The sequence below is a fragment of the Streptomyces sp. NPDC088400 genome (genome assembly GCF_044753355.1).
GTDB lineage: Bacteria > Actinomycetota > Actinomycetes > Streptomycetales > Streptomycetaceae > Streptomyces.
Genome location: NZ_JBIVMZ010000021.1, coordinates 1 through 57,055, shown reverse-complemented (window position 1 = coordinate 57,055; position 57,055 = coordinate 1). Strand labels below are relative to the sequence as shown.

Below are 57,055 nucleotides of genomic sequence, written 5' to 3'. Positions count from 1 at the left end.
ATCTTCGCGTTGACGCGTGCCCAGAGCCGGGAGGTCTCCACCAGCTCGGCGGACATGACGAAGCGCGGCGGCTTCTTGAACAGCGCCGAGCCCGGGAACACCGCGAACTTCGCGCTGCGCGCCCCCAGATACTCGTTCTTCGCGCCGTCCTTCACATCCTTCATGCCGATGTGCGAAAGCAAACCGGCGAGGAGCGACACATGGACGGCCTGGTCCGCCGCGTCCTCCTCGTTGAGATGGATGCCCATCTGCTTGGCGACCGTACGGAGCTGGGAGTAGATGTCCTGCCACTCCCGGATCCGCAGGAAGTTCAGATACTCCGACTTGCACATCCGGCGGAAGGCCGAGGACGAGAGCGTCTTCTGCTGCTCCCTGACGTACCGCCAGAGATTGATGAACGCCAGGAAGTCCGACGTCTCGTCCTTGAAACGGGCATGCTGCTGGTCCGCCTGGGCCTGCTTCTCGGCGGGGCGCTCGCGCGGGTCCTGGATGGAGAGCGCGGCGGCGATCACCATCACTTCCCGTACGCAGCCGTTGCGGTCGGCCTCGATGACCATGCGCGCGAGGCGCGGGTCCACGGGGAGCTGGGAGAGCTTGCGGCCGAGGGGCGTGAGCCGCTGGCCCTTCTTCCCGCCCCGGGGGGCCGTCTGCTGAGTGTTCCCGTCCCCGGGGGTCTTCTGGTCGGCGTCGAACGCGCCGAGTTCCTGGAGCAGTTGCACGCCGTCGCGGATGTTGCGGTGGTCCGGCGGGTCGATGAAGGGGAACTTCTCGATGTCGCCGAGGCCGGCCGCGGTCATCTGGAGGATGACGGACGCCAGATTCGTACGGAGGATCTCGGCGTCCGTGAACTCCGGGCGGGACTCGAAGTCGTCCTCGGAGTACAGCCGTACACAGATGCCGTCGGACGTCCGGCCGCAACGGCCCTTGCGCTGATTGGCGCTGGCCTGCGAGATCGGCTCGATCGGCAGGCGCTGGACCTTGGTGCGGTGGCTGTAGCGGGAGATACGGGCGGTCCCCGGGTCGATCACGTACTTGATGCCGGGGACGGTCAGCGAGGTCTCGGCGACATTCGTCGCCAGAACGATCCGCCGGCCGCTGTGGCGCTGGAAGACGCGGTGCTGCTCGGCGTGCGAGAGCCGGGCGTAGAGCGGCAGCACCTCGGTGCCCCGGAGCTTGCGCTTCTCCAGGGCGTCGGCGGTGTCGCGGATCTCCCGCTCGCCGGAGAGGAAGACGAGGATGTCGCCGGGGCCCTCCGACTGGAGCTCGTCCACGGCCTCGGAGATCGCGGTGATCTGGTCGCGGTCGCCCTCCTCGCCGTCCTCCTCCAGGAGCGGGCGGTAGCGGACGTCCACCGGATACGTCCGGCCCGAGACCTCCACGATGGGGGCGGCGCGCAGGGCTCCGCCCTCGCCGCCGTCCGTGCGTGCGGAGGTGTCCGTGGTGGCGCCCGCGGAGGTGTCTGCGGAAGTGTCTGTGGTGGCGCTTGCGGAGGTGTCTGCGGAAGTGTCTGTGGTGGCGCTTGCGGTGGCGCCTACCGAGGCGAAGCGGCCGAAGTGCCGGGCGAAGCGCTCCGGGTCGATGGTCGCCGAGGTGACGACGATCTTGAGGTCCGGTCGTCTGGGGAGCAGCTGGGCGAGGTAGCCGAGCAGGAAGTCGATGTTGAGGCTGCGCTCGTGGGCCTCGTCGATGATGATCGTGTCGTACGCGAGCAGTTCGCGGTCCGTCTGGATCTCGGCGAGCAGGATGCCGTCCGTCATCAGCTTCACGAAGGTCGCGTCCTGGTTCACCTGGTCGGTGAACCGGACCTTCCAGCCGACGGCCTCGCCCAGGGGCGTGTCCAGCTCCTCCGCGACGCGCTCGGCGACGGTACGGGCGGCGATCCTGCGGGGCTGGGTGTGCCCGATCATCCCGCGGACGCCGCGCCCCAGCTCCAGACAGATCTTCGGGATCTGTGTCGTCTTGCCGGACCCGGTCTCGCCCGCGACGATCACGACCTGGTGGTCGCGTATCGCCTCCAGGATCGTGTCCTTCTTCTGGCTGACGGGCAGTTGCTCGGGGTACGAGACCTTGGGCACCCGCGCGCGCCGCCGCCGCGTCCGCTCGGTGGCCTTCTCGGCCTCACCGGCGAGCTCGTCCAGCACGGCCTGCCGCGCGTCGGGTTTACGGATGCGCCGTGCGCCTTCGAGACGGCGGCCGAGCCGCTGCGCGTCACGCAGCGAGACGTCGGCCAGCAGGGTCTGGAGGTCGGCGAAGGAAGTAGACATACCGAAACCAGGATCTCACCCGGGGCTCCGGGGTGGCGAACCCATTTCACCGGGCCCTGTCCGGTCGTTCTTGCCGGGCCTGGCAAAGAGCGACCGGACAGGGCCTGGACGGGTGTCGCCGTCCGGCGGGGCGTCTTGCGGCCGGTGGGCCGCCGCGCGGTGCGTATTGCCTGATCGGGGCCGGTAACCCTTACGATTCCCAGGCACGTACCCCCGGACTCCGGACCCCGAGAGGCCCCGCCACATGACCCACGTCGGCATCCGCCGTCTCGTCGGGGCCGGCGCTGTGCTGCTCGGGGTGCTGGTCGCCCTGCTCTTCTGTATCCACTCGCCCGCCGTGGCAGGCGCGGAGCCCGTGCCCGCCGGGGTCGACGTCGTCGCCGCCGGTGGCGGGTACAGCCAGGCTCCGGGGTGCGGGAGTGGCGAGGACGACGGGGGGATTCGGCCCGTCACCCCCTCGCGGGTCAGTTCCGTTCATGAACTGCTGCCCGGCCTGCATGATCTCCGTGGCGTTTCCGGGGGATGGGGTGACGGACAGCTCGTTCTCGCTGTCGCTCCCACGCGCGGGTCGCCTCCGCTCGCCGCGCCTTCACCTGTTGATCTCTCCGTACTGCGCGTATAGGGACCGGACAACTCTCCCCGACCCGTCCCTTTTGCTCCCTTTGTTCTGGAGAATCGCGCACCCATGCCTGCCAACTCCTCTCGCCCCTCCGGCGATTCCGGCCCCTCACGCCCCTCCCCTCGTGGAATCGCGATCGGCGCCGGTGTCGTTGTCGCCGCCGCGCTGCTCGGGTTCGTCTCGTACACCGCCACCAAGCCGGACACGTCCTCGGCGGACCGGCCCGCCACCGAGGTCTCCGTCGGGTCCGAGGAAGGCGTCTATCCCGAACTGGCCGAGCTTGCCCGGCGCGAGGCCGGGGACCCGCTGGCCGTCGGTCGCGCGGACGCGCCGGTCGTCATGATCGAGTACGCCGACTTCAAGTGCGGCTACTGCGGGAAGTTCGCCCGCGACAGCGAACCGGAACTGATCGAGAAGTACGTCGACGACGGCACCCTCCGTATCGAGTGGCGCAACTACCCGATCTTCGGCAAGGAGTCGGAGGCCGCCGCGCGCGCCGCGTGGGCCGCCGGACGGCAGGGGCGTTTCTGGGAGTTCCACTCGGCCGCGTATGCCGACGGGGCCAAGGAGAAGGGCTTCGGAGCGGACCGGCTCGACGCCCTCGCCCGGGAGGCCGGGGTGAAGGACCTCGGCCGGTTCCGGAGCGACCGGGGCGGGGACGAGGCCTCGGCGGCCGTACGGAAGGACAAGGAGGAGGCGTACGGGCTCGGCGCCACGTCCACCCCGTCCTTCCTCGTCAACGGCCGCCCCATCGCGGGCGCCCAGCCCATGGAGACCTTCACCCGGGCCATCGAGTCGGCGAAGGCCGCGGCGGGACGGGACGCCAAGGGCGACCAGGGCACCAAGGGTGACAAGGGCGCTGAGGGTGACAAGAGCGACGGGGGCGGTACGGGTGACGGGGGCGTCAAGGGCGCCGGGGGCGACGAGTGACGGACATCGGCTACCCGGTCGCACTGCTCGGCGGACTGCTCGCCCTGCTCAGCCCGTGCAGCGCCCTGCTGCTGCCCGCGTTCTTCGCCTACTCCATCGACTCGGCCGGCCGCCTCCTCGCCCGGACCGGCATCTTCTATCTGGGCCTGGCGACCACCCTCGTCCCGCTGGGTGCGGCCGGATCCATCGCCGGGCGGCTCTTCTACGGGCACCGCGATCTGCTGGTCGCCCTCGGCGGCTGGCTGATCGTCGTACTCGGCCTCGCGCAGATTCTCGGCATGGGTTTCGCGCCGCGCCGGATCGCCGAACTGTCCGGCCGGATCCGGCCGACGACCGCGCTGTCCGTGTACGCGCTCGGCCTGGTCTACGGGCTCGCGGGATTCTGCGCGGGCCCGATCCTCGGCAGCGTGCTGACGGTGGCCGCGCTGAGCGGCAGCCCGCTCTACGGCGGTCTGCTGCTCGCGGTGTACGCGCTCGGTATGGCCGTGCCGCTGTTCGTACTGGCCTTGTTCTGGGAGCGGTTCGGTCTCGGGCGGCGGCGGTGGCTGCGGGGCCGGGCCTTCCGGCTCGGCCGCTTCGAACTCCACACGACCTCGCTGCTGTCGGGTCTCTTCTTCATCACCCTGGGCGTGCTTTTTCTTGTCTTCGACGGGACGACGGCTCTGCCGGGGCTGCTCTCGGTCGACGATTCGTTCCAGGTCGAGCAGTGGGCGCGCGGGGTCGGCGGGGCCGTGCCGGACTGGGCGCTGCTGGGCGGGGTGGCGCTGGTGGCGGCGTCGGTCACGCTGCTGCGTTGGGTACGCGGAAGCGCGAGCGACAGCGGACGTGATGTGCGTGACACTCGCGACGTACCGGAGGAGGAGCGCCGTACCGAAGCGGGCGCATGAGAAAGCCCCCTGCCGAGAATCTCGGTGGGGGGCTTCTGCCCTTGCGGGCTGTGGTGGCTGGGGCCGGGATCGAACCGGCGACCTATCGCTTTTCAGGCGATCGCTCGTACCAACTGAGCTACCCAGCCACGCAACCTGACGGCTGCAAGCGGTCCTGACGGGATTTGAACCCGCGGCCTCCACCTTGACAGGGTGGCGAGCACTCCAAACTGCTCCACAGGACCTAGCAATGTGCGAGAACAAGTCTCGCACACAGTGTTGCGTGCCCCCAACGGGATTCGAACCCGTGCTACCGCCTTGAAAGGGCGGCGTCCTGGGCCACTAGACGATGAGGGCTAAGGGCCCACCTGGGCGCTTTGCAGCGCGTCGGGGACGTGAGAAGCATATGGGATGCGGGGAGCTATCGCCAAAACGGTTTACGGGGAGGGCGCGGAGGCGTTCGGCGGGAGTGAGGGGAGCGGGCTCGTGCTCCCGTCCGGGGGGAGTCCCGGGGAGCCGCTCGGGGGTGGGTTCGGAGAGCCGCTCGCGGACGGGTTTGGGGAGCTGCTCGCGGACGGGTTCGGGGAGCCGCTCGGGGACGGGCCGGCCCCCGGGATGCCCGCCTCCTTAGGAAGGTGGCGGCTGACCTCGGCCGTCGTCAGGCCCAGACCGCCCAGAGTGATCTCGTCCCACGCCTGGAGCCGTTTGGTCGTCCGGTCCAGATAGAGCACGGAGGCGCGTACCTTCTCCGGCTCGTCGTTCTGCACGGCGCGCAGACCGCCGCCGCCCGTCGAGCCCTCGATCTTCAGTCGCGTACCGAAGGGCAGGATCTCGGTCCGGCGCTGGTGGACGTGGCCCGCCAGGGCGAGCGGGACCAGGCCGTCGGTCTGCCGGGCCGCCACCGGGTTGTGGGCGACCGCGATGTCCACGGGGGTGCCGGCCGCCTCCTGGTCGCGCAGGGCCGAGGCGAGCCGGATGCCCGCCATGCGTTCGGCCGGGTCGCCCTGGGCCTCCAGCGAGCGGTCGGGGGTGAACTGCGGATCGCCCGTGCCCGCCACGCGCAGCCCGGCCACGGTGACGGCCCGGCCGTCGTCCAGGACCCGGACGTTCTTCATCCGCCGCAAGTACCGCTGGGTGGTCTCCGAGTCGTGATTGCCGCGTACCCACACATAGGGGACGCCGAGGCCGGCGATCGGATCGAGGAAGGTGTTCTCGGCGGCGGCGCCGTGGTCCATGCTGTCGCCGGAATCGATGATGACGTCGATCCCGTACTGCTCCACGAGCGAGCCGATGATGTGCCAGGCCGCCGGGTTGAGATGGATGTCGGAGACGTGCAGGACCCGGAGGGTGGCGGGGTCCGGCTGGTACGTGGGGAGCGTCGAGGTCGCGTCGTACAGCTTGGTCACATTGGTGACGAGCCGGGCCAGTTCCTTCTGGTAGACGTCGAAGTCGGTGACGATCGAGCGGGCGTTGCCCACGACCTGCGGGGCGGAGGAGAGCAGCCCGGAGAACTTCGGCTCCAGGACCGACTTCGGGTTCCAGGTGGCGTACGCGCCGATGCCGGAGGCGGCCAGGAGCGTGAGCGCGAGCCCGCCGGCGGCGAGGGCGCGGCGGGGCCGGCGGTAGACGGCGAGGCCGAGGGCGGTCGCGCCGGAGACGACGGCGACGACGGAGCGTACGGCCAGTTCCGTGGTGCCGTCCCGGACGTCGTGGGTGACCTCGCCCTGGAGGCCGGAGAGCCGCTCCGGGTGCTCGACCAGTGCCTGGGAGCGGACCGGGTCCAGCTGGTCGACGTCCACGTCGAGGCGGAGGGGAGCGGTGTGCGTGTTCATCTCCAGCGCGCCCAGCGGCGAGACATTGATCTTCGTGCCGCCGGTGACGGACGGCCGCAGCGTCATCCGGGTGTCCATCGGGCCGACCGGCGTCCGCACGCTGCCGACGACCAGCAGCCCGAGCCAGGCGCCGAACAGGACGACGGTGATCAGGCCGAGCGCGCGGGTGTACGGGTGCGGGGAGCTGACGAGGGTGCTGGTGGGGGCGGTGGAGCGGGATCGGACATGGCCCTGGATGCGGGTGAGTACGGGGTGGACGGGGAAGCGGCGTACTTCACGGGCCATTGGGCGCCTATGCCCAACGGGGCGGGCCGCCATGCCTGGACTGGGCCAGGCGGCCCTGGCCTCTCAGCCGCTCCTGCCTCGCTTCTGGCTCCCTTCCGGCTTCCTTCTGGCCCTTCCTGGTTCCTTGTTCCTTTTCAGCCCCAGCCCAGTTCGTGCAGCCGCTCGTCCCCGATGCCGAAGTGGTGCGCGATCTCGTGGACCACGGTCACGGAGACCTCGTGCACCACGTCCTCCGGGGTTTCGCAGTAGCGCAGCGTCGGGCCCATGTAGATCGAGATGCGGTCGGGCAGGACCCCGGCGTACCACTCGCCGCGGTCCGTGAGCGGGGTCCCCTCGTACAGCCCGAGCAGCTCGGGGTCGGAGGGGTCGGGTTCGTCCTCCACGAAGACGGCCACGTTGTCCATGACCCGTGTCAGCTCGGGAGGGACCTGATCCAGGGCCTGGCTCACCAGCTCTTCGAACGCCTCGCGTGTCATCTCCAGCACGGGCCCATTGTCCAGCAGATCCCCGGGCCGTTCCGGGGCGCGTCCACCGGTGGTGACGCGGGGGCGCGAGAATGGTTCGCGTGATGAGTGCGGGTGAGTCCGGTGAGTCCGGTGCTTCGCCGGAACCGGAACCGGGACCGGGACCGGAACCGGAACCGGAACCGGAACCGGAACCGGAACCGGGATCGGAGACGTCGGCCGACGCCATCGACCCGGATGTCGACCTGCTGGTGCCCGCCCAGCGCGCGGAGACCGCCGGGGCGCACAAATGGGTGGTGCTCGCCGTCATCGCGGCGGGCGGGGCGGCGGGTTCCTCGGCGCGGTACGGCGCGTCCCTGCTGTGGCCCACGGCCGCGGGGGCCTTTCCCTGGACCACTCTCGGGGTCAACGCGTCGGGCTGCCTGCTGATCGGTGTGCTGATGGTGCTGGTGACGGGGGCGGAACCGCCCGTACATCCGCTCGTACGGCCGTTCCTCGGGGTGGGCGTGCTCGGCGGGTTCACGACCTTCTCGACGTACGCCCTGGACATCTCGGAGCTGCTGCGGCGCGGCCAGACGGGCATCGCACTCGGGTATCTGGCCGGGACGGCCGCCGGGGCGCTGGGCGCGGTCTGGGCAGCTGTGACGGTCACCCGGCGGCTGACGGGCCGCCCGGCGGTGCGCCGAGGGGCGGTGACGGGCCGGTGAACTGGCTGCTGGTGATCGCGGGCGCGGCGGTGGGCGCCCCGCTGCGGTATCTGACGGACCGTGCGGTCCAGGCGCGGCACAACTCGCTCTTCCCGTGGGGGACTTTCACGGTCAACGCGGCCGGCAGCCTGGTGCTGGGCGCGGTGTCCGGGGCGGCGGTCTCCTCGGGGACGTACGCCCTGCTCGGTACGGGGCTGTGCGGGGCGCTGACGACGTATTCGACCTTCTCGTACGAGACGCTGCGGTTGGCCGAGCGCGGGCGGGGGCCGCTCGCGGCGGTGAATGTGACGGCGTCGGTGCTGATCGGGCTGGGCGCGGTGTTCCTGGGCGCGGAACTGGCGCGGGCCGTGTCGGGCTGAGGCCCGCTCCTGGTTACGGGAGCGGGCGTCGGGCGGGGCGCGCGGCAGTGCGTCGGAAGGGGCCGGACGGGGAACGGGCCGGGTCCGGGCGTGTCCCCGGCGGGGAAAAGTAAGTTGAGCAGTGCGATTCCGCCCCCGCCGTCGGCGGGGAGACCCCCTCGCCCCGGAGGTGCCACTCGTGCGCCAGTTGTCCGCCCCAGGCCGTCGTATCGCCGTCTGGATCGCCACGTCACTGGCGGTCGCTGCCTCCGCGGGCTGCATGAGTGTCGGTGACGACGGAGAACGGCCGGCGCCGTCGCGTTCGGCGGACAGCCCCGATACCGGCACCCGGCCCGACGGCGCCACCGGCGCGAGCGCCGAAGAGCCGCACGCCTTGCACGACCGTACGGCCAGGGGCGGTACGGAGCACGCCCACCCGGACGGCAAGGGCGAGGACCTGGCCAACGGCGCGTCGCCGAGCACCAGTTCGTCGGCCACGCCCTCGCCGGAGCCCTCGACGGGGACACGGCCGCGGCCCGGCCGGCCGACTCCGCCGCGCGGCGAGCCCGAACCGCCGAACGAGCCCACGCGCTCCGTACAGCCGCCCAGCACCCCGCCGCCGGCCCAGAGCCCGGCGCCCGAGCCGGAACCGCCTGAGCCGACGAAGCCGCCCACGCAGCCGTCCGAGACGCCTCCGGCGGAGGTGCGCGCGAGCGGGATGGCGCCGGCGGACGGGATGGGAATGCGGAAGGAGCTGGAGGCGTCACCACAGCTGGGGCCGGCGTAGTAGGCGGCGGCGTGGACGGTGGCCGGGTCGGACGCGGGCGGGGGTGCTGACACCGGTGCGGATCGCGTGTGTGGACACCATGTGGTGACCCGTCCCGGGCCCCTGGGCGTACCGGAATCGCGAGGGCGGTTTGCCTTGGACGGGGGAGGTGCGTATGGTAGTAGATCGTTTGATCATCGCCCGGCGCCGACACAGAAGAGCGCCGCGTGGCGCGTACTCTCCCTTGCCGTGGCTGACCGCATTGAGGCGGTCGATTTGCGAATTTCACGGAGTTTGGGCGCGTGCCGAGACTCCGGAAGGTTTCGCATTTCGCATGTCCATTTCCAGCACTGACCACGCCGTCATGCCCGAGAACGACTCCATCGAAACGGTGGAGGCCCTGGTGAGCGCGGAGGCCGTAGCGGCCCCCGAGACGGCCCCCGAGGCCACCGACACCGCAGAGGCCTCTGAGGCTCCTGAGACGTCTGAGACCTCTGAGACTTCTGGTGCGGACGAGGCCCCCGGCCTCACGTTCGGCGACCTGGGCCTGCCCGACGGCATCGTCCGCAAGCTCGCGCAGAACGGCGTCACCGCCCCCTTCCCGATCCAGGCCGCGACCATCCCGGACGCCCTGGCCGGCAAGGACATCCTGGGCCGCGGCCGTACCGGCTCCGGCAAGACCCTCTCCTTCGGCCTCCCGCTGCTGGCCACGCTGGCCGGCGGCCACACCGAGAAGAAGAAGCCCCGCGGCGTCATCCTCACCCCGACCCGTGAGCTGGCGATGCAGGTCGCGGACGCCCTCCAGCCGTACGGCGACGTGCTCGGCCTGAAGATGAAGGTCGTCTGCGGCGGTACGTCGATGGGCAACCAGATCTACGCCCTGGAGCGCGGTGTCGACGTCCTCGTCGCCACCCCGGGCCGGCTGCGCGACATCATCAACCGCGGCGCCTGCTCGCTGGACCAGGTCCAGATCGCGATCCTCGACGAGGCCGACCAGATGTCCGACCTGGGCTTCATGCCCGAGGTCACCGAGCTGCTCGACCTGGTGCCCTCCGGCGGTCAGCGCATGCTCTTCTCCGCCACCATGGAGAACGAGATCAGCACGCTGGTCAAGCGCTACCTGTCCAACCCGGTGAGCCACGAGGTCGACAGCGCCCAGGGCAACGTCACGACCATGACGCACCACGTGCTCGTGGTGAAGCCCAAGGACAAGGCCCCGGTCACCGCGGCGATCGCCGCCCGCAAGGGCCGCACGATCATCTTCGTACGGACGCAGCTGGGCGCCGACCGTATCGCCGAGCAGCTGCGCGACTCGGGCGTGAAGGCCGACGCGCTGCACGGCGGCATGACGCAGGGCGCGCGCACCCGGACGCTGGCCGACTTCAAGGACGGTTACGTCAACGCGCTGGTCGCCACCGACGTCGCCGCCCGCGGTATCCACGTCGACGGCATCGACCTCGTACTGAACGTGGACCCGGCCGGGGACCACAAGGACTACCTGCACCGTTCGGGCCGTACGGCGCGCGCCGGCAAGTCCGGTGTCGTCGTCTCGCTGGCGCTGCCGCACCAGCGCCGCCAGATCTTCCGGCTGATGGAGGACGCGGGCGTCGACGCCACGCGCCACATGGTCGGTGGGGCCGGAGCGTTCGACCCGGAGGTCGCCGAGATCACCGGCGCCCGCTCGCTCACCGAGGTGCAGGCCGACTCCGCGAACAACGCGGCCAAGCAGGCCGAGCGTGAGGCCGCCGACCTGACCAAGCAGCTGGAGCGCGCGCAGCGCCGTGCCGCCGAGCTCCGTGAAGAGGCCGACCGCCTGGTCGCCCGCGCGGCGCGCGAGCGGGGCGACGACCCGGAGGCGGCGGTGGCCGAGGTGGCCGCCGAGGCCGAGCGCGCGGTGGAGGCGGCGGCTGCCGCTGTACCGGCGCAGCGCGAGGAGCGCAGGGACAGCCGCGACGACCGCGGGAACTTCGGCCGTCGCGACGACCGCGGCGAGCGCAGTGGCCGGGGCGGCGCGCGTGGCTACACGCCGCGTGACGGCGGTGGCGACCGTGGCGGTGACCGCGGTGGTGACCGTGGTGGCTTCCAGCGTCGCGACGACCGTGGCGGCTTCCGCCGGGACGACCGCAAGGACAACGACCGCGGTGGCGACCGTGGCGGCTTCCAGCGCCGTGACGACCGCGGTGGCGACCGCGGTGGTTTCCAGCGCCGTGACGACCGCGGTGGCGAGCGGGGCGGCTTCAACCGCGACCGCCGCGACGACCGGGGTGGCGAGCGCCGTGACGACCGTGGCGGCCGCCCCTTCGAGCGCCGTGACCACCGTGGCGGCAGCGACCGTCCGTTCAACCGTGACCGCCGCGACGACCGTCCCTCGGGCGGCTTCCGCTCGGGCGGCCACGACCGCCCGTCCACCCGCCGTGACGACCACCGAGGCGGCTCCACGGGCACCGGCACCGGCTCCTTCGGCCGCCGCGACGACAAGCCGCGCTGGAAGCGCAACGGCTGACGGTCCCCGGACCTGAGAACCTGACGCTTCATCAGGGCCCGTGGTCCACCTACCAGGTGGACCACGGGCCCTGCGTCGTAACCCCCTCCAGGGGGACCCCGGCGCCCGCGTCGGGGTCCGTCACGCGCCCGCGTCGCGGTCCCCTCGTGCTCCATCTCGGTCCCCTCGCAGCCTCTTCGCAGGCGCGTGACACCCCATGGGGGGATACCCGATCGGCGCACCGTCCCCGGCGGGCTATGCTCGTGGGTGTTGTGCCGAGGGCCGTTAGCTCAATTGGCAGAGCAGCGGACTTTTAATCCGTTGGTTGTGGGTTCGAGTCCCACACGGCCTACCGACAGCGGGAGAGGGGAAACCTTTTGACCCGCGGCGGAGCGCCCCGATCGGTTTCGGCTGATCGGGGCGCTCCGTTGTTCAGGGGCACTTGCGTCTTGCACGGCTGGCCGAGCTCAGAGGAGTCTGGGGAGTCTCCCTCCACTCGCTCGTCTACCGCTGCCGCGAGCTGGGGCTGATTTCCGACGCCGGGAGCGATGCCTCGCCTCCGAGGCTTCCGGCACTGATGGCTTCCCGCAGGACGTGGGCGATCTCCTCGGGTTTGAGGTCGATATCGTCGAGCCCCTGCACGGTCAGGGGGATCTCCTCCAGCGCGTATTCGCCGCGGCCCTCGGCGCTGAACTCGGGACCGGTGCGGTCATCGAAGGACCAGGTTGCGATGCGAGCGAGATAGAAGAGCTGACGCTCGTCGTCGGACTCCATCGTGTGGAGGAGGCGGATGATGTGGGCCTTCCCTGCGATCTCCTCGTGGATCTCCCGGTGGAGGGCGGCCTCCCGGGAGTCGTCGCTGGGTTCGACGCCGCCGCCGGGCAGTACCCAGTACTCGGGGGTGTCGTGCCTGGTGCGGCGGATGACCAGCAGCGTGTCATCGGCGGTGACGAGGACGGCGCGGACTCGTTCGATCATGTCGGTCTGTCTCCTTGCTCATTGGCGGTCTCAGTGCAGCAGCCAGCCGCCGTCGACGTGGACGGATTGCCCGGTGATGAACGAGGCTGAGGGGCCCACGAGAAACGCCACCAGGGCCGCGACGTCTTCGGGCCGTCCCCTGCGTGGTACGCACTGGCGTCTGATCTGGTCCTCCGGGCGCGCACGGTGCTGGGCGGGAATGGCGTTCTCGGCCTCGACCTGGATGGCGCCGGGCACGACCGTGTTCACGCAGACCCCGTACGGGCCCAGTTCGCGGGCGAGGGAGCGCGTCAGGCCCAGCAGTCCGGCCTTCGCGGTGCTGTACGCGACGAGGTTCGTCCGGCCGGCGCGGGCGTTGACGCTGCCGATGTTCACGATCCGGCCCCACCGGCGTTCGGCCATGCCGGGGGCGACCGCGTGGCAGGTGCGGTAGTGGGCGGTGAGGTTCAGGTCGAGGGAGGAGTTCCAGGCGGTCTCGTCGGTGTCCTGCCAGGCGACGCGGGGGTAGGAGCCGGCATTGTTCACCAGGATGTCGACGGGGCCGATCTCGGCGCGGACGAGGTCGGCCATGGTCTGGACGGCACCCGGATCGGTCAGGTCGGCGTTCACCGCGATCCCGGGGCTGCCTGCGCGCTCGAAGCCGGCGAGGAGGGCGTGGGCCTCGGAGTCTTGGCCCAAGTGGTTGACGGCGACGGTCGCTCCGGCGGCGGCGAGCGCCCGCCCGATCTCGGCACCGATGCCGGTAGCCCCGCCGGTGACGAGGGCGTTGCGGCCCTGGAGCGGCCGGGTCTGGAGAGGAGTCTCAAGCAGGGGCAGGGACATTGCTGCTCCGTTCACCAGGATGGGAGTGAGGGGCCGACGTGGTGGTGAAGAAGGCGTCGATCGTCGTGAGCGGGTCCTGGCTCTCGGCGAGCTTGATCAGTACGAGCATGAGGTCGTGCCCGGTCAGCCGGGAGGCCGGGACGACCCCGAGGATGCGCAGGGCGAGGAAGGCGTGGATCTCCTCCAGGCCGCTGCCGTTCTCCCCACGAAGACCGTTCAGGGCCCGTGTGATGGCCGCACCGCGGCCGGGACCGGTGTTCCAGGAGTACCGGACGTCGATGTGCCGACTGCGCTGGTGCAGTTCCAGGTGCTCGATGCGCGGGCGGGACAGTGATGGCAGGGCGAGGCGGAGGGTGCGGGCGTACACGTCGGGCTGGTAGCGGGGGACGAGCCAGCCGCCCAGGGCCATCAGGTACCAGAGCAGGTTGGCGGCCTCGCCCGCGGCGGTGTTGCGCCCGGCGAACTCGAAGTCGAGCCAGCACAGCGGGTCGGCGATGTTGGGTTCCGTGGGGTCGCCTTGCGTCAGACCCGCAGTTCGGGGGCGGTCGGGAGCCAGGATGTGGCGGAGGCTGTTGATGATGTCGGCGACGTTCAACGTCAGCTGCCTGCCGTTGGCGGTGAGGGTGAAGTCGGCCAGCTCCCGAAGGGTGAGGGTCGTATCCGCGTGGGGCAGGGCGAGCGGCAGGTCACGGCGCAGGTACCAGCGGTCCAGCCGGCCACCGGGACGGATGCGGTCGAGGTAGAGGTCCGGAACGCATTCGGCCAGCGGCACGCTCTTCCCGGTCTCCTCGGCCGCCGCCCGCAGGTCGGCGCAGACGCCGTCCACGAGGCGGTCCAAGCGGGACTGCACGGCCGGATCGCGGTCGGCGAGGGCGATCACGTCGCCCATCAGCAGCTCGCACTGGCCGGTGGCGAAGACGTCCTCGTAGGCGACGAGATGTCTGTCCGGTAACGCGATCTCCCCGTGAAGGGCCGGAACCGCGATGCGGAAGGCGAGCCGTGCCCATCCCTTCGCCTCCGCTTCGGCCTGCTCGCGGGTCGCCACCGGCTTGTGGAAAACGCCCGCTGACGCCGAGACCCGCCGGGCGCTCGCGCTCACCGCGTCTCCCCGGGGAGGGTGTCCAGCCAAGTCTGGAGAACCAGGCGTGCGAGCGCTTCGGCGGCGGGCCGCTCGGTGCGGGCGGTGGTGACCACGCTCGTGTCCTGCCGTTCGGCGTCGAGGAGGACGGTGAGGGCGTCGCTGTCGGAGGGGCACTCGATCCCGCTGAAGCGGAGCTGGATCTTCGCGAGCAGCGCGGTGACCTTGTAGAGGCTGCGGAGGTCAGGTGCTCCCTTGAGGAGCTGGCGGCGGATCTCGATGGCGGCCTGGATGCCGTCGCGCAGGCTCACGGCGATGTCGGTGGCTGCGTCCGGGGTGGGCAGGGCCAAGCCGGGGGAGGACCACAGTGGGACCAGCGCCCCGCTGCCGATCAGCGCCAGGACGTGGAGGAGGCGGGAGGTCACGGCACCGGCCCGGCACTCGGCTCGGGTCAGTACGGTCAGACCGAGTTCGACCCCGCCGAGTTCGGCCTCCAGTTCCGCAAGGACCTGGCGCATCTCGTCGAGGGAGGAGGCGTCAGCCACGACCAGGACATCGAGGTCGCTCCAGCCGTGCTGGTACTTGCCCCGGGCGCCACTGCCGGTGACGGCCAGCAAGTCGATCAGCGGACGCGGGCCGGTGGTGCGGTCGAGGAACTCGGCCAGGTAGGACTCCAGGTGTACGGGGAGTCCCAGCGCGTTGACCGGCATGGTTCTGGGCTGATGTTCCGGCCAGCGGCGGTCGAGCACGATGCGGTCCAGCCGGCGTTCCAGTTCCAGCCGCGACCCGTCGTTACCGATGACCTCGTGGGCGATGGACGCGATCTTGTCCGCGCCCCGTCCGCTCTTGACGATGTCGCGGTCGGCGACGTCCTGGGCCCCGACTGTGCTCCGGCCTGCGCGGGTGGTCTCGGAGGCGTCCAGATAGGCGATGGTGAGCTGGGATCCGAGCATCCGAGCGAGTTCGGCGGTCGAGTCGAAGTCGTGCAGCGACTCGATGCTGACGGAGTCGAGGAAGCGGTGCGCCTGGCAGAACCGGTCCAGCGCGTCCACGATCAGTTCGGCCTGCACGATCGGGCCCACTCGGTACGGATGGGTAATCACCGCCCGCCCGGCCGCGTCCTCGATGAGATACCCGATCTTGAGCCGGGCATGGCCGTGGTGCGTACGCAGGTACTCGCCGGCCGTGCTCTTGCCGCTCTCCGACATGCCGCCCAGTGCGGTGACGTGTACGCCTGCCAGGGCCCGGCTGGGCACGTTCGAGTGCAGGGGCGCCAGGAGCCGGCGCACCTCGTCCTGGATGGTGATGGTCGGCCGGTCTCCGATACGGATCGACATCGGGAAGCGGCCCTCGGCGACGAGCCGGTTGATCTGCTCGTGCAGGTGGCGCTGGTACGCCGCATAGGTATCGGTGACGGTCACCTCATGGGCCAGGCTTCGGCGGGCGCCTTCCTCGGGGTCGTCGCAGTGCAGGAGGACGAGGGCGTATTCGTCCTCCTCGGCGGCCCGCAGGTCGGCTTCGTACGGGGCCAGCAGGATCCGAGCCCTGTCTGCGGCGTGTGCGGAGCCCAGGTTCTCCCGTACGGCGACCGTAGCGGCGACGGTCGCCTCCAGCATGGGGATGCCCCGGTCCAGCAGGCGCACCGGCGCGGAGAAGGGGTGACGGGAGCGTTCCAGGTAAGAGGTGGCGAGGACATCGGCGACCTCCTCGACCGGTCCGGTCCCGAACCACCAGCGGGCCATGCCGCCGGCCTTGATGGTGGCCCAGCGCGGGTCGTAGCGATCGAGCGGGCCCGCTGAGGTCGCGGCCGTGCCCATGCGCCGGGCGAGGATCCCGATCTGCTTGGTCTTCCCGGTGTTGTCGGGGCCGCTGAACGCGACCGACACGGGCAGGGGGTGCATGTCGCTGCTGTTCTCGTTGGACATCGTTTCTCCCTTCGCTGGTGATGCGGAGCGTGTATGCCGGCGAGGTGCCGTGGAGGACGTGCGGCGAGAGGCCGGGGCCGGCCGGGGCCGGAGTGCCTGACCGGTGCCGCAGGCCAACGAAATGCCGTCGGCGCCAAGCGGCGGACTCGCCAACGGCATCTGGGCGGCCGGGTACTTGGCGTGGACCAGGAACCCGACCATGGCGAATCCGGCGGCCGTGCCGAGCGCCCGGACCCAGCCCAGGGCCATCTCCAGCGGGCCGGTTGACGGAGAACGACGCACCGGGCCCACCCCTCGGACCGCGGAGTCCTGTGCCACAACAGGCCCTCGCGAAGGCGGGATCGAGCGGGTCCGTGCGCTGTCAGCGGTCATTGCCACCGTCGGTTCCTCTCACGTGTCCGGGCAGGCGCCGACAGGCCCTGAACAGTGCTTGTTCGAGCCATCGCAGATCTGCGGGGTGATGTTCAGTGAACGGCGGTCCGCCCTCCCAGGACAGGGCCCAGGATGTAGTCCTGCGTAATCCCGCGTAATCCAGGTGGGGAGGGTGACGAGGTGTCGAGGAACCCGGCCGTCGCGGAACTGATCAAGCAGGCATGCCAGGAACGGGGCTGGGGCCCCTCCGAGTTGGCACGCGCCCTCGGCCTGGCAGAAAGCGGTGATCCCCGGCGCCTGCAGCGCCAGCACGCGCGACGCTGGATCGAAGGAGAGCGGACTCCCGGCCACTGGTGGCCCTACATCGCGCGGGTGTTGGGGCTGGACCCTGAGTCGATCAACCTTCCGGAGCCCATGCCGGCGGCACTCCACGCCGATACCGTTGCATCAGTCCTGCACCTGGGAAGGAGCGACGTGGAACGTCGGGAGTTCGTCCTCGCCTCCAGCGGATACGCGCTGTCCGCACTCGGCCTGCCCGATATGGACAGCATCACCCGCCGGACCAAGGCCGCCCTTCCCGGAGCCGTCCGCATCGGCCAGGGCGAGGTGGCCGCCGTACGCCACATGGTGAAGGCCCTCGGCGACTCGGCCTCCGAACTCGGTGGCGGCCATGCCCGCCATCTGGCCGTCCGCTACCTCACCCAGGACGTCGCACCGTGGCTGGAAGGGCGCTTCTCCGAGGACACCGGCCGCGAACTGTTCGCCGCCGCCTCCCAACTCGTCCACCTCGCCGGCTGGATGGCCCAAGATGAAGGCGACACCCCCGAACTGCGCGGACTTGCCCAGCGCTACTACGCGCACTCCTTCCGCCTGGCCGTCGAAGCTGGCGATCCCGAGCTGTCGGCGACCGCTCTCCGCGGTCTCGCCGTGCAGTGCGTCGACCTCGGCTACCGGGCCGAAGCCGTCCAACTCGGCGAAGCCTGCGTGGACTACGGCCGTCACCTCGACAACCCGCGTGCCGTCGCTTACTACGAGGCCACCCTCGCCAACGCCGCTGCACAGGACGACGACCGCCGCATGGCCACCAAGCACCTCGCCATGTCCGAGACCGCCATCGGCAAGCCGGCCGCCGCAGTCGGCGACTCCTGGGCCGCCCACTACTCCCCGGGGCGCTGGGCCCACGAATCCGGCATGATCCTCGCCCGACTCGGCGACCTCGACGCCGCCGAGGAACATCTCCACCTCGCCCTCGATATCCACGGCCTTGACCGCCGCCGCACGCGAGCCATCGTCCTTGCCGATCTAGGCGGCGTGCGCCTCCGCCAAGGCGACGTCGACGGAGCCATGGCCACTTGGCGTGACTTCCTCGACTGCGCCGACGGCATCCGCTCGGTGAAGGTTCAGGCAGCGCTCCAGGACATGCGGGTCCGCCTGCGCCGGTACAGCGGAGTTCCGGAGGCGCAGGAGCTTCGCATGCTTGCCGCTGACATCGAGACCTAGCCGCAATTCATTAGCCTCACGTGCGAGGCGGTTCGGGAGCGTACGCGCTTCGGAGTCCCACCGCCGAGTGACGGTGGGGGATGAGTAGGTTCGGACCGGCTCAGGGGGCCGGGCGTGGCTCCCAGTCCGTCGAAGGCATCGAGAACGAGACGTTCGAACTCCTCAGACGTCTTCCCTCCCAAGGTTTCGTTGCCTTCTTCGGTTTGGACGTAGTTCAAGAGGACTTCGCCGGCGAGTTTCGTTCTGCTCGGTTCTTCGACGCGGTTGCACGCGGCCGGTGGCTTGCCCTCGGCTCCGGACTCCATGGCGTCCGCGAGCGCTTCGGCCAGAGCGGTCTTACACGCGGCCGGATCGGCGCGGGGGATGGTTCGCGCACGCGGTGAGCGTGGCGAGTACGGCGAGTGCAGCATTGGTGCGGTAGCGCATGGTCCCCCCCCAGGACTGTGCAGTTGAGTGAGGCATCGATACATGACGGAGGCCCCGCGCCGACGCGGCCTCCTGGGGCGCACCATCGGTGGGTATCGGCGGGGCACGACCTCGCAACATGGCTGCGACTGTGAGTTCGATTGCCGCAGCCGGACAGTAACCGGGCCGACACGAATTCGGCCTCGCCCCATACCCTGACAGTGACGAAGCTGTTCAGAGAGGGGCAAGGCCGCTATGCCTACAGATGCCACCCCGGACCCGTACGCCAACCCGATTGCATTCGGGCAAAGGCTGAAGATCCTGCGCACCCGCAAGGGCATGACACGAGCCCAGCTCGGCGGACTGGTCGGCGACAAGACCGCTTCCTGGGTCAGGGCAGTGGAAGAAGGACGTCTCCAGACACCGAAGCTGCAGACGGTCCTGCGCTTGGCCGAGGTACTGCGTGTCAGGGATCTCGCCGAACTTACTGGGAATCAGTCTGTGCCCGTCGCTCTCTTCACCGGTCCTGGCCACCCACGGCTCCGCGCGGTGAAGGACGCCATCGACGCCTTCCCGTTCACCACCGCGCGCGAGGCGCCACCGATTGCCCATATCCAAGCCAGGCTCGCCAGCGCCTGGACCGCGCGCCACTCGGCGAAGAACCATCGCGAAGCCATAGGGGCGCTGCTACCAGACCTGATCCGGGATGCACAGCTCGCCGTGCGCCAAGCAGACCGTGCGGCCGAGCGCCGGTCCGCGCAGGCCGCGCTCTCCGAGGTCTACAGCCTCAGTCAGTTCTTCGTGGCCTACCAGCCAGACGCACCCCTGCTGTGGCGCGTCGCCGATCGCGGCATGATCGCCGCCCAGGAGTCCGAGGACCCGCACACCATCGGCGTTGCCGCGTGGCTGACCGCACAGGCTCACCGGGACTCCGGCCCCGACCACTACGACGCGGCCGATGCCGTCGTCGAAGACGTACTCCGCTTCCTCACCCCGCTGCTGCCGAACGCGTCGGACGAGGTTCTCGCCATTACCGGCGCCCTGACTTTCGAGGCTGGATACACGGCTGCCCGCCGCCGCGAAACCGGTACTGCCTGGCGTCACTGGGACAAGGCGCGAACCATGGCCAAACGACTTCCCGATGACTACTACCACCCCGTCACATCGTTTTCTCAGGCCATCATGGGCGCGCACGCCGTCACCGTGGCCGTGGAACTGCACGCGGGCGGGGAGTCCGTACGTCAGGCCACCGCCTCCGACGCCACCGCGATCCCGTCCCGGCCGCGCCGTGCCCGCCACCGAATCGAGAAAGCGCGCGGTTACCAACTCGACGGACAGCCCGACGTAGCCCTCGACACCCTGGCTCGGGCACACGAAGCCGCCCCGGAGACCATCAAGTACAACGGCTACGCCAAGGCGATCGTCCTGGAGGAAACGGAGTCGAAGATCCCGGACCGTCGGCGCCGCGCATCCGAGCTCGCCGTGAAGCTGGGCCTGCTGGCCGCCTGACTGACGAGGGCGCACATTGTGTGCGCCTGCTGCCAGTTGACCGCTCCTACCGTCGTCATCAGAGCTGATCCATCGACGACAGGGGCAGCCATGAGTACCACTCAACCTCGGACCGAGGCCGTCTCCCGGTGGCTGACGTCCACCACCCGACACCCCGACATCGCAGAGAAGGACTGGGCGGCCGGGCGCCCAGCCATCCTGCGGACCGGCATCCTGTACGACACCGTGCGCATGCCCCAGGAATTGGTCCACGCGGCAGTCGGGAGCACCGTCCCGGATTCCGTGAGTGTCGCCCTGGCGGAAGCCCTCGACGGGCCGGTGGTGTGTCACCCGGGCCAGTGGTATTACGCGTTGGTGTCGCCCGGGACGTGTGAGGTGTGGCGGTCCCCGGTGGCTGCGGCTCGTGGCCGGGGCGGGTGGCTCGCGATCCCGAGGGTGGACCGTACAGAGCCCGCGCCGGTTGATCCCTACTGGGCCGTGCCTGTGGAGCGGATCGACCGGTTGTGCACGCCGGCCGCCGTGAGCGAGTTGCTGCGCGTTGGACGCGAGCGATGTGAAGGGGCCGCTGGCGGGGGCCACTCGGCGGCGTACGTCGCTGTGCTGGAGCACACGGAAGAGTGCACCGCATGCGCCACGGCCACCTCGACCTGCGCCGTCGGCACGCGGTTGCGTAAAGCGGAACGGGCGGCCCGCCGGTGAACGGCGTCCGGCCCGCCGCTCTGGCCCCGGCGCCCCTGTGTGACTACTGCGGGCACGCCCACGACACGCTCATCGTCGTCGGCGTCGTCCACTCGGCGAGCGGCCCCGGGCGAACCATGCGCGCCTGCCCGCCATGCCGTACCGCGCGCCGCCTCCTACCCCTGGCCGACCACCCCGCCGACAGCCTCGGACTCGTACTCGTGGAACCGCGCCTCTGACCCCCGCTCGTCGCTGTCACACAGCGGCGGGCGGGTGCGACCGCCCCGGCCGGCCGTCGCCCCCCGTCGGCGCCGGCCGGGGCTCCTCCCTGATCTGCCGCGACCGGATGCCTGTCCCCCCGACAGACCGGACGGAGCGTGAGAGCCTCCAGCCGTGCGCTCCCGTTCCGCGAATCGTCGCCGGGTGGCGCGTGCCTTCTCCGATGAGCTTCGCTGGATCAGGGGCAGGCGTGGACGACCAGCCGCTTACCGGGCGACCGTGGCCAGTTGAGGGCTCGGCCCGGCGGAGTCGGTTCGAGTCCAGTCAGTTCCAGTCGGTCAAGTCGAAGGCGGCGACGCAGTATGGATCGTCCGCAGGCGTGCGGAATCGATCGAGGTCGTTGTGGGACGCCAGGGTTCGCAGGACGTGGCCGACCGTCCCTCCTCGACTCTCGACCGAGCCGTCCGCGTTGCGGATGCGGTAGTCCAGTCCCCACGCTGACGTGTTGTCGGCCCAGCGGACGTAGTAGCGGCCGTAGAAGTTGTCGCGGAGAAGGAAGCCTACGAGGGTGAACGTGGTGGGGGCTTCGGGCACGCCCCCTTGGAGGGGGATCAGCGGCAGGTACAGGGCGTCGCCGGGCGTTTCAGTGGGGCGTTGGGCGAAGGCATGTACGGCAGCGCGGGTGTCGAAGACGGGAATCCCACTCGCAGGGTCTTCGGAGGGCGCACCGAGCGTGTCGGTGGACCGGGTGCAGGCGCGCAGCGCCGGAATCAGAACGGTATGCGGGATGGGCTCTCCGCGGGTATCCGTGAGCGGCATGTCGTAGGCGGCCTGGGATCGTTCTCCATCCCACAGGACCACTCTGAGTGCACCGGGGTCTTCGAGGACCGGTAGCACGCCACGGACGGTCAGTGATCCTGGTGTCAGCGGGGGCGCGACGAACTGCCCGAGCCTGAAGAGGGCGGTCGTTCGTAGATCATCCAGTTCCTCTTGGTCCCAAGTCGCCATGGCATTGCCCTTGTGGTCAATTATTCACGGCTGATGGGCATTTGTTCACGCCTTGACAGTACGCTGTGATGGTTCCGATCTATTCTTTCCGGGGAACTGTGTATTTTCCGTCCTCGGTTCGGTGGTGGTATTGGGCCACGCCTACAACCTTCGCCACAATCCTTCTGTTGTGGATCACCATGGCGTGGTACTCAAGGTGGTGCCCGTCCCTCTTGTCGACCTTGTCGTCATCTGCTTGGGCGGCCGGGTACTTGGCGTGGACCAGGAACCCGACCATGGCGGATCCGGCAGCCGTGCCGAGCGCCCGGATCCAGCCCAGGGCCATCTCCAGCGGGCCGGTCAACGGACGGCGTGCCAGGAACGGGGCTGGGGCCTGTCCTGTCTCACCCAATCGAGTCGCTTCTCAATGAACCGAGTCGTTCGGGCTTCTGCCTCAGCGAACCCAGTCGCGCGGCCGAGTGCTGGATGGCTGTACCAGTCGGGGTGGAACCGGCGGACCCGTCCGTAGAGATGTCGTACATGGACGCCGTCGGCGTCCGCTGCGGGACTGCGGGACGAGTCGGTTCGAGAAGGTAGGTCCGGTACCCGATTCGCTGGTCGCGCGGCGAGAGTCACTTCCCGGGCTGGTACTGGGCGGCGACGACTGGGAGCGTCGCCACGCCCCGGACTGCTTCGTCCGCCGCACACCGTCAGTTCCGGTCTGCCGGATGCTCCCTGCCGGGAGGCAGTCGAGCGGTGTCAGCTCAGGCTGGGGTGGAGTTCGGGTGGTCCGCCCAGGGCGTAGCGCAGGGAGGGTGGGGTGCTGCCGTCGATGTCGGTGATACCGAGGTGTGCTCCCAGTTCAGCGCCGATCAGCGCCCTGCCGGAGAGTTGCATGAGATCGTCGGCCGTGTAGAGGGCCGAGATCACCTGGCCGGTGAACTGCGTGGATTCGCGCCTGTTGGTGGGCCGGGCTTCAGCGGGCAGTGTTGCGAAGTGCGCGCGTGCGCGCTCGGTGTCCAGGCCGCCCATCCAGATCGAGACGGCGGCAACGTTGTGGGGGCGCAGATCCTTGGCCATGTCGGCCGCCATCTTGTCGGCGCCTGCCTTCTGGGCGCCGTAAGCGGGGCCCAGGTGGTAGGCCACAGCACCGTAGTGACCTGTGTTGACGATCAGTCCTCGGCCATTGGCGATCAGCAGGGGTGCGGCGTGGAAGCTTGCGACGTAGTGCGATCGCAGGCCGACCGTGATGAGATCGGCTGCTTCCAGCGGCTGTTCCCAGAACCTCCCAGGGGGCGGGGCGTTGAGCACCTGGGCCGCGTTGTTGACCAGGATGTCGAGTCGGCCGTGATCGCGTTCTACCCGGGCGAACAGTTCCGCCACGGCTTCATCGTCGGCGTGGTCGACGGCCACCGCGACGCCTCTGCCGCCGGCTTCGTCGATGAGCGCAGCGGTCTCCGCGACTGTGCCGCCGTAGGGCGAGTCGGAGGATTGCCGGCTGCGTCCGGTCACGTAGACGGTCGCGCCCGACTGTCCGAGGGCGAGGGCAATTCCCTTGCCGGCTCCCCGGCTGGCTCCGGTGACCACCGCCACCTGCGGTCCGCTGTTGATCGGCGCTGACATGGCACGCCCCACTGAGTTAGATACGGATCGAACACTTATGACTGTACGATGAGGATCGAACATGTCAAGTCGAGGAAGGATCCGCCATGGCCGAGCCGGTCGCGCGGCGCGTCAGGAACCTGGTCCACGCCGACCTGGAAGAGGTGAGCCTGCAGGCCGCACTCGATGCTCTCTCTGACCCGGTGCGGCGCTCGATCCTGCGCAAATGCGCCGGTGAACCGGACTTCACTTGGGCATGCGGAACATTCGACCTGCCGGTCTCAAAGGCAACGGCAAGCCACCACTTCGCGGTACTACGTGCCGCCGGACTCCTGGAGCAGGTGGACAAGGGATCACGCAGGCTCAACCGGCTTCGCCGGCCCGAGTTTGACGCGCGGTTTCCTGGACTGCTGACACTCGTTCTCGCAGAAGGTGCGCAGCCCCGACCACCCCAGGTTTGAGAGATTGCCGACGGCAGGCGCGGACGAGATCGTTTCAACGAACTCAGTCCGCGTGTCTCACCCAATCCAGTCCATGCAGGTCAGCAGCGCGTGGGCGACCAACTTCGTTGAGACAGGGCAGGGCCCTTCCGAGTTGGCACGCGCCCTCGGCCTGGCAGAAAGCGGTGATCCCCGGCGCCTGCAGCGCCAGCACGCGCGACGCTGGATGGAGGGAGAGTGGACTCCCGGCCACTGGTGGCCCTACATCGCGCGGGTGTTGGGGCTGGACCCTGAGCGGACCAAGGCCGCCCTTCCCGGAGCCGTCCGCATCGGCCAGGCCGAGGTGGCCGCCGTACGCCACATGGCGCGAGCAGGCAGCGCACATCGCAGGCTGACTCTTTGGTCCAGCTCTGTCATGGAGTGACATCGTCCGGGGGACAGCCGCCGCGCGCTTGAGCCTGCTGCCGGGCAGAGCGTGCCTTCAGTACCTCCGTGGTGCCCCTGCGGTTGCGTCCACCGATCGAGGCCGCGGTCGTCCTCAGCCCACCTGTGCTGACGAAAATCGGTCGCGCACGCCAATGCGAACTGAAAGGTTTCGTCCGGCACGCCAGGGCCTCAGCCACCGCCCTCTGCCTCTCCCGGCTCCGGTGTACCAGCACGACCGGCACGGTGATCCGCGATCTGGGCGACATCGCGGTCCACAACGCATCGACGGCTTACCGGAACAACAAGGAGATCATCATGTCCACTCCTGTCAGCGCCGAACTCCGTCCGTACTCCGGCTCGGACCCGGACAAGTACAAGGCTGTGGTGAAGATCGGCATCGAGCCGGGTGAGCCGATTTACGGCGATCTCGGCCCGGCTGACCGCCAGGCTGTCCTCGAAGCCGCGATCGCGGCGATACGCGCCGCCCTTCCCGGCTACGAGGTCCCGGCCACGATCACCGTGCAGGACGTGACCACAGCCTGATCCGCCCGCGGTCGACGACCCGGAGGGGTACACGCGATCATCGAAGGTCTTGGGTATGTGCCGGTCGTCGCCTTCGGGAAACGTTGCCGGAATTACCAGTTCGAGTTCGCGGGCCGGAAGAACCCCGGCATCGGCCCGGAGCCTCTGACTCGGGAGTTGTGCACCGACGCGGTCATGACGTACGCCACCGCCAGACCTGACCCCGGGTGTGGCGGAGGCGCGTTCCCGCCCCCCTCGCCCGCGAGAGTCGGCCCGGGGCCGCAGATATGGGGGAAATGTACGATTACATGGTGAACGTACGGTTGGCTTTGCTCGACACAGTGGAACAGGGCGTCACGGAGAGCGAAGTGTTCCGGCTGGCCCTTCAGCATGCCGTCGGAGAGCTGGGCGGCCTGGGGGGAATGGTGCATCTGCGTGGGCCCATGTCCGCGCTGCGTCTGGTGTCGGCGACCGGGCTGCCGCCCGCGCTCAGCCGGACCTGGGAGATCGTCGACCAGGACGGGCCGCTGGCCCCGGCCCGCGCCGTGCGGCAGGGGAGTGGCGTGTGGGTGGGCCTTGAGGCCGGGGGCGAGGACGGGGCCGGGGCGGGCGTCGGCACCGAAACCGGCCCTGCCCCCGAGGGGCGCACGGACCCGGCGCCGTTCCCGTTCCCGCAGGACTCCGCCCCGCCGCCCGTCGTCGCGTGGCCCGGGACCGGGCTGGCGTCCGTGCCCGTGTCCAGTGGGGACCGTACGATCGGCGCCCTCACCGTACTGATGGGCGCCCGGGGCGAGCCGACCGAGGAGCAGTGGGGCTTCCTGCGGGCCGTGGTCAGCTGGGCCGAGGAGCGGATGAGTCAGGCGCCGCCGCCCACCGCGCCGCCCCAGAAGGAGTTCGGCGGCGGTCGGCTGCGGCAGGCGCTGAAAGAGGTCCAGGTCGGCTCGTGGGACTGGAACATCCAGACCGGCGCGCTGGACTGGGACGAGGACGCCATGGCGCTCTACGGCACCGAACCCGCCGACTTCGTGCCCGTGATCGCGAGCTGGATGAAGATCGTCCACCCCGACGACCTGGCGTGGACGCTGGCCGCCGCGCAGCGGGCGATCCGTGACCGGAGCCTGTTCGAGGCCGAGTACCGGGTGCGGCGCCTGGACGGTACGTACGGCTGGACGCAGGCGCGCGGCAAGGTGGTGCTCGACGACAAGGGCGAGCCGCTCAGGATGGTCGGTATGGGGTGGGACAGCAATGAGTCCCGCTCCGCCCGCGACGCGCTCAGCCGTGCCCTGCGGCACATGAGCGACGCCTTCCTCTCGGTGGACGACCACTGGCGGATCACGTTCGTCAACCTGGAGGCCGAGCGCATGCTGGGCTCCTCCGAGGAGGAGCTGTTCGGCCGCGTCCTGTGGGAGCTGCCCTCCGTACGGCAGGTTCCGGACCTGGAGGCCCGCTGCCGGGAGGCGGCCGCCGCGGACGCCCCCGTCGGCTTCGACGTGGGGATGCCCGACACCGGGCGCCGCTACCACCTGCGGTTCGTTCCCGTGCCCGACGGCGTCATCCTCTACTTCACCGACGTCACGGAGCGGCGGCGGCACGAGGCCGAGCGGGCCGCCGCCGAGCGGGCCGATTCCGAGCGCTCCACCCGGATCGCGGAGCTGACCGAGGCGCTCGCCGTGGCGACGACCTCACGGGACGTGGTGGACGCGGTCGCCCGGCGCGTGCTGCCGCCGTTCGGCGCCGCCGGTCTGGTGGTGCAGGCCATCGAGGGCGACCGCGCGTACAACGTCGGGGCCGTCGGCTACCCGCCCGAATTCCTCGAAACGCTCGACGGCCGCCTGCGCCGGGCACCCGACCCGCTCTGGGAGGCGATCCTGACCGGGGCCCCGCTGTTCATCTCGTCCAGGGAGATGTACGCGGCGCGCTACCCCGATCTGGCCGACCGGCCCGCGGCGGGCGGCAAGTGGGCATGGGCGTTTCTGCCGCTGACCGCCTCCGGGCACACCTTCGGTGTGTGCGTCATCGCCTTCGACCGGCCGCGCCGGCTCACCGGCGAGGAGCGCACCCTCCTGACGGCGATCAGCGCGCTCGTCGCGCACGCGCTGGAACGGGCCAGGCTCTACGACGCCGAGTACGACCGCTCCCGCGAGTTGCAGCGCGGCCTGCTCCCGCGCGGGCTGCCCGAGGTGCCCGCGTGCACGGCCGCCGCCCGCTACCTCCCCGCCGGGCAGGGGATGGACGTGGGCGGGGACTGGTACGACATCATCCCGCTCTCCGCCGGCCGGGTCGCGCTCGTCATCGGGGACGTGATGGGGCACGGCCTGTCCGAGGCGGCGACCATGGGGCGGCTGCGCACCGCCGTCCACACGCTGGCCCACCTCGAACTGCCTCCCGACGAGATCATGAGCCACCTCAACGAGATCGTCGGCGGCCTGGGAGAGGACTCGTACGCCACCTGCCTGTACGCGCTGTACGACTCCACCACCGGCGTCTGCGCCGTCGCGCGCGCCGGGCATCCGCCACCGGCCGTGGTCCATCCCGACGGCACGGTGTACTTCCCGGACCTGGTCCCGGACCCGCCGCTGGGCGCGGCGGAACCACCGTTCGAAACAGTCGAGTTGGAGGTGCCCGAGGAGAGCCTCCTCGTGATGTACACCGACGGTCTGGTCGAGTCGGCCACGCGCGAGATCGACGTGGGCATGGCGGACCTCGCTCGGCTGCTGCGTACCGCCGTCGGCGACGGCGGAGATGACGACAACGAGGGAGGGGAGCGTGAACACGGAGAAAGCGGTGGGGACTTGGGGCTGCTCTGCGACTCCCTCACCGCCGGTCTGCTTCCCGCCGAGCAGCAGACCACCGACGACGCCGCCCTCCTCGTCGCCCGCCTCCACGCGCTGACCGCCGACCAGATGGCCTCCTGGCCGCTCCCCGAGAACCCGCAGGCCGCCGGCGAGGCGCGCAGGCACGTCCGGGAGCAGCTCTCCACCTGGGGCCTGGACGACCTGGCGACGACCACGGAACTGCTGGCCAGCGAGCTGGTCGGGAACGTCGTGCGCCACGCGAAGGGCCCGGTACGGCTACGGCTGCTGCACAGCGCCGACCTGGTCTGCGAGGTCTCCGACGGCAGCCTCACCACGCCGCGCATACGCCGTGCGCTGGAGACGGACGAGGGCGGGCGCGGTCTGCAACTCGTCACCGCGCTCTCCCAGCGGTGGGGCACCCGCTACACGTCGACCGGCAAATGCATCTGGACCGAGCAGGCGCTGCCCGGCACGGACGGTAACGGCCCGCTGTCCGATCAGGCGGAGCTGATGGCTCTGGGCGTGGGGAAGTTCGACGGTGACCTGGACGCGCTTCCCTTCACGGACGAGGGCCTGCCGGGCGCGGGCGCCCAGCGGTGAGGTGGCGAGGCGGGGGTGCCCGAAGCGAACCGTTGGGAGAACAGACACGTACCAGAGGCTGCGGACCGGGCGGGATCGTCGCACGCTTGAGCGTATGAGTGATGTACCGATCGTCGTGCACCGGGCGTCCGGGACGGGCGGGCGGCGAGTCACCGTCCGTGGCCGGATCATGGGGCTCGCGCACAGCGACGACCATCTGATCGAGTTCCTGCGCCTGGCCGGGCTGCCCGATGCCTGGGATCTGCTGGACGACCCGAACTGGGTGGAGTGGCAGGGCGGTCCCGCGCATGAATACGGGGTGGTGTGAGGGAGGGGCGGGGTGTGAGTGGCCGCAGGTGGGCGCGCGTTCGGTCGGGTCCCGTGTCGGGTCCCGTGTCCGGTCCCGTTGGGTCCTGTCGGGTCCCCCCCCAGGGCTCCCCAGCCCCCTGTGCCCGGCCCCGATGGCGATCAGCCGCGTATGCCGCGGTGGCGTACCTGCCTCCCGTACGTCTGCCTCCCGTACGTCTGAGTCCCGTACGTCTCAGCCCTGTACGCCTGAGTCCCGTACGTCTCAGCCCTGTACGTCTCAGCCCTGTACGTCTCAGTCCTGTATGGCCTCGTCCCGTACGCCCGCCTCCTCGGCCTGTAGGTCCGCGTCCGCTCCGACCCTGCCCGTCACATCCGCGCCCGTCACATCCGCGCTCGTCGCCGTCCAGTCCGCGGCGATCGACGCGAGCTGCGTCAGTTTGTCGATCCGCCAGTCCGCCGCTTCGACCACATCCGGGTCGTCCGCCCACAGGTAGCCCCAGGGCCCCCGCCGCAGATGGATCGTGCGCAGGCCCGCCTCGCGGGCGGGGAACAGGTCGTACGCGGGATGGTCGCCCACGTACACGGTCCGCTCCGGTGTGGTCCGCGCCGCCTGGATGACATGGGCGAAGAACTCCGGGGACGGCTTGGCGACGCCCCACTCGCCGGAGGTGGCGACGAGGTCGGCGGGCAGATCGAGGCCGCGCAGCAGTTCACCGGCCTTGACGGTCTGGTTGCCCGCGATGACGACGCGCAGGCCGAGCGCCCGGAGGCCGGCGAGGGCGGGCCGGACGTCGGGATAGAGGTCGGACTCGTCGAGGTGTTCGCCACGCCCGGCCGCCTCTCTGGCCCGGTAGGCCTCGCCGACGTCCATGCCGGGCTTGATCAGGCGGAGGGCGTCGGCGTTGTCCCGGTTCTGGACGGTGGCGGCGCCGACGAGAGCGGAAATGGTGTGGCGGGGGATCCCCAGCCAATCGGCCCAGGAGGCCCAGTAACGGTCGTCGCGGACGAGGGTCTCCCCGACGTCGAACACGATGGTTTCGATCACCGGTCCAAGCGTAGGGGGACACGCTCTGCCGATTGTCAGTGGCTGGCCGTAGCCTGGGTCTTATGTTCGCTTCCTCGCCCGATTCTTCCGGTGCCCGTGGTTCCGTTCGGTCCGCCGCTGTCGTCAATTCGGAGATCCGCGCCCTCTGGGGGCGGGCCGGCAGCGCGCTCTCCCCCGCTGAGCAGGAGCGTTACCAGCGGCTTCTGGTCGAGTGGGCCGCGGCGGTGCGGGCCGATGTGGTCGAGGCGGCCTGATTCGTTCCGTGGGGCAGGTGGTTTTGATCTTGCTCCAGATGGCGTAGAGTTGCATTCAACGGCGCGGGGTGGAGCAGCTCGGTAGCTCGCTGGGCTCATAACCCAGAGGTCGCAGGTTCAAATCCTGTCCCCGCTACTGGAAGAAAACGAAGGCCCGGATCCTTGAGGATCCGGGCCTTCGTCGTGCTTGCCTCCCCTTCCCTTCGCCGTCCCTCGTCATGTACGTCCACATGGTCCACCCCTCGGACGTGTAGCCCACTCGGCGGACGGCGAGTCGCCGCCCGGCCCGACAGCGGCCAGCCTGGGTAGGCGGGGCGCCGTACGGTCCGTCGCCGCGGGCGACCGGGCAGGAGACCACTGGTGGGCAAGCAGACGAAGCTCACAAAGTTCACGGAGCGCATCGGCGGCAGGCGTCGCCGGGCGGCTCAGGACGCCCTCTGGGCCGGTGACGGGCGGGGCTTCTGGGTGGTCGGCGATGCCCCGCGGGTGGTGGGCGGTCGCCCCGGGCGGACCGGCCCGGGTGCCCGTACCGGACGCCGGCTGGTGCGCTATCTGCCCGCCCTGGTCATCGCGGTCGGGGTGCTCTTCGACATCACGACGCCGACGCGCGTCACCTCCGGCCCCCTCTTCGCCGCGGCCCCGCTGGTCGCCGCCCCGTTCTACTCGATGTTCGGCACGTCCCTGGTCGCCCTCGCCTCGCTGATCGCCGAGCTGGCGCTGCGTCTACGCAGCGAATCGCTGCTCACGGTCGAGGCGACCAGCGAACTGCTGACGGTGGTGGTCGTCTCCGTCCTCGCGCTGTACATCAACGCAGTCGTGCGCCGCAGCGGTGAACGGCTCGCCTCCGCCCGCATCATCGCCGAGACCGCGCAGCGCGCCGTGCTGCCCCGACCCGCCGAGCGGATCGGCGGGCTGCGTGTCGCGGCGCGGTACGAGGCGGCGCAGGAGGGGGCGTACATCGGCGGTGACCTGTTCGCCGTACAGGACACGCGGTACGGGGTGCGTCTGGTGGTCGGGGACGTACGGGGGAAGGGGCTCGACGCGGTCGAAGCGGTGGCGGTGATCATCGGGTCGTTCCGGGAGGCCGCCGAGCAGGAGAGCTCGCTGGAGGGGGTCGCGCAGCGGCTGGAGCGTGCCCTGACGCGGGAGGGTACGCGGCCGGGCGGGCTCGACTCCTTCGAGGGGTTCACGACGGCCGTGCTCGCCGAGATCCCGCACGGTGAGGGTGTGGTGCGGCTGGTCAACCGGGGGCATCCCGAGCCGCTGCTGATGTGCGGCGACGGAACCGTACGGATGCTGGTGCCCAGCGACCCCGCGCTGCCGCTGGGGATGAGCGAGCTGGGCTCGTGGCCGGACCGCGCCGAGCAGTCCGCGTATCCCGCCGGCGCGACGCTGCTGTTCTACACGGACGGGCTCACCGAGGCGCGCGACGACCGGGGGGTTTTCTACCTTCCCCGCGAACGGCTCGACGGGCGGACCTTCCCGGGGCCCGACGAACTGCTCCAGGCGCTGATCGACGACGTACGGATGCATACGGGCGGCGGGAGCCAGGACGACATGGCGCTGCTGGCGGTCAGCCGGCCGGTGGAGGGGGAGCCGGAACGGCGCAGGAGCACGCCGGTCGTTCCGTGACGGTGTCCCTGGGGTCCGCCCGGTCCGTCGGGGGGCTGCCGGGGCCCGAGGGGCCCGTCCGGCCCAGTCCTGCCCGTCCGGCCCGGTCCGTCGGGCCGCAGGGCCTGCCCGGCCCGTCAGAGCCCGTCGGCGGGTGCTCGTGGAGCCTTCATGGAGCCCTTCACGATGCCTTCACCGGGTTCGCCACCGTGGGTAGTCAACAGATGCCCCTCCGCATAGCAATTGACGGACCGTCAGAATTGACTGTGACCCCGAATTGCTGTCAACTCGCCCCGTTGCGCGCGCTTGTGCCCTGGTGTGTCCGTTGCGAAGTTGTTAACGATCATCAGGAACAGCTTGGAATAAGGCCCTGCTCTCTATTAACGTTCGATAACGCAGCGCGGTCGTCCCAGCCGTCGCCAGAGATGGCACCGTGCGCAGCGCCGAATTCCGCAAGGGAACCGGGGAACCACCAATTGGGGTGAATCGGACGTTCTTTGCTGCCTCCGTGCGGCAGAAGCGCCCGTAGGAGACCTTCCTGCTCCGAACCCGTCAGCTAACCCGGTAGGCGAGAAGGAAGGAAAGGAGCGCGCCCCCGTGGCGTCCAACAAGCCTGCCCCGGCAGCCCCCTTCGAAACTCTCTCCTACGGCAAGGAGCAGCCGGAACCGGGCTGGGGAGAATGGAATCCCACCGAGGAGACCATCCGCCCCGTACGCGGCAGACACCGCGTGGCCGCCAAGCGCAACAACGGGCTGGCCCGCAGCTCCACGGTCCTCGGTGTCGGCGTCATCGCCGCCGTCGGCGCGGGCGGCATCGCCACCGCGCAGGACAAGCCCGCGGTCTCCATATCCCTGCCCGATGTGGTCGCGGACAACCTCCCGGACGCCAAGTCGCTGCCCGGTATGGGCTCCCTGGCATCGGACGACTCCGGGACTGACGTCCTGGCCAGCGCCCCGCTCACCTCCGCCGGTCTCACGGAAACGGACAGCGAACAGGGCGCCAACGCGGGCGAGGCCCTCCGCGCCCGCATCCTCCAGCAGGCGGAGCAGCAGCAGGGCGCCGCCGACGCCGCGCAGAAGGCGGCCACGGAGACGGCGGCGGCCGAGAAGGCCGCCTCGCAGGCCAAGGCGCGGCAGACCGACGCCGAGAAGAAGATCGAGGCGGCGAAGAAGAAGGCCGAGGCGGAAGCCAAGGCCAAGGCGGAGGCGGAGCGCCTCGCCAAGCTGGCCGCCAGCTACTCCCTCCCCACCTCCTCGTACACGCTCACCTCCACCTACGGTGAGGCCGGTTCCCTGTGGTCCTCCGGCCAGCACACCGGCCTGGACTTCGCCGCCCCGACGGGTACGCCCGTCAAGGCCGTGCACAGCGGCACCATCAAGTCCGCCGGCTGGTCGGGCTCGTACGGCTACCGCACGGTCCTGGAGCTGGATGACGGTACGGAGGTCTGGTACGCCCACCAGTCCTCGATGACCGTGAGCGTCGGCCAGAAGGTCACCGGCGGCGAGGTCATCGGCCGGGTCGGCGCGACCGGCAACGTGACCGGCGCGCACCTGCACCTCGAAGTCCACACGCCGGGCGGCTCGGGCATCGACCCGATGAGCTGGCTGCGCGGCAACGGCATCAATCCCTGACGGTTCCGGCTGCCGCCCCGGCATCGGCATCGGGGCGCATGGCGGTACGCAGTTCGTCGACCCGGGCGCGGATGCGCTCGGGCGGCACGGCTCCCGGGGGCGCGGCGGGCGGCATCTCACCCCGGCAGGCACGGCACAGGCCGTCCGGGAGCTGCGACGGCTCGCCGGGGACGCCGCAGTCGGTGCACTCCATCACCCGGCGCGGGCGCGGCAGTTCGGGCGGCAGCTTGTCGCGGAGCCGTGCCCGTACGAACCGGTACGGCACGGCCACGACGGGCGGCAGCCCGGCGGTGAGCGCCTGTACGAGTTGAGCCTGCCCGGCACCCCGTTCCAGCCAGAGCCCGGCTTCCGCCGTCAGCGCCCGGCATTCGGGCTCGGACAGGGTGAGCCGGGGATCGACGCGGCCGAGCCGGGCGAGGATGTCGTACGCGACCGTACGGGCCAATGCCGAGGTGCGCTCGGGGCCTTCGGGCTCCTCACGTTCCTCGGAACCTGAGGGTTCTGCGGAGACGCCGGGTTTTGGGGGGATGCCGGGTTGTGCGGGGATGCTGGACCCCGAAGTGAAGGCGTTCCACCAGGAGTTGTCGCGGGCGGCGCGCGACCAGTGCGTACGCCAGATCCACCGCTGCTGCCCGTTCGCCCCGATGACCGCTTCGCGGTGACGCCGCAGATGCCCGGCGCGGGACAGCTCGTTGAGCGCGGTCCGCAGGGCGCACTGGCCGTAGTCGGCGAGCTGCTTGGCGAGCGTCTTCACGGAGATGTCGGCGCCCTCGGGCAGCCGGTCGATGTACCCGGCGATGGCCGCTTCCCGTCTGGGCAGGTGTGCGAAGTCGTCAGCCGTGCGGGGGGATTGGCCGGGCGCGAGCCGTTTTCCGTAGCCCGGCCGGGCGGGAGGATGGCCGGACGGGAGCGGGGCGGGGATAAGCTGCTGAGAAGCCATGGGATCGCCTATTTCGGTCTTGTTGGTGAGGCCTCCGCGTGGTGTCGGATCACCTGCGGGGGCCGCTTTACGTTCTGATGCGCCGCACGCTACCGGCTCACGAGACGTGTGGCGAACCGGTCACCGAAAGTCATATTGGCTGGCCGGGGGCTCGTGTTGGGGCTCTGTCGCGGCATTTCGGGGGCGTCCGGAAAGAGGGGTGGGAGGGTGGGGGTAAACCTCACCACCCCATCCTTGAAAAAGCGGCTCGCGACCCGAATTCCGAAGCTCACGCGACGATTCGCTGTCCGGTACGGGACGATTTCGGCGCCCTGAAAACGCGCCTCCGGCAGCCCCGAGCCCGGAACTTCGAGCGTCGGGCCGGAGCGGCCGGGCACGTCCTACCGGAGCCGCGTTTCCGTCCGCCTATTCATGGTCGCGGGCCTTGCGGGTGTCTTCGAGGAACTGGTGGGCGAGTTCGGTCAGGGGGTGGTCGGGGCCGTAGAGGCGTTCGCGGTCGGCAAGCACCCTCTCGAAGAGGGCGATGGCCGCATCAACGTCGCCCGCGAGCTTGTGGGCGTAGGCGAGGTTGCTGCGGGCGGTGACGGTCTCGGAGTGGTCTGGCCCGTGAACCCGTTCGTAGTCGGTAACGGCGATGCGGTGGAGGTCGATGGCCGTTTCCAGGTCGCCCATGTCGCGGTAGCAGCCGGCCAGGTTGGCACGGGCGTTGATGGTGTGCGGGTGGTCGGGGCCGTGCAGGCGCCACATGTCCGTCAGGTTCTGCTGGTGCAGGTCCCGCGCTCGCGCCGGCTCGCCTCGCAGGGCATAGAGGTAGGCGAGATTGGCGCGGGCGACGAGGGTGTCGGGGTGATCGGAGCCGTGAACGCGCTCGTGGTCGGCCAGGTTCCGCTGGTGCAGAGGGGTGGCTGTCTCAAGGTCACCGGCGGCCCGGTGGGCGCTGGCGAGGAAGCTGCGGGCGGCGAAGGTGGCCGAATGGTCAGAGCCCTGGAGCCGGGTGCAGATGTCCACCGCGCGCTGAGCACAGGCTATGGCCGTGCTGGTGTGACCGTCGCCCTGAAGGTATCCGGAGGCGGCCACGAGCAGGCCGGCGGTGTGCAGGTCCTCCTCCTGCGCCGGAGTCCGGTCGGTCAGGGCCAGCAGGTGCGGCAGGAGCTCGCGCCACCGTGGCCAACCGGGGACGTTGAACAGCGGGTTCTCCGGCAGTACCTGCTCCAGCAGCAGGGTGGCTCGTTCGCGGGCGGACGTGATGGCCTGGACGGTGCGATGGGGGTCGGCAGGGTCTGCGACGCGGGCCACGCCCTGGACCAGGCGGTGGACTTGTACGGTCCTCCGGGTCAGGGTGATCATGCTGTACCCGTGGAGGAGAGCCAGGGCCTCGTCGACGGCGAACGGGTCTTCTCCCAGGCCCTCGTGAAGGCCTTCGAGGATGTCGCGCGGCACCGGAGCGGGAGCGAGCCAGGCGAACAGCCGCAGCAGATCCCCGGCCAACGGCTGCTGAGCGGTGATCGCTTGGAGAGACAGTTGCCAGATCCGGGCGATGGTGCGCTGGTTGTCGGCCTCATGACCGCTTGCTCCGGCGGCGAACATACGGCCCGGGTAGCGACGGAGACGGTCGAGGTAGGTGGCCGGGCTGATGGCAGTGGACTCGATGTAGGCGGCGGCCTGTTCCAGGGCCAGGGGGAGATGCCCCAGTTCATCGGCAAGGCAGGCAAGGACCCGCTCGTCGTCGGGCCCGTCCGGTTCGATGATGCGCATGAGCAGTTCCACCGCGGCGTCGGATGGCAGGGTGTCCAGCGGCAGAGGCTGGGCCGAGCGGCGCCAGCCGGTGGTCCGCCGGCTGGTGATGATGTGCCGCCCCGTGGTCATGCCCAGCACAGGGGTCAGGTCATGCGGGGAGGCGGCATCATCCAGCACGAGGAGCCAGTCCTGGTGAGTCCGCAGCCAGCTCAGGGCCCACTCCGCGCGCTCGGCGCTGGTCGCGGTGGCCAGGTGCTGGTGGGGGGCGAGCCGGGTGGCAAGGTCGGCGAGCCCGTGAGTGAGGCTGGAGGCGGAGTCTGCGGTAACCCACCACACCGGGTTGAACCGGTGCCGGTGCCGGTGTGCGACCTGGAGAGCCAAGGCGCTCTTGCCTGTCCCGCCCAGGCCGTGCACGACCGGCGGCAACGTCGGGCAGTCCACACCCAGTACGGCCTCCAGGCGGGCCAGCGGTTCGACGCGGTCGACGAAGTCGGGGTTGGCCGACGCGGGCAGGTTGCTCGTCCCCCGAGGGGCCTGCACTTCAGCCGGCTGCCGGACGGCGTCGGCCGGCAGGTGGACCGTGCGGGCGTCGATCGTGGCGTGGGCGCCGGTAGAGACGATTCCGCTGTTGGTGCCGACGGCCACCGCCCGCTCGCCGGAGGCCTCGACATGGGGCCTCTCGCTCACCGCTGGATGGTGGCGCCGTCGCCGGTGCTGATGACACCGCTGTTCGTCTCGACCGCGACGGCGCCATCACCCGAGGCGGTGAAGGTGCGGGTGGGCAGGAGCCGGGCCAGTTCCGTGGCCAGCTCGGCGTCCTGCCGCAGGATGCGGCGCACCTGGACACGCAGGGCCGCCTGGGCGTCGGCGTCCTGCGGATCCTCTGCCACCTCCTCGATGGCCTGCTCCAGCCCATCCCGGTTCTCCTCCCGGCTCCACAGCCGTTGCGCGATGCGCTGGCCCAGAGACACCGTCGCGTCGACGGCCGTTTCGCTGGTCCGGGTGACCACGGCCGTCCCGTAGGCGGCGACGGCGGCAGTGACGTACGGCACCACGTCGTTGGCGACGGTCAAGGCGTCCACGATTTCCCCCTCTGTCGGTTCACCCGAGCATGCCACTGCCATCCCGACTCGATGGTCCGGTTGGTGGGAGGGCCGGATCGATGCAGAGCGGAGCAACGGCAGCGTGAGCGCGATGAGCAGCTACACGGTGGCCGTTGGTGAATCAAGCGTGCGGGTTCGATCCATCCAGGAGGCTCAGGGAGTCGTGATGGAGCGCGCATCACCGATCTGCCGGCCCGCGACCCGGAAGCGGCCTCGCAGGGCGCTTTGATGGCTGACGAGGCGTTCTCCGCCGGCACCGTGGACCACGCCCTCGACGCCCACGGCAGTTGGCAGACTGTCATTTCGGTCCAGGGCGAACAGGTCAAGGTCTCGATCACCAAGCGACGCTGGTGGCGATGACGAAACGCCGCCGAGACCACTGACCTCTCGCCACAGTCATGTCCGTAGCGCGCTGCTCCGCACCGGACACGACCGGCTCACACGCCTCCGCTCAGGGGATCACGATCGGCGCACGCGCCCGCGCTCCACGGAATGGGACGATCCTCGTCCGCGTTGAATTGACGCATGACTGAACTGCGTACGCTCGGTACGTCCGACCTCCAGGTCTTCCCCCTCAACCTCGGCGGCAACGTCTTCGGCTGGACCGCGGACGAGGCGGAGTCCTTCGCCGTACTCGATGGTTACGCCGCCGCCGGCGGGAACTTCGTCGACACCGCGGATGCGTATACCTACTGGGTCCCGGGGCACGAGGGCGGTGAGTCCGAGACGGTCATCGGCAAATGGCTCGCCGCTCGCGGCAATCGTTCGGACGTGGTCATCGCGACGAAGGGCGGCGCCCACCCGCAGTACAAGGGGCTCTCAGCGGCCACGATCAAGGCCGCCGCCGAGGCGTCGCTGACCCGGTTGGGTACGGACTACATCGACCTCTACTACACGCACTTCGACGATGAGACCGTGCCCGTCGAGGAGATCATCACCGCTCTCGACCAGTTGGTGAAGGACGGCAAGATCCGCGCGATCGCCGCCTCCAACATCAGCCCGGAGCGGCTGAACGCCTCGCTCGCCTTCTCTGAGCGGGAGGGGCTGGCCCGCTATGTGGCGCTTCAGCCGCACTACAACCTGGTCTCCCGCGACACCTACGAGGGCGCGCTCCAGGACACCGTGGCCGCTCAGGGGCTCTCCGCCGTCCCGTACTTCGGGCTCGCCTCGGGCTTTCTGACTGGCAAGTACCGGCCGGGGACGGCTGTGGACAGCCCGCGGGCCGAGGGCGCCACGAAGTATCTGGAGAGCGACCGGGGTGTACGGGTGCTCGCCGCGCTCGACCGGGTCGCCGAGGCGCACGGCGCCGAACTCGCGAGCGTCGCACTCGCCTGGCTGGCGGCGCAGCCGACCGTCGTCGCGCCGATCGCGTCCGCCCGGTCGGCCGCGCAACTGCCCGCGCTGCTGGCGGCGGCCGAACTGAAGCTGACGGCCGGGGAAGTGGCAGAGTTGACCGCCGCCTCCGACTGACGAAAGCACCGAGTCCTGCGGATGCCCGGCAGGCTCGGTGCCGCGAGGTCGGCGGGGACAGGTGCTGCGGGGCCGGCGGGGCTCAGTACTGAATCTGCCGGGCCGGCGGGACTCAGTACTGCCGTATACGCAGGAGTCAGTACTGCCGGTACGGGTTGTAGCCGTCGTAGTCGACGTACGGCGGCGGCACCCGCACCCGGCCGGTCGCCCGCGCCGCGAACGTCAGCGCGGGCCCCGCTATGTCCTTGCGCTGCCACAGGTGGTGCAGCAGTTCCCGCTCGCGCTCGATGAAGTCCGGGCCCACCGGGTCGCGGTGGGCCCGGTGGCGCAGGAACGCCAGGGACGTCGCGAACGCCTCGTACTCCCCGACCGATCTCGCCGCCCCCGATCCGAACGTACGGCCCGCGAAATGGCGGGCCATGGTGCGGGCCCGCATCGAGGAGAGCGCCTGGGGCGCGGCCGGGGTCAGCCAGCCCGCCTCGGCGTACGCGGGGAGCTCGGCCGAGATCGTGCGCAGCTCGCGCTGCCGGGTCCATATCGCCAGCCAGGTCAGCAGGGCGAAGAGCGGGACCATGAACGCCGCGTACACCACGTAGAAGCCGTACGGGCCGAAGAGCGCCGACGAGCCGTTCCACAGCGCGTGCATGCCCATCGACAGGGCCAGGCCGAGCAGCGGGAAGACGAACCGGCGGATCCGGTGGCGCCGGGACGCCATCGCCGCCAGGCCGAAGCCGATGCCCGCCAGTACGGTGAACAGCGGGTGCGCGAACGGCGACATGACGACCCGTACGAAGAACGTCGCGGCCGTGACGGAGGCGAAGCCGGAGCTGCCCATGTTCTGGTCCTCACCGAACGCGCTGCCGAGATACAGGATGTTCTCGGTGAACGCGAAGCCGGTGGCGGTGAAGCCCGCGACCACGACACCGTCGACCAGACCCGTGAAGTCCCGTCTGCGGAAAAGGAAGATCAGCAAGATCGCCGTGGCCTTGGCGCTCTCCTCGACGACCGGCGCTATGACCGTGGCACCCAGGGATTCCGCGCTCGCCGGGTCGGCGGTGGCGGTGGCCAGCCACTCGGTCGCGAAGGAGTTCGCGATGATCGCGACGAGGGCGGCCGCACAGGCGCCCCACGCGAACGAGAACCACAGATTCGCCCAGGGGCCCGGCTCGACCCGGTCCAGCCAGCGGAAGGCGGCCATGAGGAGCGGCACCGGCAGGACGGCCAGACCGAGGCCGACCAGGAAGCCCTGGGTGCCGGTCTGGTCACGGACGAGCGCGAGGATCACCAGGCCGCAGAGCGCGAGCAGCGTGAACACGGCCCCGGCCCGGAGCGCCCGGTGACGCCAGAACGCGCGGCGCGGGCGGTAGCGCCTGCGGGCAGGCTCCGGCACGGCGGTCCACAGGTCGCCGAGCCGCTCCTGCTGCTCGTAGACGGGGATCGCCGGACTCGGATCGAGGCGTTGCGGGCACGGTTCTGACACGCATTGACCCTAACGAGGGCCACTGACACTGGCGATGGTGCCTGTGCCGCGCGGCTGTCGGTACGAGCGCCATGGCTGTCGGTACGAGTGCCATGGCTGCCGATACGAGTGCCATGGCTGCCGGTAGGAGAGCCATGGCTGCCGGTAGGAGAGCCATGGCTGCCGGTACTGGAGCCATGGCCGCCGGTGAGGGCAACCGTGCCGACCGGGTCCGGCTACGAGACGAGCGGTTCCCGTACGCGCCCGAACAGCAGGTCATGCACGACATGCCCCTTGTCCAGCCCCTGTCCCTCGAACCGGGTCAGCGGACGGAAGGCCGGCCGTGGCGCATAGCCGCCATCGCGCTGGGTGTTCTCGAACCCGGGGTGCGCGGTCAGCTCCGCCAGCATCTGCTCGGCGTACGGCTCCCAGTCCGTCGCGCAGTGCAGCACGGCCCCGGGCCTCAGCCTCTCCGCCGCCAGCGTGAGGAACTCCGGCTGGATCAGCCGCCGTTTGTGATGCCGCTTCTTGGGCCAGGGGTCGGGGAAGTAGACCCGCATCCCGGCGAGGGAGCCGGACGGCAGCATCTCCCGGAGCAGGATGATCGCGTCACCGTTGGCCACCCGGATGTTGGACAGGCCGTCCGCCTCCGCGAGGCGGAGCAGGTTGCCCTGGCCCGGGGTGTGCACGTCGACGGCGAGGATTCCGGTGGCGGGGTCGTCGGCGGCCATCCGCGCGGTGGCCTCGCCCATCCCGAACCCGATCTCCAGGACGACCGGAAGACCGCCGAACATCTCGTCCAGGTCGATGACGCGTTGCCCGTCGATGTCCAGACCCCAGTCGGGCCACAGCCGCCGCAGGGCGTCGCCCTGGCCGAGGGTCACCCGGCTCCGGCGCGGCTGGAAGCTGCGGATGCGCCGCTCGAAGTGGGATCCGGCGGGGTCGGCGGCGGGGCCGGTGCCGTCCGGGAACATCCGGCTCGCGGTGCGGATCCCCGACACAGGCGTGGCGCCGTTCGCCGGCACGGGCGCGGGGTGGCGCGCCGAATCGCTCGGGGTGCGGTTCTCCGGCCCGGGGGCGGTCTCGGCCGCCGCGTCAGCCACCTCGGCCGCGTCAGTCGTGTCAGCCGTGTCAGTCGTGTCAGCCGTGTCAGCCGTGTCAGCCGTGTGGGTGGTTCCGGCCGTCACTGCCGTCACTGCCGTCACTGCCGTCACTGCCGCCTCAGCCGTCACGGCTGTTCCGGCTATCTCGGCTGTTCGGACTGTCGTGCCCACGTCGGTGATCTCGGCCATCTCGGTCATCTCGGTCTTCTCGCGCTCGGCCACAATGGCTCCGATTCTACGGAGCCGGGCCGCGCTCCCCGTTTTCGGTGCCCGGCTCAGTCCTCCGCCAGCACCGCCAGCGCCCGCCTCGCGACCTCCCGGCCGATGGGCAGGGACGCGGTCGCCGCCGGGGACGGGGCGTTCAGCACATGGACCGTGCGGGAGGTCTGCCGGATCAGGAAGTCGTCGGCCAGCGTGCCGTCCCGCAGCACCGCCTGGGCCCGTACGCCGGACTGTGCCGGGCGCAGGTCCGCGTCCGTGACCGCGGGGAGCAGGCGCCGTACCGCCGTCGCGAAGGCGCGCTTCGACAGGGAGCGGTGCAGCTCGCCGGCGCCGTACCGCCAGTGCTCGCGCGCGGTCCGCCAGGAGCCCGGCCAGCCGAGGGTGCCGGCCAGCTCGGCGAGGCGTACGTCCGACCACGCGTACCCTTCACGGGCCAGCGCCAGAACGGCATTGGGCCCGACATGGACGCCGCCGTCGATGCCCCGGGTCAGATGCACGCCGAGGAACGGGAACGCCGGGTCGGGGACCGGATAGATCAGCCCCCGTACGAGACCGGGCCGGGCCAGTTCGTAGTACTCCCCCCGGAAGGGCACGATCCGCATGCCCGGGTCGTCGCCCGCCAGCCGCGCCACCCGGTCGCACTGCAGCCCGGCGCAGTTCACCAGCGTCCGCGCCCTGACGATCTCCCCGGACGCCGTACGGACCGCGACTCCCCAGGGGCGGCGGTCGATGGCGGTGACCTCCGCGCCGTACCGGACGGACGCCCCCGCCGCGGTCGCCGACTCGGCGAGCTGCCCGGCGACCGCCGTGAAGTCGCACACCCCGGTCGTACCGACGTGGATCGCCGCGAGGCCCCGCGCCATCGGTTCGTACTCCGTGATCTGTGCCGGGCCCAGCTCCCGCACCGGAATGCCGTTCTCCCGGCCGCGCTGGACCAGGGCGTGCAGCCGGGGCAGCTCGTCCCGGCGCGTCGCGACGATCAGCTTGCCGGTGACCCGGTGCGCGATGCCGTACTCCGCGCAGAACTTGACCATCTCGGCGGCTCCGCGCACCGCGAACCGCGCCTTGAGCGAACCGGGGCGGTAGTAGACCCCGCTGTGGATCACGCCGCTGTTGTGGCCCGTCTGGTGGCGTGCGGGGCCCGGCTCCTTCTCCAGCACCACGACCCGGGTGCCGGGGGCGGTGCGCGTGATCGCGTACGCCGTCGACAGGCCGACGATGCCGCCGCCGATCACCAGCACATCGCAGTCGAATCCAGCGCGTCCGCGCATCGCGTCTCACCTCCCACCCCGATAGTGCACTGGCCCGCTGACAACGCGCTTAAACCCAAGCGCCGAACAACGGACCGGCAGACTCCGGCGGCCCTGCCACGCGGGCCGGTGCACTCCGGCGCGGACCGACGGACTCCGGCGCACGGCGCGGACCGGCGCATCGCGGCGCGGTCCGGTGGCCTCCGGCGCGACCGGCGCACTCCGCTGCGCTCCGGGCGCTGTGCTCTACGCGCTCCGGGCGCCGCGCTCCGGGCGCCGAGTGCCGCGCTCCGGCCGTCGAGTGCCGTACGGACATCTACGAGCCGGACCAGCCCCCGAAACCGCCCGACCCAGTCCCCGCCCCTGCCCCGCCCCGGCTACGCCTGCGCCACCAGCAGCGGTCGCGCCCGCTCCCGCAGTTCCATCACGCGCGGTTCGTCGCCGTACGGCTCCAGGCGGTGCAGCAGATCCCGTACGTACTCGGTCGTCCGCGCCGACGAGATCCGCCCGGCCACCTCCACCGCACGTGTGCCCGCCGCGCATGCCGCGTCGAGATTGCCCGATTCCAGCTCGGCGACCGCGCTCACCACCAGCCGCAGGCCGTGCGAGCGTACGAACTCCTCCGTCGGCTTCGACAGCGCCTGCTCCGTGAACTGCCGTGCCTGCCGCGGTGCTTTCAGGTCGCGATAGCACTCGGCGGCGTCGGCCGCGAACCGGTCGTACGAGTAGAAGCCCAGCCACGACGGATCGGCGTCGCCGTCGCGCGAGCGCTCCAGCCACCCCTCCGCCGCCTTCAGCGCCGCCCCGGCCGCCACCCCGTCGCCCGCCTTCGCGTGCGCCCGCGCCTCCACCAGCCGGAAGAAACTCATCGTGCGGGCGGTGGCGAGCCCGCGATTGCGCTCCAGCGCCGCCTGCGCGAGGTCCACCCCCTCGTCCGCGAAGCCGCGGTAGATCGCCTGGAGCGACATGGAGGCCAGGACATAGCCGCCGAGCGGTACGTCGGCCGCCGCGCGGGCCAGCCGCAGCGCCTGGATGTAGTAGCGCTGCGCGGCCTCCTGCTGCCCGGTGTCGAAGGCCATCCAGCCGGCCAGCCGGGTCAGTTCGGCGGTCGCTCCGAAGAGCCCCCGGCCCACCTCGTCGCTGTACGCGCCGAGGAGCAGCGGTGCCGCGTCGACCCGCAGACACTCCGGCACCATCGATGAACGCCAGTCCCCGCCGCCGTACTTGGAGTCCCAGCGCCGGGCGTCGGACGCGGCCTCCCGCAGTTTGGCCACGTCGCTGTGGCCCACACGCAGGGATATCTCCCCGGTGCCGTCCGCGCCCTGGCCACCGCCCTGGCCTCCCGCCTGGGATCCGGCCGGCCCGGAGCCCTGTCCGCCCCCTCCATGCGCTCCCTGCGCCGCCTCCGCGACCGCCGCGTCACGGGCGACCGAGGAGTCGGCGGGTGTTATCAGCCACCGGGACGCGGGGGTCGCGTAAGCGCTCACTGCGAAAGATCCGGCCAGCGACTGCCAGATGCCCCCGCTGCCCGCCCGGCGGCCCGCCAGGTCCAGCCGGTACAACTCCGTCGCCGCGTGCACCGCCGCACCCACGTCGCGCGGGAAGGCGAGCCCGACCTCGGGGGCCGGATCCGCGTCCGCCAGACCGATCTCGTGGAGCGGGACCGGGCGTCCCAGCTTGGCCCCGATGGCGGAGGCGATGAGATGAGGCGCCGCACCCTGCGGAACCATCCCCTTCGACACCCATCGCGCCACCGAGGTCTTGTCGTAGCGAAGTGTCAGACCGCGCTGCGCCCCGAGGTCGTTGACCCTCCGGGCGAGACCGGCGTTGCTGATTCCCGCGAGGGCGAGAACGGTGCCGAGCTTCTCGTTCGGCCCGCGTAGCTCTCTGGACATGCGCCACCCCTCGACACAGACGGCCGCCGCGTCGCGGCATAGGCGCGCGGCATTCGTAAACCCAGCGTAGTTCGACACATCCCGACCGTTAAGGGGCGGACTTCCGTATGGCGGGATTGTTGTCCGTGCGGGGACGGCGTCCGCGGGCCCCGAGCGGCGGGCCGTGCTCCACCCGTGTGGCCGTGCGCCCGGCCGTGCGCTCTTGGCCCCGGAGAAGCGAGAGCGCTTCCATGAGTCCTGCGTGGGTCGGCCCGCTGCGTACTGGAACCAGTGGGCTGGGGGATACCGCCGCCCCAATCCCCGCGGGCGGTGGATCAGTCCGGGAGGCGTTTTCCGCCTCCCGGACTGAACGCGAGCCGGTGCTGAAGAGCCGTACCCGGTCCGGAGATTGGCTGAATGCTGCCTATCCGCGAAAGGCCACATCTCCGCCAAATGGCGAATGCCAGGGGCGCATTCGACTTCCCGCTCGCGCTTCCGCGGACCCTCCTGTGCGCTGTTGTCATGGCAGCATGTCCCCGAACGGCTTCGGTTCGAGCTTCGGTTTGGTCGTGTGGGCCGTGGCTCAACTTGTCCACAGGCTGTGGAGGCGGCGATGCGCTGGTTGGTGGGTTGGAGCAGTATCGCCGCGCGTTTCGGCACGGCCGGTGCCGTCGGGCCCGTCGGCGACTCCGACGGCGGCAGCGTGCATCCCGTCGGCTCCCAACTCCTGTGGGGCGACCCGGATCCGCTCTGGGCCGTCGGCGACTGGCGGCCCGACGAGGTCCGCGTCGTGACCGTCGACCCCTTCACCCGGCTCGCCGTGCTCGGCTGCTGCGGGGCCACCGACGACGAACTGCGGGTCGGGCTGTTCGCCGCGCGCGGCGGCGCCCTGCGCCATCTCACCGCCTGGCCGGGCAGTTACACGGCCGTCGCACAGATCGGCCGCCGGATCACCGTCGCCGGCGATCTGGCCGGGGCGCGCCCCGTCTTCTACACGCCCTGGGCGAGCGGTACGGCGTACGCCACCGCCGCCCTGCCCCTCGCAGATCTCATCGAGGCCCAGCTGGACATCGGGCATCTGGCCGCGCTGCTCGCCTGCCCCGAGACCCCGGAGGCGCTGCGCGACTCCACTCCGTACGACGGCGTCAAACGCATCCCGCCCGGCCACGCGCTGGTCCTGCGCGAGGGATCACGGGAGATCACCGGGTACGAACCGGTCGCCTCCCTCGCCGTCGCCGGCCCCCAGAAGGACCCGGAGCGGGCCGTCGAGGGCATACGGGACGCACTCGTCGAATCCGTACGCGCGAGACTCCTGGCCCCGCGCCACGCCCCGGAGACCCTGCCGCCCGACCCGGGCCCGGTCCCCGGCATGGGGCCCGCCGAACGACGCGCCGCCCGCGGGGCGCCGGTCCCCGGGATCGGCGCCGACCTGTCGGGCGGCAGCGCGTCCGGCACCCTCGCGCTGCTCGCGGCGGGGCTGCCGGGGGCGCCCGGCACGGTCCTGGGGCACGGCACCGGCGCGGGGGAGCGGCTGCTCGCCGTCACCTTCAACGACCTGTCCGCCGGTGGCCGCGACGAGGCCGAACTGGAACGGGCCCGCGCCATCGCCGCCAACCCCCGGCTGCACCACGTCGTCGTCGCGGCGGGCGAAGAGGCCCTGCCGTACGCCGAGTTGGAGGGCCCGCTCACCGACGAGCCGGGCCCGTCCCTCGTCACGGCCGAACGGCACCGGCGCAGACTCGCAGCCGGCAGCGCCGACCACTTCACCGGCGCGGGGGCGCGCGAGGTGCTCGACGCGCATCCGGCGCGTCTGGCCGATCTGCTGCTCGACCGGCGCAGACGCCACCTGGTGCACCCGGTCACGGCGCTCGCCAAGGCCGAAGGGCCCTCTCCGTCCTCGCTGTTCATCCCGCTGACCGTGTACCGGGCCGCCCGCCGCCTGGCCCGTACGCCGTACCGCACCGGCCTCGAACAGGCCGCTGCCCTGCTCCCCGAGGCCAACCGGGCCGGCCGCGCCGATCGGGCCGGTCGGGCCGGTGGGGCCGCGCTGTCCGCCGCGCCGAACAGCCCGCTGAGCGCCTCACTCGCCGCCCTCACCTGGTCCAGACCCGGGCCCGCCGCGCGCTGGCTCACGGGGGAGGCGCTCGCCGAAGTATCGGTTCGGCTGCTGGGCGCGGCGACCCGGCCCACCTCCGTCCAGCGCCCCGGCGAGGCCCGCGCCCGCGCCGCCCTCGCCCGTTACGCGGCGGACCACCGCGTCTTCGAACAAGCCGCCGAGATCCGCAGCCAGCGGTTGCACGCCCCCTTCCTCGACAACCAGGTCGTACGGGCCTGCCGCGAGCTCCCCGAGGCGCTACGGGTGCAGCCGGGCGCCCGCGCGGAGGTGCTCCGTACCGTCCTCGCCGGAGCCGGGACCCACGACCTTCCGCCGGGCTGGGGCGCGACGTCCCGGGCCGGCTCGGCCGCCGCCACCCGCGTGGGTCTGCGCGCGGCCGTCGGCGAACTGATCACCCTCTTCGACGCGCCACTGCTGGCCGACGCGGGCCTGGTGGAGGCCCGCGTCGTACGCAAGGCCCTGCGCGCTGCGGCCGAGGGCGAGCCGGTACCGCTGGACGGTCTCGCGGATCTGGTCTCCACGGAGTTGTGGCTGCGGCGGCTGCTGTCCCGCCGGGGCACCTGCTGGACGGGGACGGCGGCGCCGAGGCAGCGGGCGGTGGCGGGCGGCGTGGTCCCGTCCGGCAGGCGGACGCTTCAGAAGTAGCAAGGCGCGGGCGCGGGTGCCGTACGCGCCGGAGCACAAGGCGCGGGCGCCGTTACGCGCCGGAGCATCCGGAACAGCCCCCTGATCCGGAACAGCCGCCCGCCCCAGGGGCGTTGTCAGCCGCAGCTGATCCGCGACCGTGCCCAGTCGGCGAGCGCCACCCGGTCGAACGGCGTATGCGGCTCGACCACCAGCCGGATGGTCCGCTGCCCGGCGATCCCCACCTGTACGGGTACGGCCGCGTCGCCGCCGTGCACCACCGGCGAGCGCCAGAGCCGCCCCCCGTCGCCGTACACGGAGAAGCGCACGGAACCCAGGCCGAGCGTCATGTCGTCCACCCCGGCCATGGCCGCGTAGCTGGAGCAGCTGCGGTTGAGGTCGATGGTCACCGAGGACGAGGCGTGCGTGGTCACGCCGTGGCCGTAGTGGGTGCCGCCGACCGACATCGACGAACGCTGCCAGAGCCAGCTGCTGCCACCGAGCCGTACTTCCGGCCCGGAGCTGTCGGAGCCGTCACCGGACACGTCGTACGGCAGCTCGTTCACCTGATAGACGGCCGGGACGGCCGGTGGCTTCGGGCTGGGGCTCGGCGCCGGAGGCGGCGTCGGGCTCGGCTTCGGCTTCGGCGGGGAAGGCACCGGCGGTTCGGGCTTCGCGGGCGCCGAACTGGGTGTGGGCTCGGGTTTCGGGGCGGGCGCCGGAGTGCGCGCCGGCTTCGTGGTGGGAGTCGCGGTCGGCGCGGGCTTCTTCGGGGGCGACGGCTTCGGCGCGGGCGGTGCCGACGGCTCGGGCGAAGGGGCCGGGTCGGCCGGGGCCCGCGGTACGACGGGCTGCGCGGCCGGCGGCTTCGCCTCGGGCTTCGGCTCGGGCTGGGAGTCACGCACGAGCGCGTACACCAGACCGGCGGCCGCCGCGACGGCCACCAGCGCCGCGATCCCGGCCTTCACCGGGGCGGCGGCCCCCTCGGACGCGGCGGCCCCGCCGGCCGAACCGCCGCCGGAGGCTCCGCCCGTGGCGCCACCGGTCGAACCGGTCGCCGCCGCGGCGGCACCCGCTCCCGCCGCTCCCGCCGCGCCGCCCGCCGCGATCCCGGCGGCCTTGAGCGAATAACCGGCGGCGAACCAGCCGATGACCGCGACCGGAAGCAGGGCCGGGATCCCGTTGTTGACCTGCGCCAGTTCGCCCGCCGCGCGACGGCACTCGGCGCACTCCTCCAGGTGCTTGCGCAGCCCGCGCTCGGCACGCATCCGCAGACCTCCGCGGGCGTACGCCCCCAACCGGTCGGCATACCGGGCGCAGTCACCGCCCGAGGTGAGCGCGGCATTCACATGCGCCTGCAAATAAGCCTGCTTGAGCCCCTCGCGCGCCCGACGGGCCAGCACCGCCGTGGCGTTGGCGGACAGGCCGAACAGCGGTGCGACCTCGCTCGGTGACTCCTCCTCGACCGTGGTGTGCCAGAGCACCGCCTGCCAGCGCTCGGGCAGACTGCGGAAAGCCTGCATGGCCATGGACTGTTCGGCCTCGTGCATCGCCATGACGTCCGCGCCGAGATCGAGGGTCTGCGCCTCGGAGACCTCGGAGGTGTGCACGGCCTGCGCCGCGAACACCGCGAAATCCTCGACCAGTTGCTCCCGTTTCGCGGACTTCGTCCAGGTGGCGGCAACTCGCCGTACGGTCGTCAGCAGATACGCCCGCACCGCGTGCTCGGGCCCGGCCCCGCCGCGTACCGCCTGCAACGTACGGGCGAACACCTCGGCCGTCAGGTCGTCGGCGGTGTGCGCGTCGCGGCAGCAGGTACGGGCGTAACGGCGCACCGCGTCCGAGTGCCTGCGGAACAGTTCCTCGTACGCGCTGTCGTCGCCGTCCCGCATCCGCTGGATCAGATCGACGTCCGACGCGGACGGTGCGGACAATCGTGCTTCGACCGCCGACGGCTCACCGGAAGGCCCGATGCTGTTCCCGCTCCCGCGCTGCGTCGGCACGCCGGACATGCCGGATCCACCGTCGCCGCCCGGCCTTCCCGAGCCGCCGGGCCCGCCCTGACTCGGTACCTGCGGGGAAGACAACCCGCCGGGCCCCGCAGCGCCGCCCGTCCTGCCGTCCGTGCCGCCGCCGAGCGACCCGTCCCGTCCGTCACCGCTCATCGCGGAAGCCCCCGTACGCACACTCTGACCCGAAACACCGGGTCAGAGTGTCACAGCGCGCCACGCCGCCCGGACCTTCGGGCCCGTCAACCACTCGTCCGGGCAAGTTTCCCGGAGTGCGGTCATAACCTTCACCCATTCGGGGAAGGATCAACGCCGTTTAGAAGTAAGCCAGTTCGACCGAATCAACGACGGAGTCAAGGACGGAATCAGCGACTGAGGCAGCGACGGGATCAGCGACGAAAACCGTGACGACAGCCCTGACGACAGCCGGGATGAGCGCCGTGACACCCACACGGACGCCTCAACGCAAGCTCCCGCACGGGCCGTTATCCACACAGGCGCCCCTCACCCGAGCGGGCCTCACCCAAGCGGCCTCAGCGCAGAGCCACCGCCCGCACAGGCCACCGCTCACACAGGCCGCGACCGCAGCCCCTCCAGAAGGATGTCCAGCAGCCGAGCGGAAGCCGCCGCCTGCTGCACCGCGTCCGGCAGCGAAGGCGCGGCCGTCGCGATCACCAGCAGGACATCGGCCACGGTCACATCACGCCGCAGCTCACCCGCCGCCCGCGCCCGCTCCACCAACTGACCGACGACCTCCAGCAGTTCGACGGCGCCCGGTGTGTCCAGGTCCTCGTCCGACGGCCGCTGTACGACCACCCGAAGATCCGGCTGCCCGGCCTGCCGCTGCTGCGGAACCCGCGCCTCGTCCTTACCGCCGCGTGCCACTGCGACACCCGGCGACGTGGACACCGAGGCCGAAGCCGAGGCCGACGACGCCGACGCCGACATCACGTCATCGTCCACACCCACCCGCAGCACCTGCGGAGGCAGCAGCCGCCCCGCGCCCGACGCCACCGAGGTGCGCAGGAACCGGGAAAGCGCCGACCATGGCTCGTCCTCCTGCCCCAGCGCCGTACGCGCCTGGGCGGTCAGCCGCGACGTCTCCTCCTCGGCTATTCGCCGTACGAGCACGTCCTTGCTCGGGAACCGGCGGTAGACCGTGCCGACCCCGACCCGGGCCCGGCGCGCCACGTCCTCCATCGGCGCCCCGTACCCGAGCTCGCCGAACACCTCGCGAGCCGCGCGCAGTACGTGCTCCAGATTGCGCTGTGCGTCCACCCGGAGCGGCGCCGGACGCCCGGCCCCGCCGGTACCCCCCGCACCACCGAGCGCGCCGGCACCGAGCGTCCCTGCGGCGCCCGCACCGATCGTCCCCGCGGTGCCCGCACCCGCGGCGCCCGCGATACCCGGCGTACCCCCGGGACCAGTCCGTCCGTCGCTCTCCGTGCCGACGGCAGCTTGCCCCTGTAATCCGTGAATGTGCATAACTGTTCCCCCGGAAATGATGTCTCCCCCCGGAGACTCCCCACCCTGAGCCTGACAGCCGAGTGCACGGGCCAGCCCCTGGCCGACACTGCGACGGAGTACGAACATAGTTGAGCCCGGGTCAATTCAGAAGGGGGTAGTTCCGCCCGGCGCGTCCCCCGATCGGAGCAAGGACCGGAAGGTGCCCGATTCACCTCCCGGCCACCCTCCTCCACGTACCCGCTGACCTGCGTCCCTCCGTCAATTCCCGCGCTTTTGCACACCCGGGCCCGCTGACGGCCGCCGGTCACACAATCTGTCGCGGCTGTGGACAAACACCGGGGCCCGATGCGTCATGGGATGGTGAAGGCTGAGATCCCCGGGGGGACGACCCCCGCACCCACGTCCGGTGCGCGCATTCTCGTTGTCGGCGGCGGCTACGTCGGTATGTACACCGCGCTACGCCTCCAGCGGCAGCTGAAGAGCGGTGAGGCCGAGGTGGTCGTGGTATCACCCGCCCCGTACATGACCTATCAGCCGTTCCTGCCGGAGGCGGCCGCCGGGAACATCTCGCCCCGCCATGTCGTGGTCCCGCTCCGCCGCGTGCTGCCCGGCTGCAAGATCCTCATCGGTGAGGCCACGGCCATCGACCACGCCACGCGCACCGCCACCCTCAGAACCGTCGGCTCCGAGGAGGAGGGAACGGGCACCGTCGATCTCACCTACGACGAACTCGTCCTCGCCCCGGGCTCCGTCTCCCGCACGCTCCCGGTACCCGGTCTGGCCGAACACGGCGTCGGCTTCAAGAGCGTCGAGGAGGCCATCGGCCTGCGCAACCATGTCATCGAGCAGATGGACATCGCCTCCTCCACCCGCGACCCGGCGATCAGGGACGCCGCGCTGACCTTCGTCTTCGTCGGCGGCGGCTTCGCGGGCGTCGAAGCGCTCGCCGAACTGGAGGACATGGCCCGCTACGCCTCGCGGTATTACCACAACATCAAGGCCGACGACCTGAAATGGATCCTCGTCGAGGCCACCGGACGGATCCTCCCCGAGGTCGGGGAGGAGATGGGCACGTACGCGGTCCGTGAGCTGCGCGCCCGCAATATCGACGTACGGCTCGACACCCGCCTGGACTCCTGCGAGGACCGGGTCGCCGTACTGAGCGACGGCGCCCGCTTCCCCACGCGTACGGTCGTCTGGACCGCCGGCGTCAAGCCGCATCCCGTCCTCGCCGCCAGTGACCTGCCCCTCGACGGACGAGGGCGTCTGCGCTGTACGACGAAGCTCGCCGTCGACGGCGCCGAGCACGCCTGGGCGGCCGGCGACGCGGCGGCCGTCCCCGACATGACCGCCGACGAGGCCGGCAAGGAATGCGCGCCCAACGCCCAGCACGCCGTACGGCAAGCGAGAGTTCTGGCCGAAAACATCCTGGCTTCCCTGCGCGGTGAGCCCCTTCAGGACTACCGTCACGCATATGCCGGTTCGGTCGCCTCGCTCGGCCTCCACAAGGGTGTCGCGCATGTCTACGGCCGGAAGCTCAAGGGCTACCCGGCCTGGCTGATGCACCGCGTGTACCACCTCAGCCGTGTCCCCACCTTCAACAGGAAGGCCCGCGTCCTCGCGGAATGGACCCTTTCCGGACTCTTCAAACGAGAGATCGTCTCCCTCGGATCGCTGGAACACCCGCGCGCCGAATTCGAGTTCGCCGCAGGAGGCGAACGCCCCAAGAAGCCCTGAGCCCACTGCTCACCGGACACCTGCGCCCACCATCCACACGACATGTGAGCCCACCATCCACAAGGCCGGCCGAGGCCGCCGCTCCGCGCACAGGCGGTGCAGGACGCACAGCCTGTGGACAACCGATGTCCTGTCAGCGCGGTCGGTCACACTGGACGTGTGACCATAGGTGGACTCACATCTGCACAGAGTGATCCGGCCAGCTCGGCGCAACCGGCCCCGACGACCCGACCAGCCCGATCCGCCCGGCCCGACCAGCCCGACCAGTCCGACATGCCCGGCCCGACCAGTCGGGCCGGCCCGGCCAAGACGAACAGCGACACGACACCATGAGGCCTGAGAATCCGTGAATTTCACGCGTTGGAGCGCCCGGCTCCCCGGTACACAGCGCCGCGCCGCCGCGCGCTCCGACCGCGGGTCCGTGCCCGCGGCCCGTGGTGAGTACGAGCAGCAGCCCGACCCCGTGACGGACGTCCCCGCCCTCGAAGACCTCTCCGTACGGGAAATCCTCGGCGGTCTGCCCGCCCTGGCCGCTCTCGTGTACGGCCCCGAGCACCGTGTCGCCTATGTCAACGAGGCGTACGCCGACGCCTTCGGCCCGCGTCCCGTCGGCGTCACCGCGGCCGAGAGCTGCCCGGAGCTGGCCGAGCTGGGTCTGCTCCCGCTGCTGGACCAGGTGCTGCGCAGCGGCAAGCCCCGTACGGTCAAGTCCCGCAAGGTCCAGACCGTCCAGAGCGTCCAGACCCCGGACGCACAGCGGGAGACGGACGACACCACCCCGGACCAGAAGAGCGCGACGCCCCCGGGCCCGGCCCCGCGCGGCGAACGCTCGTACACGATCACCTGCACCCCCGTCGACTGCCGGGGCACCGGCGGCGTCCTCGTCTTCGCCGCCGATGTCACCGACCACGCCGAAGCGGCCGAGCGCCTGCGCACCAGCGAGCGCAGACACCGCCAGACCGCCGTCACCCTCCAGCGCTCCCTCCTCCCGCAGGAGCTGGAGCAGCCCGACGACCTACGGGTCGCCGCCACCTACCAGCCGGGCGGAGGGGACGCGGCGGTCGGCGGGGACTGGTACGACGTGATCACGCTCGGCGCCGGGCGTACGGCCCTGGTCATCGGCGATGTCATGGGACGCGGCGTGCGCGCCGCCGCCGTCATGGGCCAGCTGCGCACCGCCGTGCGCGCCTACGCCCGGCTCGACCTGCCGCCCCACGAAGTACTCCAACTGCTCGACGGCCTCGCCGCCGAGATCGACGCCAGCCAGATCGCCACCTGCGCCTACGCCGTCCACGACCCCAACGAAGGCCGGCTGATCTACGCCTCCGCCGGCCATCTGCCGATCCTGGTGCGCGCCGAGGACGGTACGGTCCAGCGCGCCGAGGACCCGACGGGTCCGCCGCTCGGCACCGGCGGCTGGCTCCACACCTCGGGCTCGATCCCGCTGCCGCCCGGCTCCACCGCCGTCCTCTATACGGACGGCCTGGTCGAGCGCCGGGGCGAGGACATCGACGAAGGCGTCGCCTCCCTGGAGCGTGCCCTCTCCGGCGCCCAGGGCTCACCCCAGGTCGTCTGCGACCGGCTGATCCGCTCCCTCGGTATCGCCGCCGACCACGACGACGACGTCGCGGTGCTCGTCCTCCAGCACCCTTCCCGTACGGGACCGGACGCGGAGCTGTTCCACAACGCCGCGCTCGACCTGCTCGGCGGTATCGAGGCGGCCCCGCGCGCCCGCGCGTTCGCGACGGGGGTGCTCGCTTCCTGGCGCTTCCCTGTCGAACTGTGCGACCTGGGCGTGCTCGCCACCAGCGAGCTGGTGGCGAACTCCCTCCAGCACGGCACCCCGCCCATGCGCCTCAGACTCCGCCGCACCGACCGCCGGCTGATCATCGAGGTGACGGACGGCGACGACCACCTGCCGCGCCGCCGCCGCGCCGAACCGGTGGACGAGGCGGGCCGCGGTATCTCGATCATCGCGACGATCGCCTCGTCCTGGGGATCGCGCCGGACACCGGGCGGCGGCAAGGCCGTGTGGTGCGAATTCGCGCTGCCCCACTGAGGTGCGGGACGCCGTCCGCGTCAGCCGACGGATTTCCGCTCCGGCACATCCGACGGCTCGGAGACATCCGACTCCCCGGGCTTGTGCTGGACGACCACCCGCGAGGCCGGCAGGAGCGCCGGCCGGTCCTGTACGGGAGTGAGCTGCTTGCCCAGCCGCAGCGCCAGAACACTCACGCCGAGCGAGAACAGGACGAACGTCACGATGTACGGGCCGTGCAACGCGGCCCCCATCGGCCCGCCCACAGCGGGGCCGACCGCCAGCGCGAGCTGCTTGACCAGGGCGAACACAGAGTTGTACTGACCGATCATCGACGGCGGCGCCAGATCGGCCACCAGCGGTGCGACGGTCGGTGACAGCATCGACTCGCCGAGCCCGAACAGGGCATACGTCGAGATGAACGCCGCCGTCGCCATCGTCTCGCTGCCGTGCCCGAGCCCCGCATACCCCGCGACGAGCCAGGCGACGGTCCAGATCAGCCCGACCGCCGCGATCACCCGGCTGCGCCGACGCCGCTCGACCAGCCGCAACACCGCGAACTGCGCGATCACGATCATCGCCGTATTGGCGGCCAGCGCCATCCCGAGCGTCGCCGGGTCGATGCCCGCGGCCTCGGTGCCGTACGCCGCCAGCCCCGACTCGAACTGTCCGTAGCAGGCGAAGAACAACACGAACCCCAGCACACACAGCTGCACCATGGCCCGATGACCGAGCAACGCCCGCAGCCCACCGCCGCTCGGGGCCAGGGTGTCCTGCGGGAGGTCGAGGCCGGTGGTGAGCGCAGCGGGCCGGGGCAACCGGATCGTGACGGCCACGCCCGCCAGGACGAGGAACATCACGGCCTCGACGGAGAACAGCAACGTGAAGCTGCCCGACCTGCTCTCGTCGACGATCTGCCCCCCGATCAGCCCGCCGACGCCGAGTCCGAGGTTCGCCAGAAAGAACTGTGTCGCGAACGCCCGGGTGCGGGTCGACGGAGTCGAGCACCAGACGATCAGGGTGCCCAGCGCGGGCTGGAGAACAGCGGTCCCGGCGCCCAGCAGCGCGCCGGCCACCACGACCGCGGGTACGTTCCCGGCCAGCCCCATGAGGACCGCCCCGACGGATGCCAGTACGGCGCTCCCCACCAGTACGGGCAGCGGACCGCGCCGGTCGATGGCCCGTCCGGTGAACGGCAGCACGAGCAGCGCGGCCATGGCGAAGACCGCCAGCACGGCACCCGCCGTACTCGCGCCCAGGTCCCGCACCTGAGCCACATACACATAGAGATACGGAACCGTGAACCCGAGTCCGAACGCACTCAGCGCGTTCCCTGCCTGGATCCGGCGCATCGCAGCGCCCATCGCCCTGGTCACACTCACCTGCCTCAGAAGGTCGAAGGAAGACTGAACAGCTCAAGAAGAACTCAAGTCTGAAGACTTCAAAGCTAAAGTTAGAAGTTGAACAATACACATGGAAGGACTTCAACGCCATGTGGCCTGCGTGGCATACTGCCCCGATGTCCGACACCCCCGAGAAACCCACCCACCGGGGACTCCAGGAACCGAGCCTCGACGAGCAGATCGCCGCGTATCAGCGCGAGTTCCGCGATCTCGACCCCCAGGTCGAACAGGTCGTCTCGGCACTCGGCCGGCTGAACCGCCGTATGAACGTCGCGTACGGCCGCCAGGTCGCCGACCTCGGCATCAGCAACACCGAGTGGGAGGTCCTCAAGACCCTCGTACTCTCAGGAGCCCCCTACCGCCTGGGCCCCGGCGAACTCGCCAAGCGCCTCGGACTCACCCCGGCCGCCATGACCCACCGCATCGACCGCATGGCGGGCGAAGGCCTCGTCACGCGAGACCGTGACGAGAACAACCGGGTGCGCGTGATCGTGGAGCTGACGGACGAGGGCCGTACGAAATGGCTGGCGGCGATGAGGATGGCCTCGGAGTTCGAGGAGGAGCTGCTCCAGGACCTCTCCGAGGAGGAACGCGGAGTGCTCGGCGAGATGCTGATCCGCCTCCTGCGCCGCGTGGAACACGCCCAACCTGACGCCGGTGGACGCCTGACCGACCTGAACTAGGGGAGTACGGACGGGGCTTGGGGACCTCTTACGGTTCGTTTGACACGCCCCCGGCGGATCCGTAAGGTTCTTCGAGTTGTCACGGAGCCGGAACGGTTCAGCGACAACCACTCACGCCGCAGTAGCGGCACCCAAAACTCAGCACGACTCCCAGTCGGGAAGAATTTCGCATGCCGAAATTCATTTCGAAGACTCGATTATGAGTCACCTGCGGAATCCGCTAAGGTTTGGAACGTCGGAACGGCCCAACAGCCGGGAAGACACCCTCCCGCTGACTGGGAATCAGGCCCGAAAGGATCTGATAGAGTCGGAACCGCCGGAAAGGGAAACGCGAAAGCGAAGAACTGGAAAGCGAACCCCGCTCCGACGGGGAATCGGACACGAAAGAGTCTGATAGAGTCGGAAACGCAAGACAGCAGAACAGCAAGACTGCAAGACAGAATAAAATGAAATACCGAAGGGAAGCGCCCGGAGGAAAGCCCGTGAGGGTGAGTACAAAGGAAGCGTCCGTTCCTTGAGAACTCAACAGCGTGCCAAAAGTCAACGCCAGATATGTTGATACCCCGACCTGCCGGTAAC

46 protein-coding genes, 5 tRNA genes and 1 riboswitch (1 of these 52 cut by a window edge) are annotated in these 57,055 nt (G+C 70.8%); of the genes, 27 read left to right on the top strand and 24 right to left on the bottom strand.

Annotation, left to right across the window (positions count from 1 at the left end):
* Positions 1–2,264 carry the 5' portion of an ATP-dependent RNA helicase HrpA gene (gene hrpA / locus ACIQD6_RS34165; protein WP_401890373.1) on the bottom strand. 1,870 nt of this gene lie to the left of the window's left edge, so the window shows 2,264 of its 4,134 coding nt (coding positions 1–2,264); the start codon lies at positions 2,262–2,264; its stop codon lies off the left edge, out of view.
* Positions 2,265–2,508: 244 nt separating this feature from the next.
* Here hrpA and ACIQD6_RS34160 point away from each other — a divergent pair, with 244 nt between their 5' ends.
* The 3 genes from ACIQD6_RS34160 (at position 2,509) to ACIQD6_RS34150 (ending at position 4,700) form a co-directional block, all read left to right on the top strand.
* Positions 2,509–2,886 carry a hypothetical protein gene (locus tag ACIQD6_RS34160; RefSeq protein WP_401890370.1) on the top strand — a complete coding sequence of 126 codons (378 nt, stop codon included), beginning with the start codon at positions 2,509–2,511 and terminating at the stop codon, positions 2,884–2,886.
* A 63-nt stretch (positions 2,887–2,949) separates the two neighbouring features.
* The gene (locus ACIQD6_RS34155) at positions 2,950–3,813 is read left to right on the top strand and encodes a DsbA family protein (RefSeq protein ID WP_401890367.1); all 864 of its coding nucleotides are present in this window, start codon (positions 2,950–2,952) and stop codon (positions 3,811–3,813) included.
* Positions 3,810–4,700: a cytochrome c biogenesis CcdA family protein gene (locus tag ACIQD6_RS34150; RefSeq protein ID WP_401890364.1), complete on the top strand. Its 891-nt coding sequence runs from the start codon at positions 3,810–3,812 to the stop codon at positions 4,698–4,700. Before ACIQD6_RS34155 ends, ACIQD6_RS34150 begins: the two co-directional genes overlap by 4 nt.
* A 51-nt stretch (positions 4,701–4,751) precedes the next feature.
* On the opposite strand, the gene ACIQD6_RS34145 is transcribed toward ACIQD6_RS34150, so the two are convergent.
* The 5 genes from ACIQD6_RS34145 to ACIQD6_RS34125 form a co-directional block, all read right to left on the bottom strand.
* A tRNA-Phe gene (locus tag ACIQD6_RS34145) sits at positions 4,752–4,828 on the bottom strand.
* Between the two features lie 21 nt (positions 4,829–4,849).
* A tRNA-Asp gene (locus ACIQD6_RS34140) sits at positions 4,850–4,924 on the bottom strand.
* Positions 4,925–4,963: 39 nt separating this feature from the next.
* Positions 4,964–5,036, bottom strand: a tRNA-Glu gene (locus tag ACIQD6_RS34135).
* An 80-nt stretch (positions 5,037–5,116) separates the two neighbouring features.
* Complete coding sequence (locus ACIQD6_RS34130; RefSeq protein ID WP_401890361.1) at positions 5,117–6,796, bottom strand: metallophosphoesterase; 1,680 nt, start codon at positions 6,794–6,796, stop codon at positions 5,117–5,119.
* A gap of 134 nt (positions 6,797–6,930) precedes the next feature.
* Positions 6,931–7,281, bottom strand: a complete 351-nt coding sequence (locus ACIQD6_RS34125) for a metallopeptidase family protein (protein WP_401890358.1) — start codon at positions 7,279–7,281, stop codon at positions 6,931–6,933.
* 83 nt (positions 7,282–7,364) lie between these two features.
* On the opposite strand from ACIQD6_RS34125, the gene ACIQD6_RS34120 reads away from it, so the two are divergent.
* The 5 genes from ACIQD6_RS34120 (at position 7,365) to ACIQD6_RS34100 (ending at position 11,905) form a co-directional block, all read left to right on the top strand.
* On the top strand, positions 7,365–7,967 hold the full coding sequence (locus ACIQD6_RS34120) for a CrcB family protein (protein ID WP_401890355.1): 603 nt from the start codon (positions 7,365–7,367) through the stop codon (positions 7,965–7,967).
* Positions 7,964–8,326 (top strand): fluoride efflux transporter FluC, encoded by a 363-nt coding sequence (locus ACIQD6_RS34115; protein ID WP_401890352.1) that lies wholly within the window; start codon positions 7,964–7,966, stop codon positions 8,324–8,326. The genes ACIQD6_RS34120 and ACIQD6_RS34115 overlap by 4 nt, the downstream gene beginning before the upstream one ends.
* A 178-nt stretch (positions 8,327–8,504) precedes the next feature.
* Complete coding sequence (locus ACIQD6_RS34110; protein ID WP_401890349.1) at positions 8,505–9,092, top strand: hypothetical protein; 588 nt, start codon at positions 8,505–8,507, stop codon at positions 9,090–9,092.
* 313 nt (positions 9,093–9,405) lie between these two features.
* Positions 9,406–11,574: a DEAD/DEAH box helicase gene (locus ACIQD6_RS34105; RefSeq protein WP_401890346.1), complete on the top strand. Its 2,169-nt coding sequence runs from the start codon at positions 9,406–9,408 to the stop codon at positions 11,572–11,574.
* A gap of 258 nt (positions 11,575–11,832) precedes the next feature.
* Positions 11,833–11,905 (top strand) — tRNA-Lys (locus ACIQD6_RS34100).
* Between the two features lie 152 nt (positions 11,906–12,057).
* On the opposite strand, the gene ACIQD6_RS34095 is transcribed toward ACIQD6_RS34100, so the two are convergent.
* Genes ACIQD6_RS34095 through ACIQD6_RS34080 form a run of 4 tightly spaced genes read right to left on the bottom strand, consistent with a single transcriptional unit; the run spans position 12,058 to position 16,356 of the window.
* Positions 12,058–12,531, bottom strand: coding sequence for an NUDIX domain-containing protein (locus tag ACIQD6_RS34095; RefSeq protein ID WP_401890343.1), 474 nt, complete (start codon positions 12,529–12,531; stop codon positions 12,058–12,060).
* 30 nt (positions 12,532–12,561) lie between these two features.
* Positions 12,562–13,353 carry an SDR family NAD(P)-dependent oxidoreductase gene (locus ACIQD6_RS34090; RefSeq protein WP_401890340.1) on the bottom strand — a complete coding sequence of 264 codons (792 nt, stop codon included), beginning with the start codon at positions 13,351–13,353 and terminating at the stop codon, positions 12,562–12,564.
* Positions 13,334–14,452 carry a hypothetical protein gene (locus ACIQD6_RS34085; RefSeq protein ID WP_401890337.1) on the bottom strand — a complete coding sequence of 373 codons (1,119 nt, stop codon included), beginning with the start codon at positions 14,450–14,452 and terminating at the stop codon, positions 13,334–13,336. Before ACIQD6_RS34085 ends, ACIQD6_RS34090 begins: the two co-directional genes overlap by 20 nt.
* On the bottom strand, positions 14,449–16,356 hold the full coding sequence (locus ACIQD6_RS34080) for a nucleotidyltransferase domain-containing protein (RefSeq protein ID WP_401890334.1): 1,908 nt from the start codon (positions 16,354–16,356) through the stop codon (positions 14,449–14,451). The genes ACIQD6_RS34085 and ACIQD6_RS34080 overlap by 4 nt, the downstream gene beginning before the upstream one ends.
* A 552-nt stretch (positions 16,357–16,908) precedes the next feature.
* On the opposite strand from ACIQD6_RS34080, the gene ACIQD6_RS34075 reads away from it, so the two are divergent.
* The 4 genes from ACIQD6_RS34075 (at position 16,909) to ACIQD6_RS34060 (ending at position 21,059) form a co-directional block, all read left to right on the top strand.
* Positions 16,909–18,228, top strand: coding sequence for a tetratricopeptide repeat protein (locus ACIQD6_RS34075; RefSeq protein WP_401890331.1), 1,320 nt, complete (start codon positions 16,909–16,911; stop codon positions 18,226–18,228).
* A gap of 660 nt (positions 18,229–18,888) precedes the next feature.
* Entirely contained in the window at positions 18,889–20,142 is a 1,254-nt protein-coding gene (locus tag ACIQD6_RS34070; protein ID WP_401890329.1) for a helix-turn-helix domain-containing protein, read from the top strand.
* Positions 20,143–20,232: 90 nt separating this feature from the next.
* The gene (locus ACIQD6_RS34065) at positions 20,233–20,841 is read left to right on the top strand and encodes a hypothetical protein (protein WP_401890327.1); all 609 of its coding nucleotides are present in this window, start codon (positions 20,233–20,235) and stop codon (positions 20,839–20,841) included.
* Positions 20,838–21,059 carry a hypothetical protein gene (locus tag ACIQD6_RS34060; protein WP_401890324.1) on the top strand — a complete coding sequence of 74 codons (222 nt, stop codon included), beginning with the start codon at positions 20,838–20,840 and terminating at the stop codon, positions 21,057–21,059. Before ACIQD6_RS34065 ends, ACIQD6_RS34060 begins: the two co-directional genes overlap by 4 nt.
* Positions 21,060–21,363: 304 nt before the next feature.
* On the opposite strand, the gene ACIQD6_RS34055 is transcribed toward ACIQD6_RS34060, so the two are convergent.
* The 3 genes from ACIQD6_RS34055 to ACIQD6_RS34045 all read right to left on the bottom strand — a co-directional run bounded on the left by ACIQD6_RS34055 (position 21,364) and on the right by ACIQD6_RS34045 (position 23,649).
* On the bottom strand, positions 21,364–22,047 hold the full coding sequence (locus ACIQD6_RS34055; RefSeq protein WP_401890322.1) for a hypothetical protein: 684 nt from the start codon (positions 22,045–22,047) through the stop codon (positions 21,364–21,366).
* A 79-nt stretch (positions 22,048–22,126) separates the two neighbouring features.
* Positions 22,127–22,438 (bottom strand): hypothetical protein, encoded by a 312-nt coding sequence (locus ACIQD6_RS34050; protein ID WP_401890319.1) that lies wholly within the window; start codon positions 22,436–22,438, stop codon positions 22,127–22,129.
* A gap of 347 nt (positions 22,439–22,785) precedes the next feature.
* Positions 22,786–23,649, bottom strand: a complete 864-nt coding sequence (locus ACIQD6_RS34045; protein ID WP_401890317.1) for an SDR family NAD(P)-dependent oxidoreductase — start codon at positions 23,647–23,649, stop codon at positions 22,786–22,788.
* 86 nt (positions 23,650–23,735) lie between these two features.
* On the opposite strand from ACIQD6_RS34045, the gene ACIQD6_RS34040 reads away from it, so the two are divergent.
* From ACIQD6_RS34040 to ACIQD6_RS34020, 5 genes are all read left to right on the top strand, one after another.
* On the top strand, positions 23,736–24,089 hold the full coding sequence (locus ACIQD6_RS34040) for an ArsR/SmtB family transcription factor (protein WP_383022449.1): 354 nt from the start codon (positions 23,736–23,738) through the stop codon (positions 24,087–24,089).
* A gap of 73 nt (positions 24,090–24,162) precedes the next feature.
* Positions 24,163–24,492: a hypothetical protein gene (locus tag ACIQD6_RS34035; protein WP_401890314.1), complete on the top strand. Its 330-nt coding sequence runs from the start codon at positions 24,163–24,165 to the stop codon at positions 24,490–24,492.
* A 68-nt stretch (positions 24,493–24,560) separates the two neighbouring features.
* Positions 24,561–25,037 (top strand): hypothetical protein, encoded by a 477-nt coding sequence (locus ACIQD6_RS34030; protein WP_401890311.1) that lies wholly within the window; start codon positions 24,561–24,563, stop codon positions 25,035–25,037.
* A 290-nt stretch (positions 25,038–25,327) separates the two neighbouring features.
* Positions 25,328–28,411 carry a SpoIIE family protein phosphatase gene (locus ACIQD6_RS34025; RefSeq protein ID WP_401890464.1) on the top strand — a complete coding sequence of 1,028 codons (3,084 nt, stop codon included), beginning with the start codon at positions 25,328–25,330 and terminating at the stop codon, positions 28,409–28,411.
* A 94-nt stretch (positions 28,412–28,505) separates the two neighbouring features.
* A complete protein-coding gene (locus tag ACIQD6_RS34020) occupies positions 28,506–28,718 on the top strand; it encodes a hypothetical protein (protein WP_401890309.1) in 213 nt (70 codons plus the stop codon).
* Positions 28,719–28,991: 273 nt separating this feature from the next.
* Here the strand turns inward: ACIQD6_RS34020 and ACIQD6_RS34015 are convergent, their stop codons facing one another.
* On the bottom strand, positions 28,992–29,741 hold the full coding sequence (locus tag ACIQD6_RS34015; protein WP_401890462.1) for an HAD family hydrolase: 750 nt from the start codon (positions 29,739–29,741) through the stop codon (positions 28,992–28,994).
* A gap of 65 nt (positions 29,742–29,806) precedes the next feature.
* On the opposite strand from ACIQD6_RS34015, the gene ACIQD6_RS34010 reads away from it, so the two are divergent.
* The 4 genes from ACIQD6_RS34010 to ACIQD6_RS33995 all read left to right on the top strand — a co-directional run bounded on the left by ACIQD6_RS34010 (position 29,807) and on the right by ACIQD6_RS33995 (position 33,241).
* Positions 29,807–29,998, top strand: a complete 192-nt coding sequence (locus tag ACIQD6_RS34010; RefSeq protein WP_401890306.1) for a hypothetical protein — start codon at positions 29,807–29,809, stop codon at positions 29,996–29,998.
* A gap of 62 nt (positions 29,999–30,060) precedes the next feature.
* A tRNA-Met gene (locus tag ACIQD6_RS34005) sits at positions 30,061–30,134 on the top strand.
* 329 nt (positions 30,135–30,463) lie between these two features.
* Positions 30,464–31,630, top strand: a complete 1,167-nt coding sequence (locus ACIQD6_RS34000) for a PP2C family protein-serine/threonine phosphatase (protein WP_401890459.1) — start codon at positions 30,464–30,466, stop codon at positions 31,628–31,630.
* Positions 31,631–32,040: 410 nt separating this feature from the next.
* Positions 32,041–32,195: riboswitch (cyclic di-AMP (ydaO/yuaA leader) on the top strand.
* Positions 32,196–32,206: 11 nt separating this feature from the next.
* Positions 32,207–33,241 carry a M23 family metallopeptidase gene (locus tag ACIQD6_RS33995; protein WP_401890304.1) on the top strand — a complete coding sequence of 345 codons (1,035 nt, stop codon included), beginning with the start codon at positions 32,207–32,209 and terminating at the stop codon, positions 33,239–33,241.
* On the opposite strand, the gene ACIQD6_RS33990 is transcribed toward ACIQD6_RS33995, so the two are convergent.
* The 3 genes from ACIQD6_RS33990 to ACIQD6_RS33980 all read right to left on the bottom strand — a co-directional run bounded on the left by ACIQD6_RS33990 (position 33,231) and on the right by ACIQD6_RS33980 (position 37,000).
* Positions 33,231–34,181, bottom strand: coding sequence for a hypothetical protein (locus tag ACIQD6_RS33990; protein WP_401890302.1), 951 nt, complete (start codon positions 34,179–34,181; stop codon positions 33,231–33,233). The genes ACIQD6_RS33995 and ACIQD6_RS33990 overlap by 11 nt on opposite strands.
* 405 nt (positions 34,182–34,586) lie before the next feature.
* Positions 34,587–36,605 carry a tetratricopeptide repeat protein gene (locus ACIQD6_RS33985; protein ID WP_401890300.1) on the bottom strand — a complete coding sequence of 673 codons (2,019 nt, stop codon included), beginning with the start codon at positions 36,603–36,605 and terminating at the stop codon, positions 34,587–34,589.
* Positions 36,602–37,000, bottom strand: coding sequence for a hypothetical protein (locus tag ACIQD6_RS33980; RefSeq protein ID WP_401890297.1), 399 nt, complete (start codon positions 36,998–37,000; stop codon positions 36,602–36,604). The genes ACIQD6_RS33985 and ACIQD6_RS33980 overlap by 4 nt, the downstream gene beginning before the upstream one ends.
* A 249-nt stretch (positions 37,001–37,249) precedes the next feature.
* Between ACIQD6_RS33980 and ACIQD6_RS33975 the strand changes: the two genes are divergently transcribed.
* Both ACIQD6_RS33975 and ACIQD6_RS33970 read left to right on the top strand, forming a co-directional pair.
* Positions 37,250–37,381 carry a hypothetical protein gene (locus ACIQD6_RS33975; protein WP_401890295.1) on the top strand — a complete coding sequence of 44 codons (132 nt, stop codon included), beginning with the start codon at positions 37,250–37,252 and terminating at the stop codon, positions 37,379–37,381.
* A gap of 165 nt (positions 37,382–37,546) precedes the next feature.
* On the top strand, positions 37,547–38,491 hold the full coding sequence (locus tag ACIQD6_RS33970) for an aldo/keto reductase (protein WP_401890293.1): 945 nt from the start codon (positions 37,547–37,549) through the stop codon (positions 38,489–38,491).
* A gap of 136 nt (positions 38,492–38,627) precedes the next feature.
* On the opposite strand, the gene ACIQD6_RS33965 is transcribed toward ACIQD6_RS33970, so the two are convergent.
* From ACIQD6_RS33965 to ACIQD6_RS33950, 4 genes are all read right to left on the bottom strand, one after another.
* The gene (locus tag ACIQD6_RS33965) at positions 38,628–39,971 is read right to left on the bottom strand and encodes a PrsW family intramembrane metalloprotease (RefSeq protein ID WP_401890291.1); all 1,344 of its coding nucleotides are present in this window, start codon (positions 39,969–39,971) and stop codon (positions 38,628–38,630) included.
* A 215-nt stretch (positions 39,972–40,186) separates the two neighbouring features.
* On the bottom strand, positions 40,187–40,924 hold the full coding sequence (trmB, locus tag ACIQD6_RS33960; protein ID WP_401890457.1) for a tRNA (guanosine(46)-N7)-methyltransferase TrmB: 738 nt from the start codon (positions 40,922–40,924) through the stop codon (positions 40,187–40,189).
* Between the two features lie 404 nt (positions 40,925–41,328).
* Positions 41,329–42,546 (bottom strand): L-2-hydroxyglutarate oxidase, encoded by a 1,218-nt coding sequence (gene lhgO / locus ACIQD6_RS33955; RefSeq protein WP_401890289.1) that lies wholly within the window; start codon positions 42,544–42,546, stop codon positions 41,329–41,331.
* A gap of 356 nt (positions 42,547–42,902) precedes the next feature.
* Positions 42,903–44,420 (bottom strand): MFS transporter, encoded by a 1,518-nt coding sequence (locus tag ACIQD6_RS33950; RefSeq protein ID WP_401890286.1) that lies wholly within the window; start codon positions 44,418–44,420, stop codon positions 42,903–42,905.
* Between the two features lie 592 nt (positions 44,421–45,012).
* Here ACIQD6_RS33950 and ACIQD6_RS33945 point away from each other — a divergent pair.
* Positions 45,013–47,160, top strand: coding sequence for an asparagine synthase-related protein (locus ACIQD6_RS33945; protein ID WP_401890283.1), 2,148 nt, complete (start codon positions 45,013–45,015; stop codon positions 47,158–47,160).
* A 116-nt stretch (positions 47,161–47,276) separates the two neighbouring features.
* Here the strand turns inward: ACIQD6_RS33945 and ACIQD6_RS33940 are convergent, their stop codons facing one another.
* Positions 47,277–49,304, bottom strand: a complete 2,028-nt coding sequence (locus tag ACIQD6_RS33940; protein WP_401890282.1) for a sigma-70 family RNA polymerase sigma factor — start codon at positions 49,302–49,304, stop codon at positions 47,277–47,279.
* A 411-nt stretch (positions 49,305–49,715) separates the two neighbouring features.
* On the bottom strand, positions 49,716–50,633 hold the full coding sequence (locus tag ACIQD6_RS33935; protein WP_401890280.1) for a TetR/AcrR family transcriptional regulator: 918 nt from the start codon (positions 50,631–50,633) through the stop codon (positions 49,716–49,718).
* A 339-nt stretch (positions 50,634–50,972) separates the two neighbouring features.
* On the opposite strand from ACIQD6_RS33935, the gene ACIQD6_RS33930 reads away from it, so the two are divergent.
* Positions 50,973–52,352, top strand: a complete 1,380-nt coding sequence (locus ACIQD6_RS33930) for an NAD(P)/FAD-dependent oxidoreductase (protein WP_401890278.1) — start codon at positions 50,973–50,975, stop codon at positions 52,350–52,352.
* Between the two features lie 346 nt (positions 52,353–52,698).
* Entirely contained in the window at positions 52,699–54,411 is a 1,713-nt protein-coding gene (locus tag ACIQD6_RS33925) for a SpoIIE family protein phosphatase (RefSeq protein WP_401890276.1), read from the top strand.
* A 20-nt stretch (positions 54,412–54,431) separates the two neighbouring features.
* Here ACIQD6_RS33925 and ACIQD6_RS33920 read toward each other — a convergent pair whose 3' ends face one another.
* Positions 54,432–55,742, bottom strand: a complete 1,311-nt coding sequence (locus ACIQD6_RS33920; RefSeq protein ID WP_401890454.1) for an MFS transporter — start codon at positions 55,740–55,742, stop codon at positions 54,432–54,434.
* A gap of 167 nt (positions 55,743–55,909) precedes the next feature.
* On the opposite strand from ACIQD6_RS33920, the gene ACIQD6_RS33915 reads away from it, so the two are divergent.
* Positions 55,910–56,476, top strand: a complete 567-nt coding sequence (locus tag ACIQD6_RS33915; protein ID WP_401890273.1) for a MarR family winged helix-turn-helix transcriptional regulator — start codon at positions 55,910–55,912, stop codon at positions 56,474–56,476.
* The last annotated feature ends 579 nt before the right edge of the window (positions 56,477–57,055 follow it).

What these genes read in the sequence shown, in the direction of transcription:
- ACIQD6_RS34040 (WP_383022449.1), top strand. Translation starts at nt 23,736, where the DNA reads ATGGCCGAGCCGGTCGCGCGGCGCGTCAGGAACCTGGTCCACGCCGAC.
- lhgO (WP_401890289.1), bottom strand. Translation starts at nt 42,546, where the DNA reads ATGCGCGGACGCGCTGGATTCGACTGCGATGTGCTGGTGATCGGCGGC.
- ACIQD6_RS34035 (WP_401890314.1), top strand. Translation starts at nt 24,163, where the DNA reads ATGCAGGTCAGCAGCGCGTGGGCGACCAACTTCGTTGAGACAGGGCAG.
- ACIQD6_RS33950 (WP_401890286.1), bottom strand. Translation starts at nt 44,420, where the DNA reads ATGTCCAGAGAGCTACGCGGGCCGAACGAGAAGCTCGGCACCGTTCTC.
- ACIQD6_RS33990 (WP_401890302.1), bottom strand. Translation starts at nt 34,181, where the DNA reads ATGGCTTCTCAGCAGCTTATCCCCGCCCCGCTCCCGTCCGGCCATCCT.
- ACIQD6_RS34155 (WP_401890367.1), top strand. Translation starts at nt 2,950, where the DNA reads ATGCCTGCCAACTCCTCTCGCCCCTCCGGCGATTCCGGCCCCTCACGC.
- ACIQD6_RS34055 (WP_401890322.1), bottom strand. Translation starts at nt 22,047, where the DNA reads ATGGCGACTTGGGACCAAGAGGAACTGGATGATCTACGAACGACCGCC.
- ACIQD6_RS34105 (WP_401890346.1), top strand. Translation starts at nt 9,406, where the DNA reads ATGTCCATTTCCAGCACTGACCACGCCGTCATGCCCGAGAACGACTCC.
- ACIQD6_RS33940 (WP_401890282.1), bottom strand. Translation starts at nt 49,304, where the DNA reads ATGAGCGGTGACGGACGGGACGGGTCGCTCGGCGGCGGCACGGACGGC.
- ACIQD6_RS34160 (WP_401890370.1), top strand. Translation starts at nt 2,509, where the DNA reads ATGACCCACGTCGGCATCCGCCGTCTCGTCGGGGCCGGCGCTGTGCTG.
- ACIQD6_RS34090 (WP_401890340.1), bottom strand. Translation starts at nt 13,353, where the DNA reads ATGTCCCTGCCCCTGCTTGAGACTCCTCTCCAGACCCGGCCGCTCCAG.
- ACIQD6_RS34130 (WP_401890361.1), bottom strand. Translation starts at nt 6,796, where the DNA reads ATGGCCCGTGAAGTACGCCGCTTCCCCGTCCACCCCGTACTCACCCGC.
- ACIQD6_RS34010 (WP_401890306.1), top strand. Translation starts at nt 29,807, where the DNA reads ATGTTCGCTTCCTCGCCCGATTCTTCCGGTGCCCGTGGTTCCGTTCGG.
- ACIQD6_RS33935 (WP_401890280.1), bottom strand. Translation starts at nt 50,633, where the DNA reads ATGCACATTCACGGATTACAGGGGCAAGCTGCCGTCGGCACGGAGAGC.
- ACIQD6_RS34070 (WP_401890329.1), top strand. Translation starts at nt 18,889, where the DNA reads ATGCCTACAGATGCCACCCCGGACCCGTACGCCAACCCGATTGCATTC.
- ACIQD6_RS33945 (WP_401890283.1), top strand. Translation starts at nt 45,013, where the DNA reads ATGCGCTGGTTGGTGGGTTGGAGCAGTATCGCCGCGCGTTTCGGCACG.
- ACIQD6_RS33975 (WP_401890295.1), top strand. Translation starts at nt 37,250, where the DNA reads ATGGCTGACGAGGCGTTCTCCGCCGGCACCGTGGACCACGCCCTCGAC.
- ACIQD6_RS34020 (WP_401890309.1), top strand. Translation starts at nt 28,506, where the DNA reads ATGAGTGATGTACCGATCGTCGTGCACCGGGCGTCCGGGACGGGCGGG.
- ACIQD6_RS33915 (WP_401890273.1), top strand. Translation starts at nt 55,910, where the DNA reads ATGTCCGACACCCCCGAGAAACCCACCCACCGGGGACTCCAGGAACCG.
- ACIQD6_RS33920 (WP_401890454.1), bottom strand. Translation starts at nt 55,742, where the DNA reads ATGCGCCGGATCCAGGCAGGGAACGCGCTGAGTGCGTTCGGACTCGGG.
- ACIQD6_RS34095 (WP_401890343.1), bottom strand. Translation starts at nt 12,531, where the DNA reads ATGATCGAACGAGTCCGCGCCGTCCTCGTCACCGCCGATGACACGCTG.
- ACIQD6_RS34120 (WP_401890355.1), top strand. Translation starts at nt 7,365, where the DNA reads ATGAGTGCGGGTGAGTCCGGTGAGTCCGGTGCTTCGCCGGAACCGGAA.
- ACIQD6_RS33930 (WP_401890278.1), top strand. Translation starts at nt 50,973, where the DNA reads ATGGTGAAGGCTGAGATCCCCGGGGGGACGACCCCCGCACCCACGTCC.
- trmB (WP_401890457.1), bottom strand. Translation starts at nt 40,924, where the DNA reads ATGTTCCCGGACGGCACCGGCCCCGCCGCCGACCCCGCCGGATCCCAC.
- ACIQD6_RS34080 (WP_401890334.1), bottom strand. Translation starts at nt 16,356, where the DNA reads ATGTCCAACGAGAACAGCAGCGACATGCACCCCCTGCCCGTGTCGGTC.
- ACIQD6_RS34065 (WP_401890327.1), top strand. Translation starts at nt 20,233, where the DNA reads ATGAGTACCACTCAACCTCGGACCGAGGCCGTCTCCCGGTGGCTGACG.
- ACIQD6_RS33970 (WP_401890293.1), top strand. Translation starts at nt 37,547, where the DNA reads ATGACTGAACTGCGTACGCTCGGTACGTCCGACCTCCAGGTCTTCCCC.
- ACIQD6_RS34045 (WP_401890317.1), bottom strand. Translation starts at nt 23,649, where the DNA reads ATGTCAGCGCCGATCAACAGCGGACCGCAGGTGGCGGTGGTCACCGGA.